This is a genomic window from Paraburkholderia sp. CNPSo 3272 (assembly GCF_024206495.1).
Taxonomy (GTDB): Bacteria; Pseudomonadota; Gammaproteobacteria; order Burkholderiales; family Burkholderiaceae; genus Paraburkholderia.
This window is the reverse complement of record NZ_JAMBPQ010000020.1, coordinates 57,672-114,351: the sequence shown is the minus strand read 5'-3', so window position 1 is coordinate 114,351 and position 56,680 is coordinate 57,672. Positions and strand designations below refer to the sequence as shown.

Below are 56,680 nucleotides of genomic sequence, written 5' to 3'. Positions count from 1 at the left end.
CCCCGGTGCTAATTTCATTTCGAAATCTCAAAAAAAGCGATTCGTAAAAAGCAGGACCGGAGAGCGTCATGAAAATTTGCAATCTCATCCATGCGGGCCGCGCCGCAGCCTTCGTCTGCGCGCTCAGTTGCCTCGGCTTCGCCGCCTTGCCGGCCCGCGCCGCGCTCGGCGACACCGCAGCAGTGCCGGGCGGCGTCGCCCTGCGTGCCGTCGGTGGCGGCGCAGGGCGCGTCGTTAGCTACGTCGATGACGGCGGCACGACCATCAACGAGTATGTGGGGAGCGCGACCGGGACGGTTTTCGCGTATACGTGGCAGGGGCCGGTTCAGCCCAACGTGGAGGCGCTGCTTGGCCGTTACGCAGCCGACTGGCGCCGCGCCGCCGCGGCGCTTCACGCCACGGGCCTGAGCGGCCTGCACGCTGCGCGCGTCGACGGCGCCCAGGTTGTGGTCGAGACGGCCGGCCACATGCGCGCCTATGTGGGACGCGCGTGGCTGCCCGCCGCACTGCCCGCGGGCGTGAGCGACGGGGACCTCCAATGAAGGCCCGCCCTCGGCCCCTCGCCTCCCTCGCCCTCCTCGCGCTCTTCTCGCTTGGCGCCGCGCTCGCGGCTTGCGGTGGCGACGGCGCCGGAACCGCTTCGGCAGGCACGAGCGCCACCGCGCCCACCAGCGCCCCGAGCCCTTCGAGCGCGCCGTCGACAGCCGGCACCAGCGGCACGGTGCCGCAATCGACCACCCCCAACGTCGTAGCCGTCACGGTCGGCCCGTCTCCCACCTCGACGCGCAACATGCTGATGGCGAGCGTCACGGTCTGCGTGCCGGGCACCGCGAACTGCGCGACCATCGACAACGTACAGGTCGATACCGGCTCGCAGGGCCTGCGTCTGCTGGCTTCTGCGCTGCCGTCGGGGTTCGCGTTGCCCGCCGTGCCAGCCGGCGCGCGAGCCGAGATCGCCGGTGAATGCGCCGTGTTCGGCACCGGCTACACGTGGGGCGCGGTGCGCAGCGCCGACGTGAAGCTCGCGGGTGAAACCGCCGCCGCATTGCCGATCCAGCTGATCGCCGACCCGGCCGTGCCCGCCTCGGCGCCGGCCGCCTGCGCCGGCAGCGGTCTCGCGATGAACAGCGCCGCCACGCTGCGCTCGAACGGCATCCTCGGCGTGGGGCCGTTCAGCGCCGATTGCGGCGTGTCCTGCGTCAGGGCGGCAGTCACGCCGTGGTACTACGCGTGCTCCGCGAGCGGCTGCACGGCGAGCGCGCAACCGCTTGCGCAACAGGTCGGCAACCCGGTGGCGGCCTTTGCCACCGACAACAACGGCGTGATCATCGACTTGCCGCCCCTGGCCGACAGTGGCGCGTCCGGGGTGAGCGGGTCGATGATCTTCGGCATCGGCACGCAGGCGAACAACACGCTCGGCAGCGCAACCGTGCTGCGCGCGAACACGGGCACCGGCTATGTGAAGACGACGACATCGGACGGCACGGTCTACTCGCTGAGCTACCTCGACACGGGCTCGAACGCGCTGTACTTCAACAGCCCGACGATGACGCGCTGCGGGTTCTGGTACTGCCCGGGTTCGCCTGTCAGCCTCGGCGCGACGATAGCCGGCATCGACGGCGTGGGCGCTACCGTGACCTTCGCGGTCGCGAACTCGACGACGCTGCTCGCTACCGGCAACTGGGCCTTCAGCAATCTGGCTGGCTACAACGGTCGCGCGTTCGGCTGGGGACTGCCGTTCTTCTTTGGGCGGCGCGTGTTCACGGCGATCGCCGAGCAGCCCACGCCCGCAGGCAGCGGACCATTCTTCGCGTTCTGAGCGTGCGCCGGCGGTCGCGGAAGGGTCACCAGTCGTAAATGACGAAGGCCTCTTGCGAGGCCTTCATGAGCGCAGATTGCACCAACGACGCGCCGACGTAGCAACGCCACGGCGAGCAGCGTGCGTTCGTTTTAATCGTTCGCGGCGTTCGGGTCGGGTGTGGTCTTCGCGAGCTTCGGCGGCGCGAGCCAGCGGAACGTCGCGAGGCCCGACTCGTTGAAGGTACACTCGGCGGCCGCCGGCGCGACGACGGCCTTCTTGATGCCGAGCTTCGCGACCAGCGCCGCGACCGGCGTGGTCGGCTCGCCCTCCGGCGCGCCGCCTTCGGCCACCGGAGCGATGGGAACCGAAATCGTGCCGGGCAGCGCCGCCGCCTGCACCGTCGGCGCCGTGAACGTGGTCGCCTCGTTGGCGCCCTGCGCCGTGGCGGACGACGCCGCGGATGCGGCCGAAGCCGCCGAGGCGGACGGCGCCGAGGCAGCCGCGGCGGCCGACGCCGCACCGTGCTCGAGCTGACCTTCGATCACCACGCGCGCCCCACGATACGTCGTCGCGCTATGCGTGACTTTCAGGTCGCCGAGCGTCGTCTCGGCAAGGCGGCTACGCATCGCCTCTTCGCAGGTGCTGATGTTGCGGTACTGCGCCGCGCAACCCGCGAGCAGGGTGACGGCGGCCGCGAGGCCGGCGAAGCAGGCGTTACGTGTGTTCATCGAATCATCCGATTTTCAGGCTGCGGCAATTGTAGCGTACGGGGCGGGGAATCCCTGACGGCGCTCGCGCCCAGGCGCGACCCTGCTATCATCGCTGCTGTATATCCGTACAGTGCCGCGCGTGCTTCCCGACTCTCCCGATCCGTTCTACTACCTCGCGAACTTCGAACGTGCGCTAGCGTGGCTCGATGCGCGCTGCGCCGACCTGTTCGACGACGCCGAGCGCCGCTTCGCCGACGATTTCGCCCAGATGCCGCAAGCGTCGCGCGCGCTCTTCGTGCGCATGCTGATGCGCAAGGGACCCCATTTCCGCGCGAGCCGCCTCGCGTACGCCGAGATCGGCTGTCCGCGCGCGGCGGCGGCACCGCTCCTCGCGGCGGCCTGGCTCGACGACGCGCCCGCGCTCGATCTCGCCGCGCTCGCCGCGCTCGTCACGAAAGCCGAACTGCAGGCGCTCGCCGCGCGCCTGGGCGTCGCGCTCGAAGCGCGCGCCACGCGCGCGGCAACGCTCGAGGCGCTCCATGCGCACTCTGCCTGCGCGCCCGAGCCGCGCGACTGGCACGCGTGGTTCCCGGCCTCGCCCGACAGCGTGCTGCTGTTCGCGAGCGCCCCGCTCTGCGAGCGCCTGCGCCTCATGTTCTTCGGCAATCTGCATCAGGACTGGTCGGAATTCGTGCTCGCCGACCTCGGCGTCTTTCGCTACGAAAGCGTGCCCTTCGACCGCGCATCGCGCGCGTTCCAGCGCCGCGAAGACATCGACGTGTATCTGGCGCTGCGCGATTGCCGCGACGGTCTCGAGAGCGCCGCCGAGGCCTTCGACTTCCACGCAGCCGACACCATCGCCGCAACACTCGAAGCGCTCGACGCACTGGCCGCGCGCACGCAAGCCAACGCGTGGCTGCGCGCTCGCCACGACAAGCTGCGTCACGCCGCGGGGCTCGCCGCCGAGCGCGCGGGCGAAGCCGAACTCGCGTGGCGCGCTTATCTCGACAGCGGCCATCCTGAATCGCGCTACCGCCGCGTGCGCGTGCTCGAACAGCTGAACCGCCGCGAGGAAGCGCTGGCGCTCGCGCAGACCATTGCCGATGCGCCAGCAAACGAAGAGGAAGCGCAGCGCGCAGCGCGTACGCTCGGGCGTCTCGCACGCACGCGGGCGAAATCGAAGACGAGCGCCGAGCCGGGGTTCGCGCAGCTCGAACTCACGCTGCCCGCGGCGCCTCGCGCACTGCGCGTCGAGCAAGCCGCGCGCATCGCGCTCGCCACGCCGCAAGCGCCTGTGTTCTATGTCGAGAACACGCTGATCAACGCGCTCTTCGGCCTGCTCTGCTGGCCCGCGCTATTCGCGCCGCTGCCGGGCGCGTTCTTCCATCCGTTCCAGCGCGGTCCCGCCGACCTGCACGCCGCCGACTTCGTCACACGCCGTGCTTCGCAGTTCGAAACATGTCTCGCCGAACTCGAAACGCACGCCTACCGCGACTCGATTCTGCGGCGCTACACAGAAAAATCCGGCATCCAGTCACCGTTCGTCGCGTGGCCCGCACTGAGCGGCGAACTGCTCGCGCTCGCCCTCGACTGCTTCCCCGCCACGCATCTACGTCTGTGGTTTGAGCGACTATTGCGCGAACCCGTCGCCAACCGTTCGGGCCTGCCCGATCTCGTGCGCTTCTGGCCACACGAGCGGCGCTACGAATTGATCGAGGTGAAAGGCCCCGGCGACCGACTGCAGGACAACCAGCGCCGCTGGCTTGCGTATTGCGCGCAGCACGGCATGCCGGTTTCGGTGTTGCAGGTGCGTTGGCCCAACCTGACCGACACAGCCGAAGAAGCCGACGAAGCGAACGGCAACGCCACCGAGGCGCTGCGCGCGCCATGAGCTACACCGTCGCCGTGCGCACGCTGTGCGAGTTCACCGCGAAACGCGGCGACCTCGACTTGCGCTTCACGCCCTCGCCCGACGCAAGCGACGGCCGCGCCGGCCACGCGGCCATCGCCGCGCGCCGGCCGCCCGGCTACGAGACCGAGGTCGCGCTTTCCGGCACGTTCGAATCGCTGAGCGTGCGCGGCCGCGCCGACGGCTACGACCCCGCGCGCCGAAGGCTCGAAGAATTCAAGACCTATCGCGGCGACCTCGATGCGATGCGCGAGAATCAGCGCGCGCTGCACTGGGCGCAGTTGCGCGTCTACGGCGCGCTCCTGTGCGAAAAACTCGGCCTCGATACGCTCGAACTCGCGCTCGTGTACTACGACATCGGTTCGGGGCGCGAGACGGCGCTCGTCGAACATGCGAGCGCGTCGGAACTGCGCGCCGCGTTCGAAACGCAATGCCGCCGCTTCGTTGCATGGGCCGACCAGGAAAACGCCCACCGCGCCGCACGCGACGCCGCGCTCGCCGCGCTGAGCCTGCCGCATCCGCAGTTTCGGCACGGCCAGCGCGATCTTGCCGAAGCCGTCTGGCGCGCGGCGACACAGGGACGCTGTCTGCTCGCGCAGGCGCCTACCGGCATCGGCAAAACCATCGGCACGCTCTTTCCGCAGTTGAAGGCTTGCCCACGCGCGGCGATCGACAAGGTCCTCTTTCTGAGCGCGAAAAGCTCAGGGCGTCAGTTGGCGCTCGATGCGCTGGCTACGCTGACAAGCGCACAAGACGAAGCAAGCGCCGATGCGCAACGAAGGAAAGTGCCCGTGCGCGTGCTCGAACTCGTTGCGCGCGAGAAGTCTTGCGAGCATCCCGAAGCGGCATGTCATGGCGAATCGTGCCCGCTTGCGCGCGGCTTTTACGACCGTCTGCCGGCCGCGCGCGCGGCGGCGCTCGAGCGCGTGCGGCTCGACCGCGCGGCACTGCGCGATGTCGCGAGCGAGCATGCCGTCTGCCCCTACTACCTTGGCCAGGAGCTGGCGCGCTGGAGCGACGTGATCGTCGGCGACTACAACTACTGGTTCGACGCGAGCGCCATGCTCTTTATGCTCGCCGCGCACAACCAGTGGCGCGCGAGCGTGCTCGTGGACGAAGCCCACAACCTCCCGGAGCGCGCCCGCGCGATGTATTCGGCGGAACTCGTGCAAACGCGCATCGACACCCTGCGCTGCGCCGCGAGCGCGCCACTGAAGCGCGCGCTCGCGCGACTGCAGAAGCACTGGAACGCACAGAACGCCGTGCTGCCGGGAGCCTGGCGCGCGAGCGAGACCTTGCCCGAAGGCCTCGTCGCCGCGCTTGGCGACGTGATCGGGGCGATCGGCGACCAGCTCGCCGAACCCGCGCTCGTGCGCGACCCCGAACTCGAGCGCTTCTACTTCGACGCACTGCACTTCACGCGCATTGCCGAGCGCTTCGATACGCATTCGCTCTTCGACGTCACGCCACTGGCGCATCAGAACGCGCGCCGCCCTCGCTCCACTCTCGCGATCCGCAACATCGTGCCGGCGGACGCCTTGCGCCCACGCATCGCCACGGCACACAGCATCACGCTCTTTTCCGCGACGCTCTCGCCCACGCATTACTACAGCGACATGCTCGGCCTGCCTGCGAACACGGTGAGCATCGACATCGACACGCCGTTTCGCGGCGAGCAGCTCGATGTCCACATCGCCCGCCATATCTCGACGCGCTATAAGGACCGCGAACGTTCGCTCGAAGCGCTGGTTGGGCGCGTGGCCGCGCAATTTGCCGAGCGCCCAGGCAACTATCTGTGCTTCTTCAGCAGCTACGACTATCTGCAGCAAGCCGCCGACGCGTTTGCGGCGCGCCATCCGGAGGTGAAGGTCTGGCTCCAGTCGCGCACCATGGACGAGGCAGACCAGCAGGCCTTCGTCGCGCGCTTCGTGGAAGGCGGCTGCGGCATCGGTTTCGCGGTGCTGGGCGGCGCGTTCGGCGAAGGCATCGATCTGCCCGGTACGCGCCTCATCGGCACGTTCATCGCGACGCTTGGCATGCCGCAGGTGAACGCCGTGAACGAGGCGATGCGCGCACGCATGGATACGCTCTACGGCGACGGCTTCGACTACACGTACCTGATCCCGGGCCTGCGCAAAGTCGTGCAGGCCGCCGGGCGCGTGATTCGCACCGAGGACGATCGCGGCGTCGTGCATCTGCTGGACGACCGCTTCGCACAGCCCGGCGTACGCGCGCTGCTGCCGACGTGGTGGCGCATCGCCGCCAGTTAGTCTGGATTCCTCCGCATTAATCATGACATTAAAGAGCTGGCGCGCGTTGCGGTGCGCCAGCCGTTGCTCCACTCGATCAAGTGGGCTTCGCCTTGCCCCCACCCTTGCCGCTCTTCTTCGGAGGCGGCGGCGGTGGGTCGCCTTCCATGTCGTCGGAGGCTAGTTCACTCGCAATTTCGTCGACAGGCGGAGTCGCCGCTTTCTTCGCCTTCTTCGGCAGCTTGCTCTCCTTCACGTCGGGCGGCACGGCGATCTTGCTGATCGTGACTTCGTCGTTCGTCTTGTCGTAGCCGATCTCGACGGTATCGCCCGACTGCAGCGCGTCGCCGAGTATCTCTTTGGCAAGACGCGTTTCCACTTCCTGACGAATCTGCCGTTTGAGTTCGCGCGCGCCGAACTCCGGCTGATAGCCGGCCTCCACGAGATGATCGACGAGCGTCTGACCCATCAAAAGCGTGATGCCCTGCGCGGCCGCCGTGCGCGTGACGCGCTCGAGCTGGATCTGCACGATCGCGCGGATGTTCTCGCGCGAGAGCGCATGAAACACGATGATTTCATCGATGCGATTGAGGAACTCGGGCCGAAAGTGGCCCTTGAGCACCTTCATGAGTTCGGCACGGATCGTCTTGTCGTCGAGGCGCGACTTCTCCGGGCGCTCGAGATTGTCCATGATGATCGACGCGCCCAGGTTGCTCGTGGCGATCAGTATCGTGTTGCTGAAGTCGACCACGCGGCCTTTGCCGTCCGTTAAGCGACCGTCGTCGAACACCTGCAGCAGCACGTTGTAGACGTCGGCGTGCGCCTTCTCGATCTCGTCGAGCAGAATCACGCTGTACGGGCGGCGCCGCACGCGCTCGGTAAGCTGACCGCCCTCCTCGTAGCCCACGTAGCCCGGCGGCGCGCCGATGAGCCGCGCCACCGCATGACGCTCCATGTACTCGCTCATGTCGATGCGGATGATGGCCTGCTCGTCGCCGAACACGGTTTCCGCCAGCGCCTTCGCGAGTTCGGTCTTGCCTACGCCGGTCGGACCGAGGAACAGAAACGTCGCGATCGGCCGGTTCGACTGGCCAAGACCGGCGCGCGAAAGACGCACGGCGTCGCTCACGGCAACCACGGCATCCTGCTGGCCTACCACGCGCTCGCGCAGCGTCTCTTCCATCTTGAGCAGCTTCTGGCGCTCTTCCTGGGTGAGATCCGCGACCGGAATGCCGGTGAGCCGCGACACGACCTCCGCAATCGACGCCACCGTGACTTCGAGCGTTTCCGAACCCGTCTTGCGCTGCCACGCCTCGGTCAGCTCTTCGAGCTTTTCCTGCTTGTCGTTGATGCGCTCCTCGAAGCCCTTGGCCTCGTCGAAGCGCTTGCGCGAAGCCGCGTAGTCCTGCTCGCGCTTGAGCTGCGCGATCTCCGCTTCGAGTTCCTGCATCTCTGCGGGACGCGAGGTCGAGCCGATACGCACGCGGGCGGCGGCCTGATCGATGAGATCGATCGCCTTGTCGGGCAGGAAGCGCGACGTGATATAGCGATCCGATAGCTCGGCGGCGGCCACGAAGGCGTCGTCGGCGAAGGTCACCTGATGGTGGGCTTCGAGCTTGTCGCGCAGGCCGCGCAGGATCACGATGGTTTGCTCGACCGTAGGCTCCGGCACGAGCACGGGCTGAAAGCGCCGTTCGAGCGCAGCGTCCTTCTCGATGTACTTTTGATATTCGTTCAGCGTCGTGGCGCCGATGAGACTCAGCTCGCCGCGCGCCAGTGCGGGCTTCAGCACGTTGGCAATGTCGAGGCCGCCTTCGCCGCCGCCCTGCCCCGCGCCGACGATGGTGTGCAATTCGTCGATGAAGAGAATCAGTTCGTCGTGCTTCGCGCTCACCTCGTCGATCAGTTGCTTCGCGCGTTCCTCGAACTCGCCGCGGTATTTCGCGCCCGCGACCATCGAATTGATGTTGACCTCCACGAGCCGCTTGCCGCGCAGCACCTCGGGCACGTCGCCGTTGACGATGCGCTGTGCGAGCCCTTCCACGATAGCGGTCTTGCCCACGCCCGGCTCGCCGATCAGCACCGGGTTGTTCTTCTTGCGCCGCGCGAGCACTTCGATCGTGCTCTCGATTTCCTGCGCGCGACCCAGCACCGGATCGAGCTTGCCTTGCCGCGCCATGGCCGTCAGGTCGCGGCCGAACTTGTCGAGCGTGGGCGTGCCCGTAGGCGCATCCACGCGGCCATCTTCCGCGCCCTTGCCCACGACCTTCACGACCTTCTGGCGCAGCGCCTCGGGCGTCACGCCGTACTTCTTGAGCAGCGCGCCCGCGATGCTGTCGGGCACTGCGGCGAGACCGATCAGCAGATGCTCGGGGCCGACGTACGAGTGGCCGAGATCGCGCGATGCCTGAAACGCGAACTGAAACGCCTTCTTCAGGCGCGGCGAAATCGTCATCTTGTCGATGGGCGCGTCGGGCGAAGCCGTGCCCTTTTGCGCATGCTGATCGATATAGCTTTTGATGTCCTGCGGCGAGAGCTTCAACTCCTTCAGGAGTGCGGCGCAAACATCGGTGTCCGCCAGTACGTACAGCAGGTGTTCCGTGTCGAGTTCGTTGCGCTGCAATTCGTGGGCTTTTTCCGCGGCGCGCTGCAGGATCTCGAGCGTCTGCTCGCTGAATGCATCGGTCGCGTCGACGGATTCGCGCGGCACCTCGGCGGCGAGGTCGTGCCCCTCGTCGTCGTGCTCGTCCTCGCCGCCTTGTCCGCCGAAAAAGCGCGACAGGCCGCTGCCGCCCAGCAGCGAATCGAACGGGTTGAGCATGCTTTGGTGACGCATCAGTTGGCGGTAGTCGTAGTCGCAGATCGACATGGACTTGCGTTGCCCGTTCTGCACGACAGTCACGCGCGCGACTGCAGGCCGGGTATTACAGATTTCGCAAAGAGTGGGCATGGTCGGCTTGTCTCCGGAGGATCGGAATCGCGCCGCCGAAGTGGGCAAAAGGCTGGCACAACCTCGCGGCATGATTCGGTGCAACGCGACCGCTCGCGCAGCGGTTGCACCAGCAAAGCGACAAATCGGCGAGCACGCGCTGGAGCACTACGACGCGGTGCTGAGGCTGACGATGACCTTGCGGACGGCATGGTTCGCGCACATTTCGCGTGCGTATACCGCCCTGCACAGGTGCGAACGATTGTGGCAGGAAACGATCGCCGGCGCGTCGAACATGCGCCGCTCGGCGTGAGATGCTCGAGCGGGCACAGTGAAGAAAAAGGGCGGGACATGCGTCCCGCCCTGAGAGCGCGCTCGGGGCGCGCGAGGAGAGCAGCTGCGCGTGGCAGTCATCCGCGAGCGATACGTCGCGGTGTCACGCGCGATGCAAGAACACGGTCATGATTTGCGCGGCGCCAGCAGGTTTGCAATCGTGTGCGCCACGCTTCTCAGCGGCGGTTCGAGCCCGACACCACGTCGATCCACACGGCAAGCACGAGAATGCCGCCCTTCACAATCATCTGCCAATAAGCGTCCACGTCGAGCATCGACATGCCGTTGTCGAGGCTCGCCATCACGAGTGCGCCGATCAGCGCGCCATACACGGTGCCCGAACCGCCGCGCATCGACGTGCCGCCGATAAAGCAGGCCGCGATCGCGTCGAGTTCGCCCATGGTGCCCGCCGAGGGCGAACCCGCCGCGAGCCGCGCCGTATTGACGATGCCCGCGAATGCACACATGAGGCCCATGAGCGCGAAAATAGCGAGTTTCACCCGGTTCGTGTTGACGCCCGAAAGACGCGTGGCTTCGAGGTTCGAGCCCACCGCGTAGATGCGCCGGCCGAACACGGTTTGCGTGGCGATCCATGTGAAGATACCGAGCAGCGCGAGCAGCAGCAGCACCGGCACCGGAATGCCGCCATAGCTGTCGAGCATCAGCACGAAGGCAAGCAGGATCGCGCCCGCGCCGACGATCTTCACGCCGTCTTGCCAGAGCGGCACGACGCTCAGCTGATAGCGCCTGCGGTTCGCACGCTGGCGCACGGTGAGGACGGCGAGCAGCACAAAGAGCGCGAGCGCCAGCACGTCGCCCGCCACGCGCGGCAAGTAGCCCTGGCCGAGAAACACGAAGTGATCGGACACCGGCGCGATGGTCGAGCCGCCCGTGATGCCGAGAAGCACGCCGCGAAACGCGAGCATGCCGCCGAGACCCACGATGAACGACGGCACGCGGCGGTACGTCGACCACCAGCCGTTGAAGAGACCGACGAGCACGCCGAGCACGAGCACCGCCGGCACGGTTACGCCGATGGGCCAGCCGCGATTCACGTCGAGAATCGCCGCGACGCCGCCGAGCAGGCCGAGCAGCGAGCCGACTGAAAGATCGATCTCGCCCGCGATGATGACGAACACCATGCCGCACGCGAGCATCCCGGTGATCGACATCTGCCGCAGCAGGTTAGACACGTTGCGCGGCGTGACGAACGCGCCATGCGTGAGCAGCGAAAAGAACAGCCAGATCACGGCTACTGCGAGCAGCAGCGCGAGGATCTTGTAGCGCGCGAAGAGTTGCTGGAAACGCATGGCGAAGCCATTACCGCCTTGCGGCAGGTCTTCGCGTGCGCCCTGGGTCGTGACGTCGGGGGTCATACTGCACTCGCTGTATCGGGTTGGGCGCGCACGCTCTGGATCGCCGCGCCAAGAATGTCTTCCTGCGTGAGGTCGTCATTGACGAAGTCGCCGCGCAACTCGCCCTCGCCGATCACGAGCACGCGGTCGCTGATGCCCAGCACTTCGGGCAATTCGGACGACACCATCACGATCGCCACGCCGCGTTTGGCCAACTGGAAGATCAGCTTATAGATCTCGTACTTCGCGCCGACGTCCACGCCGCGCGTCGGTTCGTCGAGGATCAGCACTTTGGGGTCGGTGAGCAGCATCTTGGTGAGCACCGCTTTCTGCTGATTGCCGCCGGAGAGGCTCGCAATCGACAGCATCGGGTTCGCCGCGCGCACCGAGAGGCGTTGCATTTCCGTGCGGATCGTATCGAATTCGGCGGCCGTGTCGATGCGTCCGTGCCTCGAAAAACGCTGCAGCACCGAGAGCGTGATGTTGTGGCCCACGCCCAGTTGCGGCACGATGCCGTGGCGCTTGCGGTCCTCGGGCACCATGGCGATGCCCGCGTTGATCGCGTCGAGCGGCGAGCGGATTTTCAGCGGCTTGCCTTCGAGCAGGACCGTCGCCGTGCATGTGCCCGCATACGCACCGAAGATCGCCTGCATCGTTTCCGTGCGGCCTGCGCCGACGAGGCCAGCCACGCCCACGATCTCACCGCGACGCACCGAGAAAGAGATGTCGTCCACGCGTTTGCGGCGCGGGTTCGTCACGTCGTAGCAGGTCACGTTGCGGGCCTCGAATACGACCTCGCCAACATCATGAGGCTCGCGCGGAAAGAGATTGCGGATCTCGCGCCCCACCATCTGCGCGATGATGCGGTCGGTGGTGAGCGTCGCCATGGGCTCGGTGGCCACGTGACGGCCGTCGCGAATCACGCTCACCGTGTCGCACACGGCTTCGACCTCGTCGAGCTTGTGCGAGATGTAGACGCAAGCCACGCCGCGGCGCTTCAGGTCGCGCACGATATCGAGCAGGATCTTCGTTTCCGCCGCCGTGAGCGAGGACGACGGCTCGTCGAGAATCAGCAGCTTCGCGCGCTTGTTCAGCGCCTTCGCGATCTCGATGAGCTGTTGATGGCCGCCGCCATAGTTCATCACCGGCTGCGCCACGTTGATGGCGTCGATGTTCAACTCGCGCAGCAATTCGTCGGCGCGCTGGTACATCGCCGCGTAATTCATGCGCCCGCCCGGCAGCGTGATTTCGTTGCCGAGAAAGATGTTCTCGGCCACAGACAGCTCGGGCACGAGCATCAGCTCCTGGTGGATGATGACGATGCCCGCGCGTTCGGTGTCGCGTACGCTTTGCGCTTCGAGCGGCGCGCCTTCCCAACGGATTTCGCCGCTCCAGGTGCCGTGCGGGTACACGCCCGAGAGCACTTTCATGAGCGTGGATTTGCCGGCGCCGTTCTCGCCGCACAGGCCCACGCATTCGCCGGGCCGCACCGTGAGGTCGATGCCGTCGAGCGCTTTCACGCCCGCAAAGGACTTGACGATGCCGCGCATCGTCAACAAGGGTTCGGTCATACGCTGGTTACTCGCTGCGATGGCCCGCGCGCGCCGCAGTGGCCACATTCGTGACCACGCTGCTGGCGCGCGCGGGCCGTCAGGCCATAAGCGTTACTGGCTTGCCAGTTGCGCCTGCGTATAGAAGCCGTCCTTCACGACGACGTCCACGTTGCTCTTCGTGAGCAGCGTCGGCTGCAGCAGCACCGTATCGACTTTCTTCTTGCCGTTGTCGTACTGCGCGTTGTACGCAGGCTTCTGGCCCTTCGCGAGATCGACCGCGAGCTTCGCGGCTTCGCCCGCGATGAGCTTGAGCGGCTTGTAGACCGTCATCGTCTGCGTGCCCGTCACCACGCGCTTGACTGCCGCGAGGTCGGCGTCCTGGCCCGACACGGGCACCTTGCCCGCAAGATGCTGCGCGGCGAGCGCCTGGATCGCCCCGCCCGCCGTGCCGTCGTTCGAGGCGACGACTGCGTCGATCTTGTTGTTGTTCGCGGTGAGCGCGTCTTCCATGATGCGCAGCGCCGTCGAAGCGCTCCACTCCGGCACCCACTGCTGCCCGACCACCTTGATGTCGCCGCGATCGATAGCAGGCTTGAGGACCTTCAGTTGTCCTTCGCGCAGCATCTTCGCGTTGTTGTCGGTGGGCGCGCCGCCCAGCAGGAAGTAATTGCCCTTGGGCTGCGCGTCGTAGACGCCCTTCGCCTGGAGTTCGCCCACCTTCTCGTTGTCGAACGAGATGTACCCGTCGATATCGGCGTCGAGAATCAGGCGGTCATACGAAACGACCTTGATGCCTGCCTTCTTCGCTTCGGCAACGACATTGGTGAGCGCCTTCGAGTTGAACGGCACGATCACGATCACGTCCACGCCGCGCGAGATGAGGTTTTCGATCTGCGAGACCTGACGCTCTTCGCTCGCGTCCGCCGACTGCACCGACACCTTCGCGCCCATCTTTTCCGCGGCGGCGACGAAGTAGTCGCGGTCGCGCGACCAGCGCTCGACACGCAGGTCGTCGATACAGAAGCCGATCTCCGGATGATCCTTGCTCGCGTGCGCGAGCGGTGCAGCAAGCGACAGGCTCGCGAGCACGGCCCCGCATACGAGCGAACTCAGAACCGAACGACGTTTGGCAAAATTCATGTCTCCATACTCCTCTTGATGCCGGTGCGCAGGCGCGCGCGAACGCGTCGCCGCCGCGGCGATGGTTTTCAGGGTGTTGCCGATATCATTGCGGAACACACGCGAAACGGCACAGCGTGCGGTATAACTGTAGGACGACTAATCAGCTGCACGACTACACTGGCCGTGCAGTTTTTCCTTCGCCGGCGCCGCTGGTCAGGCGCCGGTGGCGAAAACCGGTTCGAGCGCGCGATACAGCGCGCTAAAGGTCGGACGGCGCGCCTCGCGATACCAGGCGTGGCGTGCGGCGTCAGGTTCGCGAATCGCCAGCACGGGCGGCTGCGGGCACACTTCGTCGAGCTTCGCGCCCGGTTCGAGCGCGAGATGCGCGAGCCGTGCGGCGCCCAGCGCCGGCCCCACCTCGCCGCCCGCGCGCAGCGTGAGCGCACGGCCGCTGATATCGGCGAGCATCTGCGTCCACCAGGCGCTGCGCGAGCCGCCGCCGATTACGGTGATGGTGTCCGGCACGAGCCCCGCCGCATGCAACGCATCCATGCCGTCTAGCAGCGCGAAACCCACGCCTTCAAGCGTTGCGTTGGCGAGATCGGCGCGCGATGTCTGCGGGGTCATGCCGTAGAACACGCCCTTCGCGTTGACGTTGTTGTGCGGCGTGCGCTCGCCGCTCAGATACGGCAGGAACCACGGCCGGCGCGCGTCGCGCTCGGCGTTCGAGTTCGCTTGCGCATCGGCGAGCAACGCGGCGACGCTTTCGTAACCCGTCAACTGCGCCGTGAAGTCGAGGCAACTGGCCGCGTTGAGCATCACGGACATCAAGTGCCACGTGTGCGGCAACGCATGGCAGAAGCTGTGCACCGCGGAATCGGGATTGGCAAGAAAGCCGTCGGAGACCGCGAAATAGACACCGGAAGTGCCGAGCGACAGCATCGCGTCGCCAGGCCGCACGATGCCCACGCCCACGGCGCCCGCTGCGTTGTCGCCGCCGCCCGCCACAACCGGAATTTCGCGCAGGCCGAATTGGCGCGCGAGTTCGGGCCGTAGCGTACCGGTCACCTGGTTGCCTTCGAAAACGTCCGGCATCTGTGCGCGCCTGAGGTCGCACGCCGAAAGCAGCGTGTCGCTATAGTCGCGCTTCGCAATATCGAGCCATAGCGTGCCGGCGGCATCGGACGGATCGGTGGCGAACACGCCCGTGAGCAGCCAGCGCAAATAGTCCTTCGGCAACAGTACGTGCGCGATGCGCGCGAAGATTTCCGGCTCGTGCTTGCGCACCCAGAGCAGCTTCGGCGCCGTGAAGCCCGGCATCGCGAGATTGCCTGCGATGGCGTGCAACTGCGGTACCGCGCGTTCCAGTTCGATACATTCGGTATCCGAACGACCGTCGTTCCACAGAATGGCGGGACGAAGCACCTCCCCCTGCGCGTCGAGCAGCGTCGCGCCGTGCATCTGGCCGGTCAGGCCGAGCGCCTCGATGCGTGCCGGGTCGATGCCGCGCCCGCGCGCCTCGTCGAGGAGCGCGCGCAATGCGCTCTGCGTGGCAAGCCACCAGTCTTGCGGCGCCTGTTCGGACCAGCGCGGCTGCGGCCGGCTCACGGTGAGCGGCGCGCTCGCGCTGCCGAGCACATCGCCCGCGCGGTCGAGCAGCACCGCCTTCACGCCCGACGTGCCGAGGTCGATACCGATGAACATGTCTCCGTCCTGACTTTTTGCGTCAGTTTGCCTTCAACGGCAAACGGCGCAATTGCGAATTTGACGGCGCGCGCTAATGTTTTTTCGCGCGCCGTGGCGCCGCTAGCGCTGGCCGTAGATGGCCTGGTTCACGACATTCTCGAGCCGCTCCTGGTGGCCGCTCGCGTGCTGCGGATTCATGCCGTGCGAGAGTGCGTCGGCGGCGAGCGACGATAGCGAATAGCCGCCCGCGAGAATCTTGCGGCCAAACTCGCTGTCCCAGCCCGCATAACGCTGACTGCGGAACTGCTCGAGCCGGTCGTTTTCGACGAGCGCCGCGCCGCGCTCGAGCGCCAGCGCGAGCACGTCGATCGCACCCACGTGACCATAGAACATGTCTTCCGGATCGCTGCTCGCGCGGCGCACCTTCGCGTCGAAGTTCATGCCGCCCGTGGTAAAGCCGCCGTGGCGCAGGATCTCGTAGAACGCGAGCGTCAGTTCTTCGACGCTGTTCGGGAACTGGTCCGTATCCCAGCCGTTTTGCGGGTCGCCGCGATTCGCGTCGACGCTGCCGAACACGCCCAGCGCGAACGCAGTCGCGATTTCGTGATGGAACGAGTGGCCCGCGAGCGTCGCGTGATTGGCCTCGATATTCACGCGGATTTCGTTTTGCAGACCGTATTGCGTGAGGAAGCCGTGCACCGTCGCAACATCGTAGTCGTACTGGTGCTTAGTCGGCTCCTGCGGCTTCGGCTCGATCAGCAGCGTGCCGGTGAAGCCGGTGCGGTGCTTGTGCTCGACCACCATCGAAAGGAAGCGTGCGAACTGCTCGCGCTCGCGCTTGAGGTCGGTATTGAGCAGCGTGTCATAGCCTTCGCGGCCGCCCCACAGCACGTAGTTCTCGCCGCCCAGCTTGCGCGTCGCGTCGAGCGCGTGACAAACCTGAGTGGCCGCGTAGGCGAAGACTTCGGGGTTGGGGTTGGTGGCGGCGCCGCCAGCGTAGCGCGGATTCGAAAACAGGTTGGCGGTGCCCCAGAGCAGTTTCACACCGCTCGCCTGCTGGCGCTCGCCGAGGTAGTCGACCATGCGCTTGAAGTTTTCCGTGTAGTCCTTCAGGTCCTTGCCTTCGGGAGCGACATCGGTGTCGTGGAACGTGTAATAAGGTGTGCCTAGCTTCGAGAAAAACTCGAACGCCGCGTCGGCCTTCTGGTGCGCGCGCTCCATGGCGTCGCCGGGCTGCTGCCACGGGCGGTGAAACGCACCCTGCCCGAAGATATCGTTGCCGGGCCAGACGAACGAATGCCAGTAGCACACCGCAATGCGCAAATGCTCTTCGAGCGTCTTGCCAAGCACCTTTTTGGTACGGTCGTAGTGATGGTACGCAAGCGGATTGTCCGACTGCGGGCCTTCGTATCGAATGGCGGGGATATGTTCGAAATACGACATGATGTCTCCAATGTTTGTTGCAGCGCAGCGGCGCAGCGTGCATCCCTCTGTGTGACGCCATACTGCCCGCGACGTGCAAAGCGCGGCAATTGCGAAATTGCGTGAGACCTTTAACGTTTCCTGCCGACGGGCGCGGTCGGGCTGCCCGCGAACCCCAATGTGGGCCTAAAATAACCGGACGCTTAAAACGACGCGCCGCAGGCGCCAAAGACATCGTAGCGCGGTGCACCTTCGCGCGCACTGCGCCCGAACTGGAGACATGGCGGTCTTGCGCCGGCGATCCGCGCCGGGCGAACGACCGCCGACACATATGACCCGCGCCCCCGCTTCCCAGACGCCTCACCGCATCGCGCTGCTTTTCAACGCGAATAAGGTGTACGACCGCGAGATCATTGCGGGGATTGGCCACTATCTGCGCTCCACGCGCGTCGCGTGGGATCTCTTTCTCGAGGAAGACTTCCGCTGCCGCCTCGCGGGCATCGAACGCTTCGACGGGGACGGCATCATCGCCGACTTCGACGACCCCGACGTGGCCGACGCCCTGCGCGGCTGCCCCCTCCCGGTGGTCGCCGTGGGCTCGTCGTTCGAAGACGCCGCCCATTACCCGGCCGACGTGCCCTATATCGCAACCGACAACCGCAAGCTGGTCTCTCTCGCGTGGACGCATCTGATCGGCGCGGGCCTGCCGAATCTCGCGATGTACAGCCTGCCCGTCGCGCAGGAAAACCGCTGGGCGCAGGAGCGCGAACTGGCGTTCGAGGCGCTCGCCCGGGAAGAAGGCGTACAGGCGCCGATTTACCGGGGCCAGGCCACCAGCGCCAGCGCCTGGAACCAGGCCATCGAGCAGTTGAGCGTCTGGCTGCACAGCCTGCCCAAGCCCGTGGGCGTGATCGCGGTGACCGACGCGCGGGCGCGGCATTTGTTGCAGGCGTGTCTGATTCACGGCATTGCCGTGCCCGAGCAGGTGGCGATCATCGGCATCGACAACGATCCGCTCACTCGTACGCTCACCCGCATTCCGCTCTCGTCGGTCATTCAGGGCACGGAAGAAATGGGCAAGACCGCCGCCCACCTGCTGCACCAGATGCTGCGCGGGGCACGCTTTCCGGGCCAGCGCATTCTGGTCCCGCCCGTGGGCATCAATGTGCTCGAATCGACCCGGCACGAACCGCTGTCGAGCCCGCATGTCATGCGTGCACGCCACTTCATCCGGCAGTACGCTTGTCAGGGCATCAAGACCGAGCAGGTGGCCGACTACGTGGGGGTCTCGCGCTCGTCGCTGGAGGAATATTTCCGGCGTGAACTGCAGTGCACGGTCCACCAGGAAATCCTGCGCCACAAGCTCGACGCCGCCCGCGCGATGCTCGCAAGCCGCGACGCCTCGAGCGCGGAGGTGGCGATCCGCTGCGGATTCACCTCGCTGCAGTACATGTATGCCGTATTCCGGCGCGAACTGGGATGCACGCCGCGCGAATATCAGGACAGTGTCGCGAACGCTTCGGGCCCACGCGTGTCCACTTGATGAAGCGGCTTCGGCCATCCCGGACAATCACGCTTTCTTCATACGCTCCCTTCACCTCATGAACACTCTTGCTGCCCATCTGACTTCCGAACCGTGGGGCGCCCTGCCCGGCGGCGACGCCGTGCGGCTCTACACGCTGCGCAACGCGCAGGGCATGAAGGTGACAGTCAGCGACCTCGGCGCCACGCTCGTCTCATGGCTCGCGCCCGATCGCGCCGGCCGCCTCGCGGACATCATGCTCGGCCACGACACGCCCGCGGACTATCTCACGGCCACCACCTACATGGGCGGCCTGGTCGGGCGCTGGGCCAACCGCATCGCCGGCGCGCATTTCACGCTGGACGGCATCGACTATGCGCTCGATCGCAATGAGAACGGCAATCTGCTGCACGGCGGCGCGAACGGCTTTCATCGACAGATGTGGCAGGTGGAAGAGGATCGGGGCTCGCTGGTGCTGCGGCTCGACTCGCCCGAAGGCGACGGCGGCTTTCCGGGCAACGTGAGCGTGCAGGTGCGCTATATCCTCGACGACGACGGCACGCTGACGCTCGAATACGAGGGCGTGACCGACGCGCCTACGCCGCTGAATCTCACGAGCCACGGCTACTTCAACCTCTCCGGCGAGGTGAGCCCGGACATTCGGGGCCACGTGCTGACGATCGACGCGGACGCCTTCCTCGAAGTCGATGCGCAGTTGATTCCCGTGCGCATTGCCGACGTCTCGGGCAGCGCCTTCGACTTCCGCCATGGCGCGCCGCTCGGCGCGCGGCTCGACTGGCCGCACGCCCAGCTCGAGCGCGCACGCGGTTTCGACCACTGTTACGTGCTGCGCGCGCCAGAGAGCACGGCGGGCACGCTGCACGCCGCGTCGGGGCGATGGCCCGTGCGTCCGGTGGCGCGCGTCTACGAGCCGGGCAGCGGACGCGAGCTTGCCGTCTCGACCGACCAGCGGGGCCTGCAGCTTTATACGGGGAATTATCTCGAGGGGCAGCCGGGACGCCGCGGCGCACCGTGTGCGCGCTATGCGGGGCTGTGCCTCGAAGCGGGCGGCTTCCCGAACCAGATCAACATGGAAGCGCCCGCCTGCGACGAAGTGGTGCTGCAGCCCGGCAAGACCTATCGGCAACTCACGCAATACCGCGTGAGCGTGCTCGCCTGATGCCGGGCGCCAGGCCTTACGACACCTTGTCGTACTGATACACGCCGCGGCCGGTCTTGCGCCCGAGGTGGCCCGCCGCGACCATCTCCCGCAGCAGCGGGCACGCACGATACTTCGAGTCGCCGAAGTCCTTCAGGAACACGTCCATCACCGAGAGACACACGTCGAGCCCGATCAGGTCCGCCAGCGCAAGCGGGCCGATCGGATGATTGGCGCCGAGCTTCATGCCGGCGTCGATCTCCTCGGCGCTCGCAATGCCTTCCGCGAGCACGAAAAACGCTTCGTTGATCATCGGCACCAGGATGCGGTTCACCACGAAGCCCGGCGCGTTCTTCACGGCGATCGGCGTCTTCTCGAGGCGCAGCGCCATTTCGCGCACCGACTCGGCCACCTCCGGGCGCGTCTGCAGGCCGCGGATCACCTCGACGAGCGGCATCATCGGCACCGGGTTGAAGAAGTGCATGCCGATGAAGCGCGACGGGTCTGCGAGCGTGGTCGCGAGCGCCGTGATCGAGATCGACGAGGTGTTCGACGCGACGATCGCGTCGGGGCGCGCGGCAGCCTCGATCTGCTTGAGAATGCGCGTTTTGAGTTCGGCGTTTTCGGTCGCCGCCTCGATCACGAGATCGACGCTCGCGAGGCGCCGGTAGTCGGTGGTCGTCTCGATGCGTGCGAGCGCGGCGTCGCGCGCGCCGGCTTCGAGCTTGCCCTTCGAGACGAGCCGCTCGAGGCTATGGGTGAGCGTGGCGACGCCCTTGGCGAGCGCCGCATCGGTGACGTCGATCATCACCGCCTTGAGACCCGCCACCGCCACCGCCTGAGCGATGCCGTTGCCCATCGTGCCTGCGCCCACGATCCCTACCGATTCGATTGCCATGCCTCGTCCTCACTCCTTGTCTGCGACCCCGGCGTGTCGCTATGGAAAATGCCGGTCATGCGGCGTGTGGTGCACCGCACCAATCCCCACAGTGTAACGGGTTGCGGGAGTCGACCGGAACTCGCGTGACGGGGGGGCCTGCGGCGAAGTGCCTGCGCGGCGGCGTGAAAACCCTGCCGCTCAGGCGCCGCCGAGCCGGCCGTAGTCGATTGGCGAGCGCGTATAGAAGAGTTCGACGCCGCCCGCTTCGAGTGTGACGAGGAGCGCGTCGATGGAAGGCTCGTCGGCGACGATCAGCACCACGGCAGGCTCGTCGGCCAGATCGAAGAAGTGGGCGGCGTGCATCTTTCCGTGGGCGTCGAGGCCTTCGTAGCCTTCCAGCACGGTGATGCCGAAGACGCCTTGGGCACGCGCGGCGTCGATGATCCACGCGACCGCCGACTTGTGGCCCTTCTTGTGCTTGCGGCTCGTGTAGAGCGTGAGTTGACCGCCTGCGGGCATGGGACCTCCATGCAGTCGGAAATCCGGTCATTGAGCGCCGCGCGACAGGCGGCATGCAAAAAAATTCTAGCACGCGCCCTGACAGACGCCGGGAGGCCCGCTGGCGCCCTAGAAGTTGTACTGGAAGTAGATCTGACTGAAGTTCGTACCCGGATTCGGCTCCTTGATATCCGCGTTCGACAAATGCTGGAAACGGAATCCGGCCTGGTAGTTGCCGTGCTCGCCGAACTGGGCGCCGACGCCGACCATGTCGACGAACTGGAACGACGTCGACGTCGCGCGATCCGGCGTCTGCCGTACGTGCGAGAGAAAGTGAAAGCCCACGCCCGCCTCGATGAACGGCTTGAACCAGCCGCTGTCCTTGATGAAGCGAAAAACCGGCGTCACGCCGTATTCCCAGATATGCGAGTAGACGGCATCCGGCGCGTTCAGTTTCCAGTAGGCGACATGTGCCTCGCCAACCAGCGTGAAGTGATACCCGCCGATATGCCACCACTGCAGACCCGGATCCCACACGAGGCCGAGGTCGAGCTTTTTCACGTCGTGGTCCGCGACGCCCGCTCCGAGCTGCACGCCGAACGTGTTGTCCGCTTGCGCGCTTGCCGCGCCGAAGGCGCAAAGCACGGCGATCGCCAAACGCACTGCATCAGCGTGCCAGACGAATCTTCCCAGGTTCATATAGTTCCCCGATTCTATCGATTCAGCATGACGCGATGCAGCGGGCACACCCACGATCTGCGCAGATTCGGCATCAGCGCAAACGCCATACAAAATGCGCTACGCACGTGTCATTTGGGCAGAATAAATACCATCACGCTCCAATGTTCACTAATGACCCGCGCACATATGAGAGCGAATTTTAGCGTTGAAAAATCGAACGCGCTCGTAGACACGCCAACAGTCCGCACCCGTGCAGGGCGCTGCGGCTTGATAAAGACTGACTGACAGCTTTCAGTTTCGATTATCGAATCCGGAAGGATGGCGCTGATCGATGATTTACAGAAGAACTTACGAAATATGAACTCGCCTTGTTTACGAATCCATCTCAATTACCGCCTGTCGATTTACCGCGCATTCAATTTTGTGAATAACGATTTTCTGTTTCGCGGCTCGTCCCGATATTCCTGCGTATAACCGGCACGATGTCTGGACCCGGGTATTCCCGAACATCGCGCAATACGTCGCGTAGCTGTACCCAAATTGAGGACAGACAGCGCGCGGGCCCCTCGCATAATCCGCGTGAATTGTGATCCGCGGCAAACAACAACGTCATAACCCTTGCCACGCTCACGTCCCGGTGCTTAGGAGGAGACACATGAGCCCAATCCCGCAAGGGCATGCTTCGCGCGTGCCGCAAACGTCCGCACAAGCGCAGTCAAACTGCGCAGCCGCCACCGAACAAGTCACGCGCAAGGTCTCGCGCCATTTGCTCGGCTTTCTGTTTCTGCTATTCGTCGTCTCGTTCCTCGACCGCATCAACATCGGCTTCGCGGGCCTGACGATGATGAAGGACCTCGGCCTCTCGAGCACGCAGTTCGGCTTCGCCACCACCCTCTTCTACGTCGCCTATATCGCGTGCGGCATTCCCGGCAATCTGATGCTCGCGCGCGTCGGTGCGCGCCGCTGGATCAGCTTCATCATGGTTGCGTGGGGCCTCGCCTCCACCGCGACGATGTTCGCCACCAACGCCACCACGCTTTACTGGCTGCGCATGCTGGTTGGCGTGACCGAGGCAGGCTTTCTGCCCGGCATGCTGCTCTATCTCACCTGCTGGTTCCCGAGCGCGTGGCGCGCCCGGGCCAACGCCCTCTTCATGATCGCGATGCCCGTGACGGCCGCGCTCGGCTCCGCGGTCTCGGGCTTCATCCTCAAGCTCGACGGCCATGCGGGACTCGCGGGCTGGCAATGGCTCTTCGTGCTCGAAGGCATGCCGGCCGCACTGCTCGGCTGCGTGGCGTTCTTCTATCTGGACGACACGCCGCGCGCCGCGCGCTGGCTCAGCGCGCAAGAAAAGCACACGCTCGAAGCCGCGCTTGCCGAGCCGACCGATGCCCTTGCTGCGCCCACGGCGCAGCCAGCGAGCGAACGCAGCCTCTGGCAGCAACTGCGCTCGCCGGTGGTCCTGCGCTTCGCGGCGGCGTACTTCTGCCTCGTCAATACGCTCGCGATGGTCGCAGTGTGGGCGCCGCTGATCGTGAAGGGCTTCAGCGCCGGGGCGAGCAACGTCACCGTGGGGCTCGTCGCGACAATTCCGCAGATCGTCACCATCGTCGCGATGATCGTGTGGGGGCGCCGCTCGGACCGTCGTCAGGAACGCAAATGGCACCTCGCCGCGCCGATGCTGCTCTCCGGCCTCGGCTGCGTGTTGACGGCACAAGGCGGCGCGCCGCTCGTGCAGCTGCTTGGCGTGTGCCTCGCATCGGCGGGGTCGTACACGGCGATGTCGATCTTCTGGACCACGCCCGATCAAGCGTTCACGCCGCAGGCGCGCGCGGTGGGTATCGCCGTGATCAATGCGATCGGCAATATCAGCTCGGCGGCGAATCCGCTCGTGGTCGGCTGGCTCAAGGACGCGACGCACAGCTATGCCGCGGGGCTCATCTATTCCGCGGTGCTGCTCGTGCTCGGGGCAGTGATCGTCGCGACGTTGCCGATCGGGCGCGGTGGCCGCAGCGATCGGGAGAAGGAAGTGAAAGCCGTGCCTCGCGCGGCGGCTTGAGCGAGCTTCAGAGTGCAAATCGCGCGACGGTGGGCGCCGCGCGATTTCGTTGATCCAGCTCGCAAGGCAGTGCGTTGCAGCGCGCCGGCATGGCGCTCGCAGGCACCCGCGGCCAGCGCGCCGCGCGGGCGCTACCCTGCTAGCGCTCCGCTCCTGCGCCGCTGCGGCGCGCGGTGAGGCCCGGCAAGCGCTTCACGAAGCCGGTGGCGAGCGCTGTGCCCACGAGAATCGCCGCGCACGCCTCGACCATGCCCATCGATACGCGCTCGCCCAGAAAGAGCGCGCCCCACAGAATGCCGAAGATCGGGATCACGAACGTCACCGTGATCGCGCGCGCCGGGCCCACCGCTGCGATCAGGCGGAAGAACAACAGATACGCGATACCTGTGCACGCTACGCCAAGGCCGAGCACCGCGCCCCAGGCATGCAGCGAGATGGGCGTAGCGGGCCAGGTTGCCACGGCGAACGGCGCGAGCACGAGCGTCGCGCCCGTCATCGTCCCGGCAGCGACCGTGAGCGGATCGACGCCGGTGAGATGGCGCTTCGTGTAGCTCGCGGCAACGCCGTACAACGCCGCTGCGACCAGCGCCGCAAGGGCGGCGAGCGCAGCGCTGGTGGAGGACGCGCCGTCGCCGGCGTGCGTCACGACCTGATCCCACACCAGCGCGAGCACGCCCGCGAAGCCGATCGCGAGCCCGACTACGCGCAGCCCGCTCAGACGATCCTTGAGCCAGACATACGCAACGACTGCGCCCCACAGCGGCGTGGTCGCGTTGATCACGGACGTGACGCCCGCGGAAAGCGTGAGCTCGGCCCACGCGAATAGACAGAACGGCGCGGCCGAATTGAGAATGCCGACAATGAAAAGCGGCCACGCGCGTTCGCGCAGCGTGCCGAGCGCTTCGCGCGCGGGGCGGCGTGAAAACAGCACGAGCAGCAGGAACAGCGCGCCGATACCGACGCGCAGCGCCATCAGCGGCGCGACGCCGAAGTCGGTCACGCCGACGCGGATGAATAGAAACGACCCGCCCCACAGGGCGGCGAGTAAGACCAGTTGCGCGAGTTCGATCGGGTTCATGTGAAGTGGCGCTGAGTGAGCACAACGTTGCGCGGGGCGCGCGATTTGCACGAATCGCCGGCGCGAAGATTCGCCAATCGTAAGGCGAGCGGCACGCGCCGTATAACGAAGGATTCTCACCGATATGTGAGAAAAATTAACAGCCGGATCTTGCGGTCTCGTTCGTGCGCTTTCTGTGCTTCTTGTTTTCTTCGCGGCGCACAATAGACAAAGCCCGCGTAATCTTTCGATTACGCGGGCTCTATTTCTGGTCGGGGCGAGAGGATTTGAACCTCCGACCACCTGCACCCCATGCAGGTACGCTACCAGGCTGCGCTACGCCCCGAGAGCTAGAAAGTATAACAGAGAGTTTCTCTAATTAGAACCGCTTCGCGTGTAATTCGTGAACGGCTCATATGCATGCGTTCAGCAAGATGTTTCAGCGCCCGAGCAGATCGAGCACGTGCAGCAATTCCTTGCGCAACTGATCGACGTCCACGAGGGCGGTCGTGCCTTCGGCAAGCGGCGCCCCCACGGCTTCCGACTGCCCGGCTTCATCGGCCGCCGCCCCATGCGAGTCGAGCCGATTGCGCGCGCCGTTGATCGTGAACCCCTGCTCATAGAGCAGGTCGCGAATGCGACGAATCAGCAATACCTCGTGATGCTGGTAATAGCGACGATTGCCGCGCCGCTTCACCGGCTTCAGCTGCGTGAACTCCTGCTCCCAATACCGCAGTACGTGTGGCTTCACGCCGCACAGCTCGCTCACCTCGCCAATGGTGAAGTAGCGCTTGGCGGGGATGGGAGGCAAGACGACCTTTTCGCTTGTCGATGTCATCGCCGGGTTGCCGTCGTGGTGGGTTGCCCAATGAGGCGTCGCCGCCTGGGTCCTAGAAGTCCGCTATTTCTACTTATACGTTCACGCCCGTCATACTGCCATCGCCGCGGGCATACCGGCGCGGGCATACCGGCGCGGGCATACCAGCGCGGGCAAACAACCTCAACGCATCAACGCGGGAAGCTCGCCTCGGCGCCGCTCTCCACGAGCGCCTTCAACTTCTGGCTCGCATGGAACGTCACCACGCGCCGCGCCGCGATGGGTATCGCCTCGCCCGTCTTCGGGTTACGGCCGGGTCGTTGCGGCTTGTCGCGCAACTGAAAATTGCCGAAGCCGGACAGCTTCACACTGTCGCCGCTTTCAAGCGCGTCGCGAATCACTTCGAAGAAGGCTTCGACCATGTCTTTCGCTTCGCGCTTGTTGAGACCGACGTTGTCGAACAGCAGCTCAGCGAGTTCGGCTTTCGTCAGCGTGGGCGTGTCGTTCGTGGCGCTTGCCGACGAGGCAGGAATGTCGCGAATCATGGCGCTACGCTGTGCCGCAAGAAGGGCTTCGAAATCACTCGAGTTCATTTCGTTCATCTATCTATGAAATGGCGCGCTGCCGGTCGCGGGGTTGACTTGCTGCCTCGCAAACCGGAAGCCTATGTCGGTACGTGAAGAGCCGAGGAGCTTATCCGCGCAACCGGGCGCCATACACTCGAGCCAGGCGATCCACCAGGGACTTGATGGCCGTATCGACCGTTTCGTCCTGAAGGGTTCCGCCAGTATCTTGCAGGGTCACCCGGAAGGCAAGGCTTTTCTCGTCCGCGCCAAGTCCGGAAGTATTTGATTTTGCACGAAATTCATCGAAAAGCGCAACCCTCTGCACAATCCGGCAAGCCTCGTCTTGCATGCCTTTCTGGAACTCGTCGAGCAGCGCTTGCACCTCGATCTTTTGATCGACAACAAGAGCGATGTCACGTCGGACCGGCGGGAATTTCGAGACTTCGCCAGGCGTTGGCAGCTCGCGCGCCATCAGTGCGTCGGCCTCGACCTCGAAGAGCATCGGCGCGTGCGGCAGATCGTACTTCTGCATCCAGCGCGGATGCAGCTCGCCAATCCAGCCCACGGCACGGCCATCGACTTCGATGCGCGCGCTACGTCCCGGATGCAGCGCCGGGTGTTCCGCCTTTACGAAACGCGGCGTCTTCGCGGCGCCGAGCGATGCGAACAACGCCTCGAGATCGCCCTTCACGTCGAAGAAGTCCACCGCGCGCGTTTGCGCGCCCCACTGCTCTTCGAGCGCGGGACCGTACGCGAGCGCGCCGATCATCTTCGGTTGTGCGAAGCCTTCCACCGTCATCTCGCTCGCCTTGATCGACGGATCATGCAGGAACACGCGGCCCGCTTCGAATACGCGCACGCGGTCCGCGCGGCGGTTGAGGTTGTGGCGCAGCACGTTGATGAGGCTGCCGAACAGCGTCGTGCGCATGACCGAGAGCTGGCTCGCGATCGGGTTCAGCAGCTTGACGGGATTCGCGTTGCCCGCGAAGTCCTGTTCCCACTCGGCATCGACGAAGCTGAAGTTGATCGTCTCGGCGTAGTCGCGCGCGGCGAGCGCGTGGCGAATGGCGTGGATCGAACGGCGCGTTTCGTGCGTCGCACGCATTTCGCTGCGGGCAACAGGCGGCAACGCCGGAATCTTTTCGAAGCCGTAGATACGCGCGACTTCTTCGATCAGGTCTTCTTCGATCTCGATGTCGAAGCGGTACGGCGGCGGCGTGACGCTGAAGCTCTCGTCGCCCGCATTGCCGACGCTACGCGTGAACGTGAGGCCGAGGCGCGTGAAAATCTGCGCGATCTCGTCGGCGCCGATCTTCACGCCGATGATGCGGTTCGCGCGCGCCACGCGCATTTTCACCGCTTCGCGCTTGGGCACGTTCACGGTCTGATCGTCGATCGGGCCGGCTGCGCCGCCGCAGATATCGAGGATCAGCTGCGTGATGCGCTCGATGTGCTCGACGGTCGTCGACCAGTCCACGCCGCGCTCGAAACGATGGCCTGCATCGGTCGAGAAGTTGTAGCGGCGCGAGCGGCCACGAATGCTGTCCGGCCACCAGAAGGCGGCTTCGAGATAGATGTTCGTGGTGTCGAGCGTGACGGCCGTACTGTCACCGCCCATGATGCCCGCGAGGCTTTCGATCTCGCGGTCGTCGGCGATCACGCCCACGGTTTCGTCGACTTCGACGGTATTGCCGTTGAGCAGCTTCAGCGTCTCGCCCGGCTTGCCCCAGCGCACGTCCATCGAGCCGTGGATCTTGTCGAGATCGAACACGTGCGACGGACGGCCGAGTTCGAGCATCACGTAGTTCGAGATATCGACGAGCGCCGAGATGCTGCGCTGGCCCGAACGCTCGAGGCGCTCGGCCATCCACATCGGCGTCTTCGCGTGCGCGTTCACGCCGCGGATTACGCGGCCCGAGAAGCGGCCGCACAGGTCCGGCGCCGAGATCTTCACGGGCAGCTTTTCATCGAGCTTCACTTCGACCTTCGGATACACGGGCGCCTGCAGCGGTGCGCCGGTGATCGCGGCCGTTTCGCGCGCGATGCCGTACACCGAAAGGCAATCGGCCTTGTTCGGCGTGAGCTTGATTTCGAAGATGGTGTCGTCGAGATTGAGCGCTTCGCGGATGTCCTGGCCGATCGGCGTGTCTTCCGGCAGGATCATCAGGCCGCTGTGGTCTTCCGAGAGCTTCAGCTCGCGCGCCGAGCACAGCATGCCCTGGCTTTCCACGCCACGCAGCTTCGAGAGCTTGATCGCGAAAGGCTTGCCGCCTTCTTCGGCGGGCGGCAGCTCGGCGCCCACGAGCGCCACGGGCACCTTGATGCCGGGCGCGACGTTAGGCGCGCCGCACACGATCTGCAGCGTCGCGCCGGTGCCGGCATCGACCTGCGTGACGTTGAGCTTGTCCGCGTCCGGGTGCTTCACGACTTCGAGCACGCGGCCCACGACGATTTTCGTGGTGGGGGGCGCCGCCGGGCTCAGGCCTTCGACTTCGAGGCCGGCCATCGTGAGCGCGTGGGCCAGTTCATCGGTCGTGAGCTTCGGATCGACAAAGCTTCTCAGCCAGGATTCGGGGAATAGCATTTGGTTTTACGTTCCAGACAGATTGTGACCGTCGCGTAGGCGGGTTCTCGCGCACCCTCTTCAGGTGCTGCGTCCGCCTCGCGCACTGCAAGCGAATGCGTCGCTTCGCTCAGGCGAACTGACGCAAAAAGCGCAGATCGCCTTCGAAGAACAGGCGCAGGTCCTGCACGCCATAACGCAGCATCGTCAGGCGTTCGAGGCCGCTGCCGAACGCAAAGCCAATGTAGCGCTCCGGGTCGAGGCCCATGTTGCGGATCACGGTCGGATGCACCTGGCCCGAGCCCGAGATCTCGAGCCACTTGCCGGCGTTCTTGCCGTGCTCGAACATCATGTCGATTTCGGCCGACGGCTCCGTGAACGGGAAGTACGACGGACGGAAGCGCACCTGAATGTCGTCACGTTCGAAGAACTTCTTTAGGAAGTCGGTGTAGACACCCTTCAGGTCTGCGAAGCTGATGTTCTCTTCGATCCACAGGCCTTCGACCTGGTTGAACATCGGCGAGTGCGTGGCGTCGCTGTCCACGCGATAGGTGCGGCCCGGCACGATCACCTTGATGGGCGGCGTATGCGTGCGCGCGTAGCGCACCTGCATCGGACTCGTGTGCGTGCGCAACAAAAGCTGACGTCCATCGGCGTCCTTGCCGTCCACGTAGAACGTGTCCTGCATGGAGCGCGCCGGATGGTTCTCCGGGCTGTTGAGCGAGGTGAAGTTGTACCAGTCGGTTTCGATCTCGGGACCGTCGGCCACGTCGAAGCCGATCGAGCCGAAAATGCGCTCGACGCGTTCCCACGTCTGCATCACGGGGTGCAGGCTGCCCGTACCCGTGCCGCGGCCCGGCAGCGTGACGTCGATCGCCTCGGCGGCGAGACGCTGGTTCAGGAGCGCGTCCGCGAGCGCCTGGCGGCGCGCGGTGAGCGCAGCTTCCACTTGCTGCTTGACGGCGTTGATGCGTGCGCCTTCGGTCTTGCGCGTTTCCGCGTCGAGCTTGCCGAGGCCCTTGAGCAGTTCGGTCAGCGCGCCGGACTTGCCGAGAAAGCGGGCCTTTTCGTTTTCAAGCGTGTTGACGTCGGGGGCGGAGGCGAACGCGCTTTGCGCGTCGGCGACAATCTGGTCCAGATCCATTGATCCCATCTTTTCAGCGTCAGAGTTTGAGACTTGGAGCCTCTCCGCGCTCACGGCACGCCATGATGACGCCTGGCAATGACGACGCGAAGACACACCATGAAGCGGCGCAAGAAGCGTAATTACCAACAAAAACGGGGCTCGGTGAGGAGCCCCGTTTTTGTTGCAGCATCACCGAGACTACCGGAATGTCTGCTGCAACGAACCTGCGCAATACCTGCTATCAGGCAGCGACGGCGGCCTTCACCTGCTTGACGATCGCAGCAAATGCAGCCTTGTCGAACACAGCCATGTCAGCCAGAACCTTGCGGTCGAGTTCGATCGAAGCCTTCTTCAGGCCGTTGATGAACACGCTGTAGGTCATGTCGTGCTGACGCACCGCCGCGTTGATACGCGTGATCCACAGTGCGCGGAACACACGCTTCTTGTTGCGGCGATCGCGATAGGCGTACTGGCCTGCGCGCATGACCGCCTGCTTGGCGATGCGATAGACGTTATTGCGACGGCCGCGGTAACCCTTGGCCAGGTTGATGATCTTCTTGTGGCGGGCCCGTGCGGTAACCCCACGTTTGACTCGAGGCATGTTTCGCTCCTATGAGTTATCGGTTGAGGATTACGCGAACGGCAGCATTGCGCGCACGGAGTTCAGATCGGAATCATGAACGGCCGTTGCACCACGCAGATGACGCTTGTTCTTGGTGGTCTTCTTGGTCAGGATGTGACGCTTGAAGGCTTGACCGCGCTTGACGGTACCGCCCGGACGAACCACGAAGCGCTTTGCAGCGCTCTTCTTGGTCTTCATCTTCGGCATGACAGACAACTCCATTATTTGATGGACATGGGTGTGCGGTTGGCGCGGTGTTCACACACGTTGCCGGGACTCCGCCCTTCGAAACCCACTCCACTTGTTTTGGCGACTGGCTGGCTTTTGAAAAACAAGCTCGCCGCCGCTTTCAGGAAAAGCGCCCGTTTGCCGCACTTCACGTGCAGCGCGCGGGCGCCGTTCCGGAACCTGCTTGCCGCCTTCCGCGCACCCTGGCGCCGAAGACGTCACTGAAAACTGCCTTTGACCGCCGCGCAAATCACACCGCGCGGCACGCCAATTACTTCTTCTTCTTGGGCGAGAGCACCATGATCATCTGGCGCCCTTCCATCTTCGGCATTTGCTCGACCTGACCGACTTCTTCGAGGTCGGTGCGCAGGCGCTCGAGCATGCGCATACCGATTTCCTGGTGGGCCATTTCGCGGCCCCGGAAACGCAACGTGATCTTCGTCTTGTCGCCTTCATCGAGGAAGCGGATGAGATTGCGCAGCTTGACGTTGTAATCGCCGTCGTCGGTACCCGGGCGGAACTTGACTTCCTTGACCTGGATGACCTTTTGCTTGAGCTTGGCCTCGTGCTGCTTCTTCGATTCCTGGTACTTGAACTTGCCGTAATCCATCAAGCGGCATACGGGAGGCACCGCCTGAGGAGCAATTTCAACCAGATCGACGTCCTGCTGTTCCGACATGCGGAACGCATCGGCCAGCTTTACAATGCCGAGCGGCTCGTTCTCGATTCCGACGAGACGCACCTCGGGTGCAGTGATTTCACCGTTGATGCGATGCGACTTATCCGTAGCGATGTTACGTTTCCTCTAAAAATTAAAAAAACGAGCCGCGCTGCCGCAGTGGCTTACTTGAACGTCTTGACGTCTTCCGCAAGACGCGCGGTAAAGGCCTCGACGGGCATGACACCCAGATCGACGCCGCCACGGGCACGCACGGCTACCGTTTGCGCTTCACGCTCCTTGTCGCCGACGACAAGCAGGTACGGGACCTTCTCAAGCGTGTGCTCGCGTATTTTATAGCTAATTTTCTCGTTGCGCAAATCGGCTACCACTCTAAGCCCTTGTTTTTGCAACGATTGGACCAGATTCGCGGCATATTCGGCCTGACTTTCCGCGATATTCATCACAACGGCCTGCACCGGAGCGAGCCACGGCGGCATCGCACCGGCATGGTGCTCGATCAGAATCCCGAGGAAACGCTCCATCGAACCGAGGATGGCGCGGTGCAGCATGATCGGGCGGCGGCGGCTGTTATCCTCGGCCACGTACTCGGCGCCAAGGCGCTCCGGTAGGACCATGTCGAGCTGAAGCGTGCCGCACTGCCACGAGCGGCCGAGCGCGTCCTTGATGTGGTATTCGACCTTCGGACCGTAGAACGCGCCCTCGCCCGGCAGCTCTTCCCACTGCAGGCCGCAGGCCGTGAGCGCCTCGCGCAGGCCCTGTTCGGCGCGATCCCACGTTTCATCCGTCCCCGCGCGCGAATCCGGGCGCAGCGAGAGCTTGATGTCGATGTGATCGAACCCGAAATCCTTGTAGATGCTCATCGCCAGCGTATTGAAGGCGATCGACTCGCTGATGATCTGGTCTTCGGTACAGAAGATGTGCGCATCGTCCTGAACGAAACCGCGCACGCGCATGAGGCCGTGCAGCGCGCCCGACGCCTCGTTGCGATGGCACGAGCCGAACTCCGCGTAACGCAGGGGCAGATCGCGATACGAGCGCAGGCCGTGGTTGAACACCTGGACATGGCCCGGGCAGTTCATCGGCTTGATCGCGTAGTCGCGCTTTTCCGACTCCGTCGTGAACATGTTTTCACGATAGTTCTGCCAGTGACCCGACGCTTCCCAGAGCGAGCGGTCCATGATCATCGGCGTCTTGATTTCGTCGTAGCCGGCCACGCGCAGGCGGCCGCGCATGTATTGCTCGACCTGCTGCCAGAGCGTCCAGCCCTTCGGGTGCCAGAACACCATGCCCGGCGACTCGTCCTGCATGTGGAACAGGTCGAGCTGCTTGCCGAGCTTGCGGTGGTCGCGCTTCTCGGCCTCTTCGAGCATGTGGAGGTACTGGTCCTGGTCTTCCTTCTTCGTCCAGGCCGTGCCGTAGATGCGCTGCAGCTGCTCGTTCTTCGAGTCGCCGCGCCAGTAGGCGCCCGCGACCTTCATGAGCTTGAAGACCTTCAGCTTGCCCGTGGACGGCACGTGCGGGCCGCGGCACAGGTCCGTGAAGCCGCCGTGCGAGTACAGCTTGATGTCCTGGTCGCCCGGAATCGATTCGATGATCTCGGCCTTGTACTTCTCGCCGATGCTCTTGAAGTAGTCCACGGCCTCGCCGCGCGTGACGACGCGGCGCGACACCGGCTCGTCCTTCTTCGAGAGTTCCTGCATGCGCTTTTCGATCTTCTCGAGATCTTCGGGCGTGAAGGGGCGGTTGTAGGCGAAGTCGTAATAGAAGCCGTTGTCGATGACCGGCCCGATCGTGACCTGCGCTTGCGGATAGAGCTCCTTCACCGCGTAGGCGAGCAAGTGCGCCGTCGAGTGACGGATGATGTCGAGACCGTCGGCGTCCTTGTCCGTGACGATGGCGAGCGATGCGTCCCGATCGATCAGCGTCGACGTATCGACCAGTTCGCCGTCGAGCTTGCCGCCGAGCGCCGCCTTGGCGAGACCGGGGCCAATCGAAGCCGCCACTTCGGCGACCGTGACGGGATGATCGTACTGTCGAACCGAACCGTCGGGCAGACGTATCGCAACCATTTTTTTCTCCAGAAGTGCCGCGCAGGCACATCGTATTGTTCGTGGGAACAGACCGCGGAAAACTTCGCAGCGAAAAAAAATGCGGCCCCGCTTTCGAGGGGCCGCATTCACTTTTCAAACCTGAGTGCAGAGGCGAAAGAGGTCCTCGACTAGCGTCGCTCCGAAGTAGTTTCGGTAAACGTTCGCGGTGTCATAACCGTATTCGCCTTATGGCGCTTCCTTTGCAGGCGCAGCGCCCTTTGTGCATTTACTGCCTTGAGCCCCCGGTAAAAGCCAAGGACTCGATTTCGTTGGTAGGCTCGATTGGACTCGAACCAACGACCCCCACCATGTCAAGGTGGTGCTCTAACCAGCTGAGCTACGAGCCTGAAGAAGAGAGATTATATGAAGCAGCCGCAGACTTGGCAAGTATTTTTTGCAGCGCGGCAATCTTTGCCCGCCTCGCCTGGGCGCCTCAACCCCGGCGCGACGCCCGCTGCACGCCGCCCACCTCGCCCAGCAGCACGCAGGCGCGCTGGATCTGCGCCGAATTCGACACCTCCACCGTGAACTGCATATACGCTGCATTGCGGCGCGACTGCGTCTTCACGCCGATCACGTTCATCTTCTCGCGCGCGAAGACTTCGGAGATGTCGCGCAGCAAACCTTGGCGGTCGGTGGCCTCGACCGAGATGTCGACCGGATAGACCGACTGGCCGCGCCCGCCCATCACGTCGGCGGACCATGTGGTGTGCAGCACTCGCTCGGGCGCCCGGTTGGCCATGCGCCGGAAGGTCGGGCAGTCGCTGCGATGGATCGACATGCCCTTGCCGCGCGTGACGAACCCGCTGATCGCGTCGGGCGGCGCGGGTCGGCAACAGCGTGCGAGCTGCGTAAGAAGCGCGTCCACGCCCACTACCAGCACGCCCGACGACCCGCCATGCGCGACGTTCGCGCCGCTCGCGCGCTTGGTGAGCTGCTCGGGCGTCTCTTCCTCGGGCTCGGCCGTGGGCGCGTCGTGCAGCGCGTGCTCGACGTTGCGCAGGCTGAACTCTTCCTTGCCGACCACGCTGAAGAGGTCGTCGGGCGACTTGAAGCCCAGCTTGGCCGCGAGCTGATCGAGACTGACCGACGTGCGGCCCTCGCGCTGCAGCGTCTTTTCCACCATCGCGCGGCCGTTGGCGATGTTTTCCTGCGCCTCGATCGCGTTGAACCACGCGCGGACCTTCTGGCGCGCGCGCGGGCTTTGCAGATAACCGAGCTGCGGATTGAGCCAGTCGCGCGACGGACCGCCCTCTTTCACTGAGACGATTTCGACCGTCTGGCCGTTGCGAAGCTGGGTGTTGAGCGGCACCATCGCGCCGTCCACGCGCGCGCCGCGGCAGCGATGGCCCAGTTCGCTGTGCAGGTGATAGGCGAAGTCGAGCGGCGTCGCGCCCTGCGGCAGCGCGATCACGCGCGCCTGCGGCGTGAGGACGTAGATGTGGTCGTCGTCGAGCGTGGCCTGACGCAACTGCTCCCACGGCTGGCGGCCATCCGACACATCGTCCTTCCAGGCGAGCAGCTGGCGCAGCCACGCGATCTTCTCGTCGTAGCTGCTGCTCGCGCTGAACTGGCCGCCATAGCCTTTCGCACCGGCTTCCTTGTAGCGCCAGTGCGCGGCCACGCCGTATTCGGCGAACTGATGCATCTCCTGCGTGCGGATCTGCACTTCGAACGCGCGGCCGTCGTCGCCGATCACGACCGTATGCAGCGACCGATAACCGTTGGGCTTAGGCCGCGAGATGTAGTCATCGAATTCCCTCGGCACCGGCTGCCAGAGGTTGTGCACGATGCCGAGCACCGTGTAGCAATCCTTGATGTCGGGCACGATCACGCGGAACGCGCGCACATCGTAAAGCTCGGAGAAGTCGATCTCCTTGCCGCGCATCTTCTTCCAGATGCTGTAGATGTGCTTGGGCCGCCCGCTCACCTCGGCCTGGATATGCGCAGCGGCAAGCTCGCTCTGCAGCCGCGTGATTGCCTCGGACACGTAGCTCTCGCGCTCCACGCGCTTTTCGTCGAGCAGCTTCGCGATGCGCTTGTAGGTATCGGGCTCCTGGAAGCGGAACGCGAGGTCTTCGAGTTCCCACTTCAGTTGCCAGATGCCGAGGCGGTTGGCGAGCGGTGCGTAGATTTCGAGCGTCTCGTGCGCGATCTCGGGCGCCGGCTTGATCTTCGCCGCCGCATAAAAGCGCAGCGACTGCAGACGCGACGCGAGCCGGATCAGCACGACGCGGATGTCCTGCGCGAACGCGAGCAGCATCTTGCGCAGCGACTCGACCTGCGCGCGTCGCGCCGCCTGGGCGTCGCGACTTTCGCGCCCCGCTTCGGGCACGGCATGTTGCGCCGCGCGCAGGCTCACGGTGCCGAGCCGCAAGAGCTTGCGCACGTCGAACACGAGCTTTGCGACTTCCGCGCCGAAGCGCGCTTCGAGCGCGCGTTCCGGATCGTCGAGATGCGGTGCGAGATTGAAGAGCGCCGCGGCGAGCACCGCGGGCGGATCGACGTTGAGCCGGCTCATGATCAATGCCGTGCCCTGCGCATGCTCGATGAGCGGCTCGCCCGTAGAAAGACGTGCGTCGCCGGCGTGCTCGCGCACGAACGCAAGCGCGTCGTCGAGCGACGGCAGCGCGCCGGTATCGGCGGAAACCGCGGGGGCGGGAGGAACGGTATCGCTACTCATGAGGCGATGCCCGCCGGCTTGCCGGACGGGCGACAACGAAAAGGATCAAACCAGCTGCGCTCAATCGCGCTGCGCAGCCACCACGACGATCTCAACGAGGCATTCCGGATTCGCGAGCTTCGCTTCGACCGTCGCGCGCGGCGGCGTCGCGCCTTGCGCGACCCACTTGTCCCACTCGGCATTCATGCCGGGGAAATCCTTCATGTCGGCGATATAGATCTGCACCGAGAGCAGCAGCGACTTGTCGCTGTTCGCCTCACCCAGCAGGCGGTCGATGTGGCCGAGCACTTCGCGCATCTGGCCGCCGATGTCCTGATTCGTGTCTTCGGCGATCTGGCCAGCCAGGTAGACGGTGCCATTGTGAATGGCGGTTTCCGAGAGACGCGGGCCAACGTGGTGACGAATGACTGCCATGAAAATCCCTGTTGAGAAGTGAAAAACGGTCGACTTCCGGGCCGTTACGATCCGGCGCGCATCGGCGCGCGCCGCAATATGCCGGCCAATCTCATATTATGACGCGCGAACGGTCTCGCCGTCGAAGAACCGGCGCGCAATCGCGATCTGGTCGGGCGCGAGGAACGCAGGCGCGTGCCCGACGCCCTCGATTTCGACGCTCGATACCTGGCGCCCGGTCGCGACCATCTTCGCGACGGTTTCGCGCGAAAGCAGATCCGAAAGCGCGCCGCGCACGACGAGCACAGGCCCTTCGAACGCAGCGAGCGAGCGCCACAGGAACTTCTCGCCCTCCTCGTTCTGCTCGGGCGTGATCGACTTGAAGGGCTCCGCAATGCGCGGGTCGTAACGGTAGCGCCACTTGCCTTCCACTTCATGCAGCAACGGCGTATTGATCTCGCGCCATTCATCGACACTCAACGGGCCGAACGAGGCCGCGAGAAGCGCCGCGTTGTCGATGCCTTCCTGGAGCGTAGCGAAAGACCCGCCTTGCCCGACATACTGGCCGATGCGCGTGAGCGACGCGGATTCGATACGCGGCCCGACGTCGTTGAGCAGCATGCGCCCAATGGGCGCGCCCGGCAGCCCCGCGAGCGCGATGCCGATCAGGCCGCCCATCGAAGTGCCGAACCAGTCCACCTTCTCCACGCCGGTTCGCGCGATCAACGTGACCATGTCCGCCACGTACTGCGCGACGCCGTAACCGCGCGGGTCGAGCAGCCACGACGACAGTCCCCGCCCGGCCACATCGGGGCACACGACGCGATACCGGTCGGCCATCGCGGCCGCGAAGCGGTCGAAGTCGCGCCCCGAGCGCGTGAGTCCATGCACGCACACGAGCACGCGCGGGTTGGCGGGGTCGCCCCACTCCGTGTACGCGATGCGGTGCAGGCCCGCGGGACTGAGACACTGGACGTACTGCTGGCGCGGCACTACGGTCGATTCGGTCATCGCGAGATCCTCGTTCGAAGGCGCATCAAGGTTTTCGGCCGATTGTAAACGGCTTTGCCGCACGGCATCGCCGGTCAAGCCGCACGCGAACCGTGCGCAAGCCATGCGCAAAAACGAAACGGGCGAGACCGAAGTCTCGCCCGCCGCCAATCGTGCTTACGCTCCGACGCTCAGCTCACGGCGCTCACATCGAGCGGCGCGCCCGTCTTCGCCTTGATCTCGTCGACCGTCACGCCCGGCGCCAGTTCGGTCACCTTCAGACCCGCGTCGCTCACTTCCATCACACCGAGGTCGGTGATGATGAGATCGACCACGCCCACGCCCGTCAGCGGCAAGGTGCAGGCCTCGAGGATCTTGTGCTGGTCGCCCTTCGCGACGTGCTCCATCAGCACGACCACGCGGCCGACGCCCGCCACGAGGTCCATCGCGCCGCCCATGCCCTTGATCATCTTGCCGGGGATCATCCAGTTGGCCAGGTCGCCCTTCTCGCTCACCTGCATCGCGCCGAGGATCGCCAGATTGATGTGGCCGCCGCGAATCATCGCGAACGAGTCCGCGGACGAGAAAATCGACGAACCCGCCAGCGTCGTCACGGTCTGCTTGCCGGCGTTGATCATGTCGGCGTCCACTTCGTCCTCGGTCGGGAACGGGCCGATGCCGAGCAGGCCGTTTTCCGACTGCAGCCATACTTCCACGCCCGCGGGCACGTGGTTGGCCACGAGCGTCGGCAGCCCGATGCCGAGGTTCACGTAGAAGCCGTCCTGCAGTTCCTTCGCCGCGCGCGCGGCCATTTCGTCACGATTCCATGCCATGGTCGGTCTCCTTCCTCAGTTGCCCGCGGGTTTGCCAGCTGCGGCGCGCACGGTGCGTTGTTCGATGCGCTTTTCCGGGTGCGCGTTGAGCACGATGCGCTGTACGAAGATGCCCGGCGTATGAACGGCGTCCGGATCGAGTGCGCCGTTCTCGACGATCTCCTCCACTTCCGCCACGGTGATCTTGCCCGCCATCGCGCACATCGGGTTGAAGTTGCGCGCCGTGCGGCGGAAGACCAGGTTGCCCGACTTGTCGGCCTTCCACGCCTTCACGAGCGCGACGTCTGCCGTGAGCGACTGCTCGAGCACGTAGTGCTTGTCGCCGAACTGGCGCGTTTCCTTGCCTTCGGCGATCAGCGTGCCGAAGCCGGTATTCGTGAAGAACGCCGGAATGCCGGCGCCCCCCGCGCGCAGCTTTTCAGCCAGCGTGCCCTGCGGCGTGAATTCGAGTTCGAGTTCGCCCGACAGATACTGGCGCTCGAATTCCTTGTTCTCGCCCACGTAGGACGAGATCATTTTCTTGATCTGGCGCGTCTCCAGCAGCAGGCCGAGGCCGAAGCCGTCCACGCCCGCGTTGTTGCTGATGCAGGTGATGCCCTTCACGCCCGTATCGCGCAAAGCGGCGATCAGGGCTTCGGGAATGCCGCACAGCCCAAAACCGCCAACCGCGAATGTGTGGCCGTCCTTGACGATGCCCTCGAGCGCGGCAGCCGCGCTTTTATAGACCTTGTTCATCAGTGTGTCCCTTCCTCGAATGGAAATCCGCCAATCCGGTTTGTCGCGCGGACGTCTAGCGCGTCCGGATGTTCAATTCTAGTCATGCCCCGGCGGCGTTGCCGTGAAGCCGGCAGCCCGGCCGGCGCGTGCGCACGGACCCAAACGAGCCGCGCGAGCCTCGAAAACTGCCCCTCCGATGGGTGCAAAGCGTACGCTGGCCCCCTGATGCGGCACAATACGCAAAACTACATAAAGCAATACCCGCACCGTCCGCCATGGCTGCTCCCACCCAACCCGTCGAGCGCTCCGCTCTCGACTACCAGACCGCGTTCCATCTCGCGCCCATCGGCCTCGTACTGGCGCGCGAGCGCACCATCGTCGATTGCAACGACCAGGTCGCCGCGATCTTCGGCTGCGCACGCGAGGCGCTGATCGGCCAGTCGTTCCAGGTGCTCTACCCTTCCGCGGACGAGTTCGAGCGCATTGGCGCACGCATCCCGCCGATCATGACGGCGCAAGGCAGTTACGCCGACGACCGCATCATGAAGCGCGCCAGTGGCGAACTCTTCTGGTGTCACGTGACGGGGCGCTCGCTCGATCGCGCTGAGCCGCACGCCGCGGGCGTCTGGACGTTTGAAGACTTGAGCGCGACGCGGCGCGTGGCCATCGAACTCACGCCGCGCGAGCGCGAGATCGCCGCGCAGCTCGTGACGGGCAAGACCAGCAAGCAGATCGGGCGGATTCTCGAGATCAGCCCGCGCACCGTGGATGTCTATCGCGCGCGCCTCATGCGCAAGTACGACACCGGCAACGCCACCGAGCTGCTGCAGCGGCTGCTCGGCCAGTAAGGGCGCCAAGGCCCGCGCACTGGCGGGCAGCGCGCGACTTGGGGGCGCCTAGCCTATCCGGTCGGACTTGACCAGTCCGGCATGCTCGATGGTGGCGCGCAGCATGTCGGGAATCGGCACCGATTTGCCTGCCGCGTAGTCGATCCACACACAGCGCGCATTCCCGCGTGCGTAGAGGGTGTCCGGCTCGTCGGCGCGGCGCAGTTCGAAACCGGTGTCGAAGCTGCTGCGGCCGGGCTGGCCGACGGTCATCGTGCAGACGATGTCGCCGGGGTAATGCAACTGCTTGAGGAATTCCATCGAAGCATTGACGATCACGGGCCCCTGGCCGTCGCCGCTCTCCGCGGCCACGCCCAGATGCTCGAACCAGGAAATCCGCACCTGCTCCATGTAGCGGAAATAGACCGTGTTGTTCACATGGCCGAACGCGTCCATGTCTCCCCAACGGATCGGCATGGTCATTTCAAATACGGGGTGGTAGTCACTCATTGCACTTCAACTTCGTGTTGTTGCGAAAAACAGAATGCCGGCCGGCGGCCGGACTCGCCTCAGTTCAGGTGAGTCCGAAGCCGTCGTCGGCGGTGATGATCGAACCGTTGATGAACGACGACTCGTCGGCGGCGAGCAGCAGCAGCAGGCCGTCCAGGTCTTCGGGTTTGCCGACGCGGTGGCGCGGCAGCATCGAAACGAGCTTTTGCCCCTGCTCGGTCGACCAGTGGTGGTGGTTGATCTCCGTGTCGATGTAGCCCGGGCAGATCGCGTTCACGTTGATGCCGTGGCGGCCCCACTCGAGCGCCATCGCCTTCGTCATGTGGACGACGGCGGCCTTGCTGATCGCGTACAGGCCGATTTGCGGCAGCACACGCAGACCCGCCACCGAAGCGATATTGATGATGCGGTAGGCCGGCTTCGGGCCGCCGCCGTTGCCGCGCATGATCATGCGTTTGGCCACTTCCTGGGCCACGAAAAAGGCGCCGCGCGTGTTGGTGTCGAACACGTACTCGAAGTCGGCGGGCGTGACGTCGGCCAGCTTTTGCGTCGTGGAGACGCCCGAGTTGTTCACGAGGATGTCGATGGTCCCCGCCTCGGTTTCCGCATGCGCGACCGCCGAGCGAATGCTCTGGTAGTCGGTCACGTCGAGCGAAACGACGTGCGCGGCGCCCCCGCTCGCCTCGATTTCGGCGCGCAGCTCCTTGAGCCGCTCCACGCGTCGGCTCGCCAGCACGACCTTTGCACCCGCCTGCGAGAGCACTTGGGCGAAACGCTTGCCGAGCCCGCTCGAGGCCCCCGTGATCATCGCGACCTTGCCTTCCAGATTGATCGAACGGCCCATTTCCGGTTCCTGTTCAGAGGTAATAAGCGCCAGAACGCGGCGGGGTCGGCCCGCCAAATCGGACGCCGCAGAATAGAACGGTCGTGCTAATGTTAGCCTGTTGGGTTGCGGCGCGGGGAACGTTACCCGACAATACGAACCCGAAAAAAGCATTCTAATGGCAAGAGGAGCATTGATGACCCCCGCAAGTCTTTTAGAGCAATACGGCCCACGCGAGTCGATGGAATACGACGTGGTGATCGTCGGTGGCGGTCCCGCCGGGCTGTCTGCCGCGATCCGCCTGAAGCAGCTGGCCGCGGAAAAAGGCGCTGAAATCGGTGTCTGCGTGCTGGAGAAAGGCTCGGAAATCGGGGCGCATATCCTCTCGGGCGCGGTCATGGATCCGCGTGCCCTGAACGAACTGATGCCGGACTGGAAAGAGCAAGGCGCGCCGCTGAACGTGCCCGTGACCGAGGACAAGTTCCTTTTTCTTTCCGAAACGGGGGCTAAGGCTGTGCCGAACTGGGCGCTGCCCGACAACTTCAAGAACCACGGCAACTACGTCATCAGCCTCGCCAACGTCACGCGCTGGCTGGGCCAGCAGGCCGAGGCGCTGGGCGTGGAGATCTTCCCCGGCTTTCCGGCTGCCGAAGTGCTCTACAACGACGACGGTTCCGTGAAGGGCGTCGCCACCGGCAACATGGGTGTCGGCAAGGACGGCGAGCCCACCGAGAACTTCCAGCTCGGCATGGAGCTGCACGCGAAGTACACGCTGTTCTGCGAAGGCTGCCGCGGGCACCTGGGCCGTCAGCTCAACGAGAAGTTCAAGCTCGGCAAGGACTCCGATCCGCAGGTCTACGGCATCGGCATCAAGGAACTGTGGGAGATCGATCCCGCGAAGCACCAGCCCGGTCTCGTGATCCACACCGCCGGGTGGCCTCTCGAATCCGATACGTACGGCGGCTCATTCCTGTACCACATCGACAACAACCAGGTGATGGTGGGTTTTGTCGTGGGTCTCGCGTACCAGAATCCATATCTCTCGCCGTTCGAGGAGTTCCAGCGCTACAAGACGCACCCGGAAATCCGCAAGTACCTGGAAGGCGGCAAGCGCGTCTCGTATGGTGCGCGCGCGATCACGGCAGGTGGCCTGATGTCGCTGCCCAAGCTCGTGTTCCCGGGCGGCGCGCTCGTGGGCGACGACGCGGGCTTTTTGAACGCCTCGCGCATCAAGGGTAGCCACGCGGCGATCAAGACCGGCATGCTGGCCGCCGATGCGGCATTCGAAGCCGTGCAGGCAGGCCGCCAGAGCGATGAACTCGCGGCCTATCCGGAAGCGTTCAGGCAGTCGTGGCTCTACACGGAGCTGTACAAGGCGCGCAACTTCAAGCAGTGGATGAGCAAGGGCCTGTACCTGGGCACGCTGATGGTGGGCATCGAGCAGAAGCTGCTGGGCGGCAACGTGCCGTGGACGCTGCACCACCAGCATCGCGATCACGAAATGCTCAAGCCCGCTTCGCAGTGCAAGCCGATCGAGTATCCGAAACCCGACGGCAAGCTCACGTTCGACCGGCTCTCCTCGGTGTTCATCTCGAACACGAACCACGAAGAGAATCAGCCTGCGCACCTGACGCTCAAGGACCCGAGCGTCCCCGTGAACGTGAACCTGCGCACCTACGCGGGCCCCGAAGCGCGCTTCTGCCCGGCCGCGGTGTACGAGTTCATGAAGAACGACGACGGCAGCGACCGCCTGCAGATCAACGCGCAGAACTGCGTGCACTGCAAAACCTGCGACATCAAGGATCCGACGCAGAACATCGTGTGGGTCACGCCCGAAGGTGGCGGCGGTCCGAATTATCCGAACATGTAAGTCCGGCAGGCGAAAAAAAGCCGCTTCAGGTGGGAGCCTGAAGCGGCTTTTTTGTTGCCCGCGCAACGAGTGCGGCTCGCGCCGCACCGATCGACTTCACTCGTCGCTGGCCGCGATCTTCGGCGTCGTCACGACGACGTCGGCATTCTGTGCGCGGTGGCGCAGCGCATGATCGATCAGCACGAGCGCGAGCATGGCCTCGGCAATCGGCGTCGCGCGAATGCCCACGCACGGGTCGTGGCGGCCGAAGGTCTCGACCGTCGCGGGATCGCCCGCCTTGTCGATCGAGCGTCGCGGCGTGCGGATGCTCGAGGTCGGCTTGATGGCGATCGAGACGGTGATGTCCTGCCCCGTCGAAATGCCGCCGAGCACGCCGCCGGCGTGGTTGCCGTGGAATCCATTGGGCGTGAGTTCGTCGCCGTGCACCGAGCCGCGCTGCGCGACGCTCGCGAAACCGGCGCCAATCTCCACGCCCTTCACCGCGTTGATGCCCATCATGGCGTGCGCGATGTCGGCATCGAGCCGGTCGAAGAGCGGCTCGCCCCAACCTACCGGCACCCCGCTCGCCACCACGTTCACGCGCGCGCCGATCGAGTCGCCGTCCTTGCGCAACGCGTCCATGTAGTCTTCGAGCTGCGGCACGACGTCGGCGTTGGGCACGAAGAACGGGTTCTCGTGCACGTGCTCCCAGCTCGCGAACGGCACGTCGATTTCGCCGAGCGCGCGCATGTAGCCGCGCACTTCCACGCCGAAGCGTTCGCGCAGCCACTTCTTCGCAACGGCGCCCGCCGCGACCGTAGGCGCCGTGAGGCGCGCCGACGAGCGGCCGCCGCCGCGATAGTCGCGAATGCCGTACTTCTGCCAGTAGGTGTAGTCGGCGTGACCGGGGCGGAAGGTCTCGACGATGTTGCCGTAGTCCTTGCTGCGCTGGTCGGTGTTGCGGATCAGGAGCGCGATGGGCGTGCCCGTGGTGCGCCCGTCGAACACGCCCGAGAGGATCTCAACCTTGTCCTCTTCCTGACGCTGCGTCACGTGACGCGACGTGCCGGGGCGGCGACGGTCCAGGTCGATCTGGATGTCGGCTTCGCTGAGCTCCATGCCGGGCGGGCAGCCGTCGATGACGCAGCCAATGGCCGGGCCGTGGGATTCGCCGAAGGTGGTGACGGTGAAAAGCGTACCGAGCGTGTTGCCGGACATGGCAGTCGTCCAAAGTGAATCGGGGAATCCAGTATTATGCCAGCCCGCTCGCGGCTACGCCCGCCCGGGCGGTCGGGCGAGCGCCGGGTGAGCAGAGGGGGCGCGACGCCGTTTTGGGCGGCGTGCGCACCGCACCGCGTGGCCCGGCGTCAGCGCCGCGCGCCGCGCAGCTCCGCCACCGTCTCCTGCAAGCGCTCAAGCGTGGCGTCCGCCGCCGTGATCGGCTCGCCCACCGCGAGCGTCAGACGGCTGGTCAGCCCGCGTCGCAGCGGCCGCTCCTGGCCGGACCCGGCAAAGCGCGAGAACGCACTGCCCCACAGCCCGCGCAACGCCAACGGCACGACCGGCACGGGCGAGCGCCGCAAGATTTCGCTCACGCCGTGGCGAAACGGATTTATCTCCCCGGTGCGCGTGAGCTTGCCCTCGGGAAAAATGCAGATGAGGTCACCCTCGGCCAGCGCGGCCGCGCATGCGTCGTAGGCAGCGGCGAGCGCGGCCGGGTCCTCGTGCGCGGGCGCAATCGGAATCGCCTTGGCGTGGCGGAACACCCAGCCGAAGAACGGCGAGCGGAAGATCTGCTGATCCATCACAAAGCGGATCGGCCGCGGGCTTTCGGCCATGATGACGATCGCATCGACATAGCTCACGTGATTGCAGACGAGCACCGCCGCGCCCTCGGCCGGTATGCGTTCGGTATGCACGAGCCGCACGCGGTAGACCGTATGCACGAGCACCCACGCCACGAAGCGCAGAAGGAACTCGGGCACGAGCGTGTAGATATAGGCCGCCACGACGATATTGAGCAGCGCCGTTGTCAGAAAGATACCGGGAATGCCGACGCCCGCGGACGTGAGCGTCATCGCCATGAGCGCCGAGACGATCATGAAGAGCGAATTGAGGATGTTGTTCGCGGCGATAATGCGCGCGCGGTGGCTTGGCGCGCTGCGGCTCTGGATCAACGCGTAGAGGGGCACGCTGTAGAAGCCGCCGAACATGGCGAGCAGGAACAGGTCGGCGAGCACGCGCCAGTGCGCGGCGGTGCGCAGGAATTCGCCTACCGAAAGCAGATGCGACGCCGCAGGCAACGCATGGCTCGCAAAGAACAGGTCGATGCCGAACACGCTCATGCCGATCGAGCCGAGCGGCACGAGGCCCACTTCGATGCGCCGCCGGGAGAGCCGCTCGCAAAGCAGCGAACCCGAGCCGATGCCGAGCGAAAACATGGCGAGCAGCACGGTCACGACGTCGGGGTCGGCCGACATCACGTCCTTGGCGAAATTGAAGAACGACGCGAGAAACGTCGCGCCGACGAACCAGAGCCACGAGATGCCGAGCAGGCTCAGGAACACGGTGCGGTTGCCATGCGCGAGGCGCAGGTTGCGCCAGGTCTCGGAGACCGGATTCCAGTTGATGCGCAAGTCCGGTTGCGACGGCTCGCACGGCGGCACGAAGGCCGACGCCGCACGCCCGACGAGTGCTATGACGATGCACATGCCGCCGAGCCACCATGCGCCGACCGGCGGCCCAAGGTCCGCATGAACAGACGCGGGATCCATCGCCCCGATACCCGCCGCCACGCCCCCAACGATCGTGCCGAGCAGGATGGCGACGAACGTGCCCATCTCGACGAGCCCGTTGCCGCCGACCAGTTCGTCGGGCGTGAGGCGCTGCGGGAGGTACGCGTACTTGACCGGCCCGAACACGGTCGAATGCACGCCCATCAGGAAGGTGCACGCGTAGAGCAGCGGCGCGCTGTGCATCCAGAAGCCGGCCGCGCCGATCAGCATGACCGCGATCTCGAAGGTCTTGACCCAGCGCGTGAGCATTGCCTTGTCGTACTTGTCGGCGACCTGGCCCGAAGTCGCGGAAAACAGCACGAACGGCAAGATGAAAATGGCCGAGATGAGGAACGCGACCGTCTTCGGATCGACGCCCGAAAAGCGCGCGGCCTGGTACGTGACGAGCGAGGTGAAGCCGATCTTGAAGACGTTGTCGTTCATTGCCCCGAGGAACTGCGTCCAGAAAAACGGGGCGAAACGACGCTGGCGCAGCAGCGCGAACTGTGAAGCGTGGTCACCCTCATGGTGCATTTTGCGCTTGTCGCGCTGCGCCGCGGGCATCGGTCTATCGTTCATCGAGTAGGAATCGCACTGACAGAATTCATGGGACCCAGACGCGAAAAAGCGCGCATTACGCGCGCTTTTCATGCTCACCAACCAGGCGTCAGACGGGCTGCGCTCAGCGCGCCGGCTGACGCTCCTCTTCGGGCCAGTCGCGAATATACGCCTTGAGCAGCTTGTTTTCGAAGCCCTGCGCTTCCACCACGGCCTTCGCCACGTCGTAGAACGAGATCACGCCCATGAGCGAGCGGCTTTCCATGACCGGCAGGTAGCGCACATGGTGCTCGAGCATCATGCGGCGCACTTCGTCGACCTCGGTTTCCGGCGTGCAGGTGATGGGATGATCGTCCATGACCTTGCGGATCGTCGTGGTGCCGACGCTGCCGCCGTTTGCGCGCAGCGTGAGGATGATCTCGCGGAACGTGAGCATGCCGACCAGATCGCCGTACTCCATGACGACGAGCGAACCGATATCGTGCTCGGCCATGGTGTTGACTGCCTCGTTCAGCGCAGTATCGGGCGTGACGGTGTAGAGCGTGTTGCCCTTCACCTTGAGGATGTCGCTGACACGCATGATGTGTCTCCAGGAATGCCGCTAGTAATGGGGGAAATGCTGAAAAGATGCCTACCTGATTCGATCCTAGCGGAAAGATTGTTAAAAGGAAAGCCGCGCGGCGGGCGCTCCGGGCCTTGCCGAAACGTCTGCCGAAAGCCGTGGCGGGGCGTTTTGCGGCACGAATCCGGCCACTCGGGACGCACGCGATCAGGCACGAAAAAGGCCTGGCCGGGCGTCCCCGCGCCCGGCCGCCGGTGTTACGATGCCCTTCACCCTCGACACCAGGCCGGTTCGCGCCGGCGCGCCGACACGATGTCATCGAATCCCGCATCCAATCCCGATAGCCGCTTCGACACGCTCGCGCTGCATGCGGGCGCGGCGCCCGACCCCGCCACCGGTGCCCGCGCGACGCCGATCTACCTCACCACCTCGTTCTCGTTCCGCGACACCGACCACGCCGCCGCGCTCTTCAACATGGAGCGCGTGGCGGCGCTCGAAGGCGGCGCGGGCGCGATCGGCACCGCGAGCGGCCAGGCCGCGCTGCATCTCGCGATCGCGACGCTAATGGGCGCGGGCTCGCACATCGTCGCCTCGGCGGCGCTTTACGGCGGCTCGCACAACCTGCTGCACTACACGCTCAAGCGCTTCGGCATCGAGACGACCTTCGTGAAGCCCGGCGACCTCGACGCCTGGCGCGCGGCGCTGCGACCCAACACGCGCTTGCTGTTCGGAGAAACGCTCGGCAACCCGGGCCTCGACGTGCTCGACATCGAAGCCGTCGCGCAGATCGCGCACGCCCATGGCGTGCCGCTCCTCGTCGATTCGACGTTCACCACGCCTTACCTGCTGCGTCCCTTCGAGCATGGCGCCGATCTCGTCTATCACTCGGCCACCAAGTTCCTCGGCGGCCATGGCACGACGATCGGCGGCGTGCTGGTCGATGGCGGCACCTTCGACTTCCAAGCGTCGGGTCGCTTTCCCGAACTCACCGAACCCTATGCGGGCTTTCACGACATGGTGTTCAGCGAGGAAAGTACGGTCGCGCCCTTCTTGCTGCGCGCGCGGCGCGAGGGCCTGCGCGACTTCGGCGCGTGCCTGCATCCGCAGGCTGCATGGCAATTGCTGCAGGGCATCGAAACGCTGCCGCTGCGCATGGAGCGGCACGTGGCGAACGCGCGGCGTATCGTCGAATTTCTCGCCGCGCACGAGGCGGTCGAATCGGTCGCGTGGCCGGAGCTGCCGAGCCATCCCGATTACGCGCTGGCGAAGCGTCTGCTGCCGCGCGGCGCGGGCGCCGTGTTCAGCTTCAACCTGCGCGGCGGCCGTGCGGCGGGTAAGCGCTTCATCGAAGCGCTTACGCTGTTCTCGCATCTGGCCAACGTCGGCGACGCGCGCTCACTCGTGATCCACCCCGCCTCGACCACGCATTTCCGCATGGACGCCGCGGCACTGGCCGCCGCCGGCATCGCTGAGGGCACGATCCGGCTCTCGATCGGGCTCGAAGACCCTGCCGACCTGGTCGATGACCTCAAGCGCGCCCTGAAGGCGTCGCAAAAAGTGGACGCATCGAAAGGCAAGTCCGCCGGCAAGGAGGCGTCATGATCGTCGATGTCGCCGGCAAGCCGGTCTATGCCTACACGGCCTCGCGCGCGATCGAGCCCGCGCTGCCGTTCGCGGTGTTCGTCCACGGCGCGCAGCACGACCACAGCGTCTGGGCGCTGCAATCGCGCTATTTCGCCAACCACGGTTTCAATGCGCTGGCCGTCGATCTGCCCGGCCATCTGCGCAGCGCGGGTCCGGCGCTCACGAGCATCGGCGCGCTCGCCGACTGGCTCGCCGCGCTGCTCGACGCGCTGAACGCCCCGCAGGCCTTCGTCGCCGGCCATAGCATGGGCTCGCTCATCGCGCTCGAATTCGCGGCACGCCATCCCGAACGCGCGCAGCGCATCGCCCTGCTCGCCACTGCGTTCCCGATGACGGTCGCGCCAAGCCTGCTCGAGGCCGCGCGCGAGCGTGAACCGGAGGCAATCGCACTCGTCAACGCGTGGTCGCACTCGACGCTCGCCGCCAAGCCGTCGAGCCCGGGGCCCGGCTTCTGGCTGCGCGGCATGAACCAGCGGCTCATGGAGCGCGTCTCCGCACGCGGCGAGCCGCAGCTGTTCCATACCGATTTCGCGGCGTGCAATGCTTATGCGGACGGCCTCGCCAGCGCCGCGAAAGTCCGCTGCCCGGTGCGACTGATCATCGGCAAACGCGACGCGATGACGCCCCCGCGCGCCGCGCGCGCTCTCGCCGAGGCGTTCGCACAAACGGGCACGCCCGTGGACACGGTCACGCTGGACGCCGGCCACGCGCTGATGACCGAGCAGCCCGATGCGACGCTCGACGCGCTCTACGCTTTTGCAATGCAGCAAACACCGCGCGTGGGCAACGGCTGACGGCTGTGAGCACAATGGTTGCACGGTCGTTCGGAACGCCTGAAAATGGCTGAATCAACCGTCCCCTGCGTGCCCACGCAGAAAGGAGGAGGCGATGCAACCCACCACGCATACCGAGCATTTTTCGAGCTTCGCGCAGTTCTATCCGTTCTACCTGAGCGAGCACAGCAATCTCATGTCGCGGCGGCTGCATTTCATCGGCTCGCTCGGCGTGATCGGCTTCGTCTGCATGGCGATCGCCACCGGCAACTGGCTCTGGCTGCCGCTCGCCATCGTGTGCGGCTACGGCTTCGCGTGGGTCGGCCATTTCAAGTTCGAGAAGAACCGCCCGGCCACCTTCCGTCACCCCATCTACAGCTTGATGGGCGACTGGGTCATGTTCGCGGATATCTGCCGCGGCAAGATTTCCCTCTGATTTGAATCCGATGCGACGGCGCGCCTGTCATGGGCGCGCTGCTTCGTCACGCCGCCGGATGCGGGAGTACCGGCGGATGCTCCTCCGTGAGCGCCGGCAGACGCCGCGTCGCGAGCAGCGACGCGAGTGAAATCGAGAGCTTGTCGTTGTCGAGCGCACCGAGCAGCAGGTGCGCATCGATACTGCTCGACTTGAGCTGATACGCCAGCTCCTTTCGATCGATCGCGAAGCGGTCGAAGATGCGCGTCACCGAAATGCGCGCAGGATTGCCGATCAGCAGGAACAGCGTTTTCGCACGTTCCTCCTGCTCGAGACGCCCCACGAGTTCATCCTCTTCGAGGCCGTCGATCAGTCGCCTGACCGTGGCCAGGTCGCGCCGCAGCAGCTGAGCGAGCTGCTCGGTCGTGCGGCCCGGCTCGCCCGCTTCCCGCGCATCGGCGAGACCCGCGAGCAGTTCGAGCGCGTCGAGCAGATCGCTGCCAGGAAAGCGCGGCCGGTCGAAGCGCCCGGTGCGGATTTCCGGCAGCGCCGAGGTGATCATCGCGCCCACGAGCGTGATGAACCAGCTCAGGTACATCCACAGCAGGAACATCGGCGCGGCCGCGAAGGCGCCATAAACCGCCGTATAAGTCGGAATGCGCCGCACGTAATAGCCAAAGCCGCGCTTGGCCGCCTCGAATGCGATCGCCGCTGCGATGCCGCCAACCAATGCGTCGCGCCACTGCACGCGGCAGTTCGGCAGATACACGTAGAGCATCGTGAAGGCGAGCGCCGTAAGCGGCAGCGAGGCGCCGAACAGCATCCAGTCGAGGATGCCCGAAACGTGCTGCTCGGTCGCGATTACGGCCGAACGCGTGAACACGTACGAGGAGATCGACAGGCTCACGCCGATCAGGATCGGCCCTAGTGTGAGGATGGCCCAGTAGACGAGCACGCGCTGCGCGAACGGGCGCGCCTTGCGCACGCGCCAGATCAGGTTGAAGGCCGACTCCACGGTCATCATCGTCATGACCGACGTGACGAAGAGCACGATCATGCCCATCGTCGTGAGGCCCTTGGCCTTCGAGGCGAACTGGTTCAGGTACTTGAAGATCTGGCTGTTGATCTGCGCCGGCATGAGGTGGTCGGCGAGAAAGGCCTGCAGCGAGTTCTGGAACGAAGCGAAAATCGGGAACGCGGTAAAGAGCGCGAATGCGACCGTGGCGAGCGGCACGAGCGAGAGCAGCGTAGTGAACGTAAGGCTGCCCGCGACCTGCGCAATGCGATCTTCGCGGCTGCGCCGCGCCGCGAAGCGCGCGAGCCGCTTCACAATATCCAGATCGAACTTCACCCTCGACAGCACATCCATTGGCCCGTCTTCCTCCCCACCGTGAACACCTCGATTGCCGCGCTTTCGCTTTCTTGACGCCACGTTTTGCCGCACGTTCTGCCGCAGATCCGGCGCGCACGCAGTTTACCTATTTGCCCATGATTTGCGCGTGACGTGCGCGTCGCTCGCCGGTGCGCCGCTGCGGCGGCAGACCCAACCCCTATAATATCCCGTCCACCGACGAGGCCCGATGAAACCGATTCTTGTGCTCTATTACAGCCGGCATGGCGCAACGCGTGAACTCGCGCGCGCCATCGCCCAGGGTATCGACAGTGTTCCAGGCGCCGAAGCGCGCGTGCGCACGGTGCCCCCCGTCTCGACGGTCTGCGAGGCCACCGCGCCCGACATCCCCTCCGACGGGCCGCCCTACGTCGAACTGCGCGACCTCGAAGAATGCACGGGTCTCGCGCTCGGTTCCCCTACCCGCTTCGGCAATATGGCCGCGCCGCTCAAGTACTTTCTCGACGGCACCACGCCGCAATGGCTTTCCGGTGCGCTCGCGGGCAAGCCCGCTTGCGTGTTCACATCGACGGGCAGCCTGCACGGCGGCCAGGAAAGCACGCTGCTCTCGATGATGCTGCCGCTGCTCCACCACGGCATGCTGCTCGTGGGCATCCCCTACACGGAAAGCGCGCTCACCACCACGGAGGGCGGCGGCACGCCCTACGGCGCATCGCATCACGCGCGCCACGACGCGCGCGGCCACGGTTTGAGCGCCGATGAAAAGACGCTCGCGAGTGCGCTGGGCGTGCGGCTTGCGCGCGCCGCGGTCGCACTAGCGCTCGCTAGCACCGAGCAAGGCCAGCGGCTGTGAACGCCCGCGTGGACGGCGTCACCGCGCCCATCGTCCAGCGTCGGGGCGCCGCGCTCGGCGCTTTTGCGATGCTCGCCGCGCTCACGCTGCTGTGCATCGCCTGGGAATGGCGGCTCGCGCCGCTGCGCCCCGGCGGCAGCGCGCTCGTGCTCAAGGCCGTGCCGCTCGCCATCGCGCTGCCTGGCGTGCTGCGACGCAGGCTCTACACGCTGCAATGGGCGGCGATGCTCGTGCTGCTCTACTTCGCGGAAGGCATCGTGCGCGGCATGACCGATCCCGCGCCCGGCAACCGGCTCGGCTGGATGGAAGTCGCGCTGGCTCTTGGCTTCTTCGCGTGTGCGCTTGCCTATGTCGCGCCGTACAAGCGCGCTGCAAAACGTGCCGCGAAGTCCGCCGCAAAGCCCGCTAAAAGCGAGTCGGCCTAAGCGACGGCCTTCCACGCCGCAACCGCCTCGTCCACGACCGCTGCGTGAAGGCTATCGCCATGTCAAACTACCTATTTGAGCCTCGCGACTTCATGACAATCGCGCCGCGAGCCGGCCCAGCCCAGGCGCGAATTTCCGAGACACCATGACCGACTCCACCCCGACCGCCTGCCAAGCCTTTCTCGACGCTTGTGCCGCCGCCATCGGCGCGCAATACGTGCTGACCGACGCGCACGACACCGCACCCTACCTCGCCGACTGGCGCCGCCGCTACCAGGGCACGGCCTGCGCCGTGCTCTGCCCGGCCAATGCACAGGAAGTCGCAGCGGTCGTGAAGCTCGCGCAGGAGCATCGCGTGGCGCTCGTGCCGCAAGGCGGCAACACGGGCCTCGCGGGCGGCGCGACGCCGGACGCGAGCGGCAAGCAGGCCGTGCTGAGCCTGCGCCGCCTGAACCGCGTGCGCGAAATCGATCCGCACAACAACACGATCACCGTCGAAGCAGGCGTGATCCTCGCCGAAGTGCAGGCGCGCGCAAAAGATGCGGGCCGTCTCTTCCCGCTCTCGCTCGCGGCCGAAGGCAGCTGCACGATCGGCGGCAATCTGTCGACCAACGCGGGCGGCACCGGCGTGCTGCGCTATGGCAACACGCGCGAGCTGTGTCTCGGCCTCGAAGTCGTCACGCCGCAAGGCGAGATCTGGGACGGTCTGCGCGGGCTGCGCAAGGACAACACCGGCTACGATCTGCGCGACCTCTTCATTGGCGCGGAAGGCACGCTCGGCATCATCACCGCCGCGGTCATGAAGCTGCATCCGCTGCCCGCCGCGCGCGTCACCGCGCTCGCCGCGCTCGGCTCGGCACATGCGGCGCTCGACTTCCTCGCGCTCGCGCAGCGCTACGCCGGGCCGCTGCTCACGGGCTTCGAGCTGATGTCGGACTTCTGCATGGCGCTCGTCGGCCGCCATTTCCCGCAACTGCGCTATCCGTTCGCGGAGCATCACGCGCAGGTCGTGCTGCTCGAACTGTCGGACAACGAAAGCGAAGAACACGCGCGCGCCCTCTTCGAGCGGCTCATGGAAGAAGCGCTCGAACAAGGTCTAGTGGAAGACGCCGTGGTCGCGGAAAGCCTCGCGCAGTCGCAGGCGTTCTGGAATATCCGCGAGCACATTCCGCTCGCGCAGGCGCAGGAAGGGTTGAACATCAAGCACGATATCGGCGTGCCGATCTCACGCATTGGCCACTTCATCGAGGAAACCGACGCCGAGATCGCCCGCGCGGTGCCCGGCGCGCGCATGGTCACCTTCGGCCATCTCGGCGACGGCAATCTGCACTACAACGTGCAGGCGCCCGAAGGCGGCGACGCGAAGCGCTTCCTCGCCGAAAACGAGAAGACGCTGAACCGCATCGTCTACGACAGCGTGGATCGCCATCGCGGCACGATCAGTGCGGAACACGGCCTCGGGCAGTTGAAGATCGACGAGAACATGCACTACAAGAGCGAGGTCGAACTCGCGCTGATGCGCGCGATCAAGACCGCGCTCGATCCGCTGAATCTGATGAATCCGGGGAAAGTGCTGCGCTGAACGCGCGGGACGCAAGGAGCCGACATCGTGTTGAAGATCCGCGTGCTGTCCGACCTGCATCTGGAAAACGACGAGCCCGACACGATCCCGCATGCGCAGGCCGATCTCGTCGTGCTCGCGGGCGACATCCACAATCACGGGCTCGGCTTGCGCTGGGCGGCGGAAACGTTCGATCCGCAGGTCCCGGTGGTCTACGTGCCCGGCAATCACGAGTACTACGACGGCGACCTCGGCGCGCTGGAAACGGCGATGCGCGACGCCGCATCCACGCTCGACAACGTGCATTTCCTCAACGACGGCGTCTACGTCGATCCGGCGGGCCGCTTTCGCGTGCTAGGCACGACGCTGTGGGCCGACTTCGCACTCTTCGGCGCGGACGACGCCGCGCGTGAAGCCGCCATAGCGGCAGCGATGCGCGTGATGCTGGATTTTCGCGGACTGATCCAGGTGTCCTGGCCGGACAGCCCGCAAGCAGGTGCCCGCGACTTCACGCCGGCCGACTCGCTCGCGCTCCACGCGCGTTCGCGCGCATGGCTCGAAGCGGAACTGGAGAAGCCCTTCACGGGCGAGACGATCGTCGTCACGCACCACGCGCCGCACAAAGGGAGTCTCGCGCCGCGCTACGCGGAAGATCTGGTGTCGGCGGGATTCGTGAGCGATCTCGGCGCGCTCGTGCATGCGCCGGTCGCGCTATGGATACATGGACACACGCATACGTGCTTCGACTACACGGTCAACGGCACGCGCGTGGTGTGCAATCCGCGCGGCTATCGCGACCGCCGCACGGGACGGCCGGAGAATCCGGCCTTTGCGTGGGACAAGGTGGTGGAAATCTAGCGAGGCAAACCTGCCCGCGGCTTCAGTGCATGCGGACGTCGTCGCGGCGCACGCGCAGCGTCGCGGGTTGGAGCTGCGCGCGGCGCATGCGCAGCAGATCGCGCGATGCCGCGATGCCGATCAGGCCCATCATCACGGCGATGCCGATCATCAGATGCGTATCCATTCGAGTTCCCGGTGTTGGCAGAAAGAGGTTGCGTGAAACAGTCCCGCTACCTTACCAAGCCACCGCGCCGCCGGGCGTAAGGAAGTGTTGCCATCTGCGCAAGCTGTAACAGGCTGTCACGGCCCGCGCGCCACTTGATTGCGTTCAGGTGCGCGCGAACCGGCGCAGCTCGTTGTGATCCCGAGCGAGTGTCGAAGGCATGCTCTCGCGCAGCAGCTCGACCCACGTGCGGATCTTCGCGTCGAGATACTGGCGCGACGGGTACACCGCAAAGACGTTCATCTCCTGCGACTTGTACTCCGGCAGGATCCATTGCAGCTCGCCGCTGCGCAGGCCGCTGATTGCCGAATAGATCGGCAGCAGGCCCACGCCCATGCCCTCGCGCACGGCCACCGCCATCGCCTCCGCCACGTTCACCTGGAAAGTCGTCGGCCCGAGGTCGATCGTGGTCTCGCCTTCGGGGCCCGTGAACTGCCACTGCGAGGTTGGGAACACGGGCGTCACCATCTGCAGGCAGGTGTGGTTCGCGAGATCCGCGGGCTTTTGCGGCACGCCGCGCTTTTCCAGATACGCCGGCGAGGCAACCGCGATGCTGAACGCGCTCGTTAGCCGCTGCGACACAAAACCGGAATCGGGCAGATCGGTCGCGACCACGAGGGCCACGTCGTAGCCCTCGTCGAGCAGATCCGGCATGCGCTGGGCGAGCGTGAGTTCCACGTGCACGTCCGGATAGCGCTGCTGATACTGCCCCACCGCCGGCACCACATAGTGCTGGCCGAAGCTCGTCATCGCGTGGACCTTGAGCTTTCCGGAGGGGCGCGCATGCGCGTCGCCGGCTTCCGCTTCGGCCTGATCGACGTAGGCGAGGATCTGCTCGCAGCGCTGCAGGTAGCGCTCACCCGCCTCGGTGAGCGCAATGCGGCGCGTCGTGCGGTTCAGCAGGCGCGTGCGCAGGTGCGCCTCCAGATCGGAAACCGCGCGCGAAGCGTAAGCCGTGGTCGTGTTCAGGTATTGCGCCGCGCCCGTGAAGCTGCCCGCCTCCACCACCCGGACGAATACACGCATGTTTTGAAGCGTATCCATACCAATCCTCTTTCTGACACACGAATTGTTTCATAATTCGTAAGATAGATTGTCTCACGTTTCGTAAAAATGCCTTGCATCCTTACCGGTTATTCAGCAATCGCTCAAAAAATATAATGACACACAGTGATTCATAGCCAAGATAAGGAGTAAATCGTGCAGTCTCCGGTACCGAACGGACTAGCCGCACTCACGGTTCTTACGTTCTCGTTGATAATCGCGGGCTGCGCCAGTACCGGGGGCATCGCACCGCAAGCCAAACAGGCCGAAGCCGCGCAACTCGACGCCGGCTCGGCCATCCGCGCGGCCAATACCGACGCCGGCTGGCCCGCCAGCGACTGGTGGCGCGGCTATAACGACCCTCAGCTGAACGCCTGGATCGAAGCCTCCGTGGCCGGCAACCCCTCGCTTGC

50 protein-coding genes and 2 tRNA genes (1 of these 52 running past the window's edge) are annotated in these 56,680 nt (G+C 65.2%); 18 read left to right on the top strand and 34 right to left on the bottom strand.

Annotated features, from left to right (window positions below; translation table 11 throughout):
• Positions 1-68 precede the first annotated feature (68 nt).
• Positions 69-542 (top strand): DUF2844 domain-containing protein, encoded by a 474-nt coding sequence (locus tag M3I53_RS23250; protein ID WP_254318185.1) that lies wholly within the window; start codon positions 69-71, stop codon positions 540-542.
• A complete protein-coding gene (locus M3I53_RS23245) occupies positions 539-1,819 on the top strand; it encodes a DUF3443 domain-containing protein (RefSeq protein ID WP_254318184.1) in 1,281 nt (426 codons plus the stop codon). Before M3I53_RS23250 ends, M3I53_RS23245 begins: the two co-directional genes overlap by 4 nt.
• Positions 1,820-1,950: 131 nt before the next feature.
• Here the strand turns inward: M3I53_RS23245 and M3I53_RS23240 are convergent, their stop codons facing one another.
• On the bottom strand, positions 1,951-2,529 hold the full coding sequence (locus M3I53_RS23240) for a hypothetical protein (protein ID WP_254318183.1): 579 nt from the start codon (positions 2,527-2,529) through the stop codon (positions 1,951-1,953).
• 121 nt (positions 2,530-2,650) lie between these two features.
• Here M3I53_RS23240 and M3I53_RS23235 point away from each other — a divergent pair, with 121 nt between their 5' ends.
• Positions 2,651-4,402: a VRR-NUC domain-containing protein gene (locus tag M3I53_RS23235; RefSeq protein ID WP_254318182.1), complete on the top strand. Its 1,752-nt coding sequence runs from the start codon at positions 2,651-2,653 to the stop codon at positions 4,400-4,402.
• Positions 4,399-6,690, top strand: a complete 2,292-nt coding sequence (locus M3I53_RS23230) for an ATP-dependent DNA helicase (protein WP_254318181.1) — start codon at positions 4,399-4,401, stop codon at positions 6,688-6,690. Before M3I53_RS23235 ends, M3I53_RS23230 begins: the two co-directional genes overlap by 4 nt.
• Before the next feature lie 76 nt (positions 6,691-6,766).
• Here M3I53_RS23230 and M3I53_RS23225 read toward each other — a convergent pair whose 3' ends face one another.
• A complete protein-coding gene (locus M3I53_RS23225) occupies positions 6,767-9,619 on the bottom strand; it encodes an ATP-dependent Clp protease ATP-binding subunit (RefSeq protein WP_254318180.1) in 2,853 nt (950 codons plus the stop codon).
• Here M3I53_RS23225 and M3I53_RS23220 point away from each other — a divergent pair.
• Positions 9,618-9,911, top strand: coding sequence for a hypothetical protein (locus tag M3I53_RS23220; protein WP_254318179.1), 294 nt, complete (start codon positions 9,618-9,620; stop codon positions 9,909-9,911). The genes M3I53_RS23225 and M3I53_RS23220 overlap by 2 nt on opposite strands.
• Positions 9,912-10,107: 196 nt before the next feature.
• Here M3I53_RS23220 and M3I53_RS23215 read toward each other — a convergent pair whose 3' ends face one another.
• From M3I53_RS23215 to xylA, 5 genes are all read right to left on the bottom strand, one after another.
• Positions 10,108-11,307 carry a sugar ABC transporter permease gene (locus M3I53_RS23215; protein ID WP_254318178.1) on the bottom strand — a complete coding sequence of 400 codons (1,200 nt, stop codon included), beginning with the start codon at positions 11,305-11,307 and terminating at the stop codon, positions 10,108-10,110.
• Positions 11,304-12,857: a D-xylose ABC transporter ATP-binding protein gene (xylG, locus tag M3I53_RS23210; RefSeq protein ID WP_254318177.1), complete on the bottom strand. Its 1,554-nt coding sequence runs from the start codon at positions 12,855-12,857 to the stop codon at positions 11,304-11,306. Before xylG ends, M3I53_RS23215 begins: the two co-directional genes overlap by 4 nt.
• A gap of 93 nt (positions 12,858-12,950) precedes the next feature.
• On the bottom strand, positions 12,951-13,979 hold the full coding sequence (gene xylF, locus M3I53_RS23205; protein WP_254318176.1) for a D-xylose ABC transporter substrate-binding protein: 1,029 nt from the start codon (positions 13,977-13,979) through the stop codon (positions 12,951-12,953).
• A gap of 195 nt (positions 13,980-14,174) precedes the next feature.
• Positions 14,175-15,665 carry a xylulokinase gene (gene xylB, locus M3I53_RS23200; protein ID WP_254318175.1) on the bottom strand — a complete coding sequence of 497 codons (1,491 nt, stop codon included), beginning with the start codon at positions 15,663-15,665 and terminating at the stop codon, positions 14,175-14,177.
• Between the two features lie 102 nt (positions 15,666-15,767).
• Positions 15,768-17,090 carry a xylose isomerase gene (gene xylA / locus M3I53_RS23195; RefSeq protein WP_254318174.1) on the bottom strand — a complete coding sequence of 441 codons (1,323 nt, stop codon included), beginning with the start codon at positions 17,088-17,090 and terminating at the stop codon, positions 15,768-15,770.
• Between the two features lie 310 nt (positions 17,091-17,400).
• Between xylA and M3I53_RS23190 the strand changes: the two genes are divergently transcribed.
• Both M3I53_RS23190 and M3I53_RS23185 read left to right on the top strand, forming a co-directional pair.
• A complete protein-coding gene (locus tag M3I53_RS23190; RefSeq protein WP_254318173.1) occupies positions 17,401-18,612 on the top strand; it encodes a DNA-binding transcriptional regulator in 1,212 nt (403 codons plus the stop codon).
• Positions 18,613-18,670: 58 nt separating this feature from the next.
• Positions 18,671-19,771 carry an aldose epimerase family protein gene (locus M3I53_RS23185; protein ID WP_254318172.1) on the top strand — a complete coding sequence of 367 codons (1,101 nt, stop codon included), beginning with the start codon at positions 18,671-18,673 and terminating at the stop codon, positions 19,769-19,771.
• Positions 19,772-19,787: 16 nt separating this feature from the next.
• On the opposite strand, the gene M3I53_RS23180 is transcribed toward M3I53_RS23185, so the two are convergent.
• The 3 genes from M3I53_RS23180 to M3I53_RS23170 form a co-directional block, all read right to left on the bottom strand.
• Complete coding sequence (locus M3I53_RS23180) at positions 19,788-20,648, bottom strand: 3-hydroxybutyryl-CoA dehydrogenase (RefSeq protein ID WP_254318171.1); 861 nt, start codon at positions 20,646-20,648, stop codon at positions 19,788-19,790.
• A gap of 180 nt (positions 20,649-20,828) precedes the next feature.
• Entirely contained in the window at positions 20,829-21,149 is a 321-nt protein-coding gene (locus tag M3I53_RS23175; RefSeq protein WP_254318170.1) for a DUF190 domain-containing protein, read from the bottom strand.
• A 108-nt stretch (positions 21,150-21,257) separates the two neighbouring features.
• The gene (locus M3I53_RS23170; RefSeq protein ID WP_254318169.1) at positions 21,258-21,827 is read right to left on the bottom strand and encodes an acyloxyacyl hydrolase; all 570 of its coding nucleotides are present in this window, start codon (positions 21,825-21,827) and stop codon (positions 21,258-21,260) included.
• Between the two features lie 637 nt (positions 21,828-22,464).
• On the opposite strand from M3I53_RS23170, the gene M3I53_RS23165 reads away from it, so the two are divergent.
• Positions 22,465-23,868, top strand: coding sequence for an MFS transporter (locus tag M3I53_RS23165; RefSeq protein WP_254318168.1), 1,404 nt, complete (start codon positions 22,465-22,467; stop codon positions 23,866-23,868).
• Between the two features lie 139 nt (positions 23,869-24,007).
• On the opposite strand, the gene M3I53_RS23160 is transcribed toward M3I53_RS23165, so the two are convergent.
• From M3I53_RS23160 to M3I53_RS23085, 16 genes are all read right to left on the bottom strand, one after another.
• The gene (locus M3I53_RS23160) at positions 24,008-24,946 is read right to left on the bottom strand and encodes a DMT family transporter (protein WP_254318167.1); all 939 of its coding nucleotides are present in this window, start codon (positions 24,944-24,946) and stop codon (positions 24,008-24,010) included.
• A gap of 248 nt (positions 24,947-25,194) precedes the next feature.
• Positions 25,195-25,271: transfer RNA gene (locus tag M3I53_RS23155), tRNA-Pro, on the bottom strand.
• A gap of 93 nt (positions 25,272-25,364) precedes the next feature.
• Positions 25,365-25,763 carry a MerR family transcriptional regulator gene (locus M3I53_RS23150; RefSeq protein WP_254318166.1) on the bottom strand — a complete coding sequence of 133 codons (399 nt, stop codon included), beginning with the start codon at positions 25,761-25,763 and terminating at the stop codon, positions 25,365-25,367.
• A gap of 170 nt (positions 25,764-25,933) precedes the next feature.
• Positions 25,934-26,344, bottom strand: coding sequence for an integration host factor subunit alpha (locus M3I53_RS23145; protein WP_028204248.1), 411 nt, complete (start codon positions 26,342-26,344; stop codon positions 25,934-25,936).
• A 91-nt stretch (positions 26,345-26,435) separates the two neighbouring features.
• Complete coding sequence (gene pheT, locus M3I53_RS23140; RefSeq protein WP_254318165.1) at positions 26,436-28,892, bottom strand: phenylalanine--tRNA ligase subunit beta; 2,457 nt, start codon at positions 28,890-28,892, stop codon at positions 26,436-26,438.
• Between the two features lie 109 nt (positions 28,893-29,001).
• Positions 29,002-30,015 carry a phenylalanine--tRNA ligase subunit alpha gene (gene pheS / locus M3I53_RS23135; RefSeq protein WP_254318164.1) on the bottom strand — a complete coding sequence of 338 codons (1,014 nt, stop codon included), beginning with the start codon at positions 30,013-30,015 and terminating at the stop codon, positions 29,002-29,004.
• Positions 30,016-30,238: 223 nt separating this feature from the next.
• The gene (gene rplT / locus M3I53_RS23130) at positions 30,239-30,598 is read right to left on the bottom strand and encodes a 50S ribosomal protein L20 (RefSeq protein WP_004192938.1); all 360 of its coding nucleotides are present in this window, start codon (positions 30,596-30,598) and stop codon (positions 30,239-30,241) included.
• Positions 30,599-30,628: 30 nt separating this feature from the next.
• Complete coding sequence (gene rpmI, locus M3I53_RS23125; RefSeq protein WP_004191477.1) at positions 30,629-30,826, bottom strand: 50S ribosomal protein L35; 198 nt, start codon at positions 30,824-30,826, stop codon at positions 30,629-30,631.
• Positions 30,827-31,118: 292 nt separating this feature from the next.
• Positions 31,119-31,640, bottom strand: coding sequence for a translation initiation factor IF-3 (gene infC / locus M3I53_RS23120; RefSeq protein WP_084068824.1), 522 nt, complete (start codon positions 31,638-31,640; stop codon positions 31,119-31,121).
• Between the two features lie 50 nt (positions 31,641-31,690).
• A complete protein-coding gene (gene thrS, locus M3I53_RS23115; protein WP_254318163.1) occupies positions 31,691-33,598 on the bottom strand; it encodes a threonine--tRNA ligase in 1,908 nt (635 codons plus the stop codon).
• A gap of 291 nt (positions 33,599-33,889) precedes the next feature.
• Positions 33,890-33,966 (bottom strand) — tRNA-Val (locus tag M3I53_RS23110).
• Positions 33,967-34,052: 86 nt separating this feature from the next.
• Positions 34,053-36,302: a bifunctional (p)ppGpp synthetase/guanosine-3',5'-bis(diphosphate) 3'-pyrophosphohydrolase gene (locus M3I53_RS23105; RefSeq protein WP_254318162.1), complete on the bottom strand. Its 2,250-nt coding sequence runs from the start codon at positions 36,300-36,302 to the stop codon at positions 34,053-34,055.
• 60 nt (positions 36,303-36,362) lie between these two features.
• Positions 36,363-36,716, bottom strand: coding sequence for a RidA family protein (locus M3I53_RS23100; protein WP_035530931.1), 354 nt, complete (start codon positions 36,714-36,716; stop codon positions 36,363-36,365).
• Positions 36,717-36,812: 96 nt separating this feature from the next.
• Positions 36,813-37,706 (bottom strand): alpha/beta fold hydrolase, encoded by an 894-nt coding sequence (locus M3I53_RS23095; protein WP_254318161.1) that lies wholly within the window; start codon positions 37,704-37,706, stop codon positions 36,813-36,815.
• A gap of 170 nt (positions 37,707-37,876) precedes the next feature.
• Positions 37,877-38,518, bottom strand: coding sequence for a CoA transferase subunit B (locus tag M3I53_RS23090; RefSeq protein WP_158757489.1), 642 nt, complete (start codon positions 38,516-38,518; stop codon positions 37,877-37,879).
• A gap of 15 nt (positions 38,519-38,533) precedes the next feature.
• Positions 38,534-39,253: a CoA transferase subunit A gene (locus M3I53_RS23085; RefSeq protein ID WP_254318160.1), complete on the bottom strand. Its 720-nt coding sequence runs from the start codon at positions 39,251-39,253 to the stop codon at positions 38,534-38,536.
• Between the two features lie 257 nt (positions 39,254-39,510).
• Here M3I53_RS23085 and M3I53_RS23080 point away from each other — a divergent pair, with 257 nt between their 5' ends.
• Positions 39,511-40,083: a LuxR C-terminal-related transcriptional regulator gene (locus tag M3I53_RS23080; RefSeq protein WP_254318159.1), complete on the top strand. Its 573-nt coding sequence runs from the start codon at positions 39,511-39,513 to the stop codon at positions 40,081-40,083.
• Positions 40,084-40,131: 48 nt separating this feature from the next.
• Here M3I53_RS23080 and M3I53_RS23075 read toward each other — a convergent pair whose 3' ends face one another.
• Positions 40,132-40,572 carry a thioesterase family protein gene (locus tag M3I53_RS23075; protein ID WP_254318158.1) on the bottom strand — a complete coding sequence of 147 codons (441 nt, stop codon included), beginning with the start codon at positions 40,570-40,572 and terminating at the stop codon, positions 40,132-40,134.
• A gap of 64 nt (positions 40,573-40,636) precedes the next feature.
• Positions 40,637-41,416, bottom strand: coding sequence for an SDR family oxidoreductase (locus M3I53_RS23070; protein WP_028204260.1), 780 nt, complete (start codon positions 41,414-41,416; stop codon positions 40,637-40,639).
• 175 nt (positions 41,417-41,591) lie between these two features.
• Here M3I53_RS23070 and M3I53_RS23065 point away from each other — a divergent pair, with 175 nt between their 5' ends.
• Complete coding sequence (locus tag M3I53_RS23065; RefSeq protein ID WP_254318157.1) at positions 41,592-43,265, top strand: electron transfer flavoprotein-ubiquinone oxidoreductase; 1,674 nt, start codon at positions 41,592-41,594, stop codon at positions 43,263-43,265.
• Positions 43,266-43,361: 96 nt separating this feature from the next.
• On the opposite strand, the gene aroC is transcribed toward M3I53_RS23065, so the two are convergent.
• The 3 genes from aroC to M3I53_RS23050 form a co-directional block, all read right to left on the bottom strand.
• On the bottom strand, positions 43,362-44,462 hold the full coding sequence (aroC, locus tag M3I53_RS23060; RefSeq protein WP_254318156.1) for a chorismate synthase: 1,101 nt from the start codon (positions 44,460-44,462) through the stop codon (positions 43,362-43,364).
• Positions 44,463-44,611: 149 nt separating this feature from the next.
• On the bottom strand, positions 44,612-46,597 hold the full coding sequence (locus M3I53_RS23055; protein WP_254318155.1) for an MFS transporter: 1,986 nt from the start codon (positions 46,595-46,597) through the stop codon (positions 44,612-44,614).
• 103 nt (positions 46,598-46,700) lie between these two features.
• Positions 46,701-47,156 (bottom strand): CBS domain-containing protein, encoded by a 456-nt coding sequence (locus M3I53_RS23050; protein WP_069268653.1) that lies wholly within the window; start codon positions 47,154-47,156, stop codon positions 46,701-46,703.
• A gap of 294 nt (positions 47,157-47,450) precedes the next feature.
• Between M3I53_RS23050 and M3I53_RS23045 the strand changes: the two genes are divergently transcribed.
• The 3 genes from M3I53_RS23045 (at position 47,451) to M3I53_RS23035 (ending at position 49,991) form a co-directional block, all read left to right on the top strand.
• Entirely contained in the window at positions 47,451-48,740 is a 1,290-nt protein-coding gene (locus M3I53_RS23045) for an O-acetylhomoserine aminocarboxypropyltransferase (RefSeq protein ID WP_254318154.1), read from the top strand.
• On the top strand, positions 48,737-49,576 hold the full coding sequence (locus M3I53_RS23040) for an alpha/beta fold hydrolase (RefSeq protein ID WP_254318153.1): 840 nt from the start codon (positions 48,737-48,739) through the stop codon (positions 49,574-49,576). The genes M3I53_RS23045 and M3I53_RS23040 overlap by 4 nt, the downstream gene beginning before the upstream one ends.
• A gap of 94 nt (positions 49,577-49,670) precedes the next feature.
• The gene (locus M3I53_RS23035; RefSeq protein WP_254318152.1) at positions 49,671-49,991 is read left to right on the top strand and encodes an Mpo1-like protein; all 321 of its coding nucleotides are present in this window, start codon (positions 49,671-49,673) and stop codon (positions 49,989-49,991) included.
• Between the two features lie 46 nt (positions 49,992-50,037).
• Here the strand turns inward: M3I53_RS23035 and M3I53_RS23030 are convergent, their stop codons facing one another.
• A complete protein-coding gene (locus M3I53_RS23030; protein ID WP_254318151.1) occupies positions 50,038-51,339 on the bottom strand; it encodes a YihY family inner membrane protein in 1,302 nt (433 codons plus the stop codon).
• A gap of 211 nt (positions 51,340-51,550) precedes the next feature.
• Between M3I53_RS23030 and wrbA the strand changes: the two genes are divergently transcribed.
• From wrbA to M3I53_RS23010, 4 genes are all read left to right on the top strand, one after another.
• Positions 51,551-52,174 carry an NAD(P)H:quinone oxidoreductase gene (gene wrbA / locus M3I53_RS23025; protein ID WP_254318150.1) on the top strand — a complete coding sequence of 208 codons (624 nt, stop codon included), beginning with the start codon at positions 51,551-51,553 and terminating at the stop codon, positions 52,172-52,174.
• Positions 52,171-52,599, top strand: a complete 429-nt coding sequence (locus M3I53_RS23020; RefSeq protein WP_375542567.1) for a DUF2069 domain-containing protein — start codon at positions 52,171-52,173, stop codon at positions 52,597-52,599. Before wrbA ends, M3I53_RS23020 begins: the two co-directional genes overlap by 4 nt.
• Positions 52,600-52,744: 145 nt before the next feature.
• Positions 52,745-54,181 carry an FAD-binding oxidoreductase gene (locus tag M3I53_RS23015; RefSeq protein ID WP_254318149.1) on the top strand — a complete coding sequence of 479 codons (1,437 nt, stop codon included), beginning with the start codon at positions 52,745-52,747 and terminating at the stop codon, positions 54,179-54,181.
• Positions 54,182-54,211: 30 nt separating this feature from the next.
• On the top strand, positions 54,212-55,018 hold the full coding sequence (locus M3I53_RS23010) for a metallophosphoesterase (RefSeq protein ID WP_254318208.1): 807 nt from the start codon (positions 54,212-54,214) through the stop codon (positions 55,016-55,018).
• 22 nt (positions 55,019-55,040) lie between these two features.
• Here M3I53_RS23010 and M3I53_RS23005 read toward each other — a convergent pair whose 3' ends face one another.
• Both M3I53_RS23005 and M3I53_RS23000 read right to left on the bottom strand, forming a co-directional pair.
• Positions 55,041-55,184, bottom strand: a complete 144-nt coding sequence (locus M3I53_RS23005; protein ID WP_254318148.1) for a hypothetical protein — start codon at positions 55,182-55,184, stop codon at positions 55,041-55,043.
• Positions 55,185-55,328: 144 nt separating this feature from the next.
• Complete coding sequence (locus M3I53_RS23000; RefSeq protein WP_254318147.1) at positions 55,329-56,267, bottom strand: LysR family transcriptional regulator; 939 nt, start codon at positions 56,265-56,267, stop codon at positions 55,329-55,331.
• Between the two features lie 156 nt (positions 56,268-56,423).
• Between M3I53_RS23000 and M3I53_RS22995 the strand changes: the two genes are divergently transcribed.
• Positions 56,424-56,680, top strand: the 5' portion of a protein-coding gene (locus M3I53_RS22995; RefSeq protein WP_254318146.1) for an efflux transporter outer membrane subunit. Its footprint extends 1,372 nt past the window's final position; only the first 257 of its 1,629 coding nucleotides appear in the window; the start codon lies at positions 56,424-56,426; the stop codon falls past the right edge of the window.

Excerpts from the sequence above, each read along its gene's own strand:
- M3I53_RS23005 (WP_254318148.1), bottom strand. The coding sequence starts at position 55,184 with ATGGATACGCATCTGATGATCGGCATCGCCGTGATGATGGGCCTGATC.
- M3I53_RS23030 (WP_254318151.1), bottom strand. The coding sequence starts at position 51,339 with ATGGATGTGCTGTCGAGGGTGAAGTTCGATCTGGATATTGTGAAGCGG.
- M3I53_RS23105 (WP_254318162.1), bottom strand. The coding sequence starts at position 36,302 with ATGAGTAGCGATACCGTTCCTCCCGCCCCCGCGGTTTCCGCCGATACC.
- M3I53_RS23160 (WP_254318167.1), bottom strand. The coding sequence starts at position 24,946 with ATGAACCCGATCGAACTCGCGCAACTGGTCTTACTCGCCGCCCTGTGG.
- M3I53_RS23170 (WP_254318169.1), bottom strand. The coding sequence starts at position 21,827 with ATGAACCTGGGAAGATTCGTCTGGCACGCTGATGCAGTGCGTTTGGCG.
- pheS (WP_254318164.1), bottom strand. The coding sequence starts at position 30,015 with ATGGATCTGGACCAGATTGTCGCCGACGCGCAAAGCGCGTTCGCCTCC.
- aroC (WP_254318156.1), bottom strand. The coding sequence starts at position 44,462 with ATGTCCGGCAACACGCTCGGTACGCTTTTCACCGTCACCACCTTCGGC.
- M3I53_RS23100 (WP_035530931.1), bottom strand. The coding sequence starts at position 36,716 with ATGGCAGTCATTCGTCACCACGTTGGCCCGCGTCTCTCGGAAACCGCC.
- M3I53_RS23085 (WP_254318160.1), bottom strand. The coding sequence starts at position 39,253 with ATGAACAAGGTCTATAAAAGCGCGGCTGCCGCGCTCGAGGGCATCGTC.
- thrS (WP_254318163.1), bottom strand. The coding sequence starts at position 33,598 with ATGGTTGCGATACGTCTGCCCGACGGTTCGGTTCGACAGTACGATCAT.
- M3I53_RS23055 (WP_254318155.1), bottom strand. The coding sequence starts at position 46,597 with ATGAACGATAGACCGATGCCCGCGGCGCAGCGCGACAAGCGCAAAATG.
- pheT (WP_254318165.1), bottom strand. The coding sequence starts at position 28,892 with ATGCTATTCCCCGAATCCTGGCTGAGAAGCTTTGTCGATCCGAAGCTC.
- xylG (WP_254318177.1), bottom strand. The coding sequence starts at position 12,857 with ATGACCGAACCCTTGTTGACGATGCGCGGCATCGTCAAGTCCTTTGCG.
- M3I53_RS23015 (WP_254318149.1), top strand. The coding sequence starts at position 52,745 with ATGACCGACTCCACCCCGACCGCCTGCCAAGCCTTTCTCGACGCTTGT.
- wrbA (WP_254318150.1), top strand. The coding sequence starts at position 51,551 with ATGAAACCGATTCTTGTGCTCTATTACAGCCGGCATGGCGCAACGCGT.
- xylB (WP_254318175.1), bottom strand. The coding sequence starts at position 15,665 with ATGTTCATCGGTATCGACCTCGGCACGTCGGGCGTGAAGGCGGTGCTG.
- M3I53_RS23035 (WP_254318152.1), top strand. The coding sequence starts at position 49,671 with ATGCAACCCACCACGCATACCGAGCATTTTTCGAGCTTCGCGCAGTTC.
- M3I53_RS23175 (WP_254318170.1), bottom strand. The coding sequence starts at position 21,149 with ATGCCCGCAGGCGGTCAACTCACGCTCTACACGAGCCGCAAGCACAAG.
- M3I53_RS23225 (WP_254318180.1), bottom strand. The coding sequence starts at position 9,619 with ATGCCCACTCTTTGCGAAATCTGTAATACCCGGCCTGCAGTCGCGCGC.
- M3I53_RS23090 (WP_158757489.1), bottom strand. The coding sequence starts at position 38,518 with ATGGCATGGAATCGTGACGAAATGGCCGCGCGCGCGGCGAAGGAACTG.
- M3I53_RS23150 (WP_254318166.1), bottom strand. The coding sequence starts at position 25,763 with ATGACATCGACAAGCGAAAAGGTCGTCTTGCCTCCCATCCCCGCCAAG.
- M3I53_RS23240 (WP_254318183.1), bottom strand. The coding sequence starts at position 2,529 with ATGAACACACGTAACGCCTGCTTCGCCGGCCTCGCGGCCGCCGTCACC.
- M3I53_RS23245 (WP_254318184.1), top strand. The coding sequence starts at position 539 with ATGAAGGCCCGCCCTCGGCCCCTCGCCTCCCTCGCCCTCCTCGCGCTC.
- M3I53_RS23075 (WP_254318158.1), bottom strand. The coding sequence starts at position 40,572 with ATGAGTGACTACCACCCCGTATTTGAAATGACCATGCCGATCCGTTGG.
- rpmI (WP_004191477.1), bottom strand. The coding sequence starts at position 30,826 with ATGCCGAAGATGAAGACCAAGAAGAGCGCTGCAAAGCGCTTCGTGGTT.
- M3I53_RS23000 (WP_254318147.1), bottom strand. The coding sequence starts at position 56,267 with ATGGATACGCTTCAAAACATGCGTGTATTCGTCCGGGTGGTGGAGGCG.
- M3I53_RS23250 (WP_254318185.1), top strand. The coding sequence starts at position 69 with ATGAAAATTTGCAATCTCATCCATGCGGGCCGCGCCGCAGCCTTCGTC.
- M3I53_RS23215 (WP_254318178.1), bottom strand. The coding sequence starts at position 11,307 with ATGACCCCCGACGTCACGACCCAGGGCGCACGCGAAGACCTGCCGCAA.
- M3I53_RS23070 (WP_028204260.1), bottom strand. The coding sequence starts at position 41,416 with ATGGGCCGTTCGATCAATCTGGAAGGCAAGGTCGCGATGATCACGGGG.
- M3I53_RS23040 (WP_254318153.1), top strand. The coding sequence starts at position 48,737 with ATGATCGTCGATGTCGCCGGCAAGCCGGTCTATGCCTACACGGCCTCG.
- M3I53_RS23190 (WP_254318173.1), top strand. The coding sequence starts at position 17,401 with ATGACCCGCGCCCCCGCTTCCCAGACGCCTCACCGCATCGCGCTGCTT.
- M3I53_RS23050 (WP_069268653.1), bottom strand. The coding sequence starts at position 47,156 with ATGCGTGTCAGCGACATCCTCAAGGTGAAGGGCAACACGCTCTACACC.
- M3I53_RS23185 (WP_254318172.1), top strand. The coding sequence starts at position 18,671 with ATGAACACTCTTGCTGCCCATCTGACTTCCGAACCGTGGGGCGCCCTG.
- xylA (WP_254318174.1), bottom strand. The coding sequence starts at position 17,090 with ATGTCGTATTTCGAACATATCCCCGCCATTCGATACGAAGGCCCGCAG.
- M3I53_RS23045 (WP_254318154.1), top strand. The coding sequence starts at position 47,451 with ATGTCATCGAATCCCGCATCCAATCCCGATAGCCGCTTCGACACGCTC.
- M3I53_RS23220 (WP_254318179.1), top strand. The coding sequence starts at position 9,618 with ATGGTCGGCTTGTCTCCGGAGGATCGGAATCGCGCCGCCGAAGTGGGC.
- M3I53_RS23165 (WP_254318168.1), top strand. The coding sequence starts at position 22,465 with ATGAGCCCAATCCCGCAAGGGCATGCTTCGCGCGTGCCGCAAACGTCC.
- rplT (WP_004192938.1), bottom strand. The coding sequence starts at position 30,598 with ATGCCTCGAGTCAAACGTGGGGTTACCGCACGGGCCCGCCACAAGAAG.
- M3I53_RS23095 (WP_254318161.1), bottom strand. The coding sequence starts at position 37,706 with ATGACCGAATCGACCGTAGTGCCGCGCCAGCAGTACGTCCAGTGTCTC.
- M3I53_RS23230 (WP_254318181.1), top strand. The coding sequence starts at position 4,399 with ATGAGCTACACCGTCGCCGTGCGCACGCTGTGCGAGTTCACCGCGAAA.
- M3I53_RS23065 (WP_254318157.1), top strand. The coding sequence starts at position 41,592 with ATGACCCCCGCAAGTCTTTTAGAGCAATACGGCCCACGCGAGTCGATG.
- M3I53_RS23180 (WP_254318171.1), bottom strand. The coding sequence starts at position 20,648 with ATGGCAATCGAATCGGTAGGGATCGTGGGCGCAGGCACGATGGGCAAC.
- xylF (WP_254318176.1), bottom strand. The coding sequence starts at position 13,979 with ATGAATTTTGCCAAACGTCGTTCGGTTCTGAGTTCGCTCGTATGCGGG.
- M3I53_RS23145 (WP_028204248.1), bottom strand. The coding sequence starts at position 26,344 with ATGAACGAAATGAACTCGAGTGATTTCGAAGCCCTTCTTGCGGCACAG.
- M3I53_RS23080 (WP_254318159.1), top strand. The coding sequence starts at position 39,511 with ATGGCTGCTCCCACCCAACCCGTCGAGCGCTCCGCTCTCGACTACCAG.